We start from the raw sequence: 57458 nt of genomic DNA on the forward strand, positions 1-57458 counted from the left end.
GGGCACCAGTACCGCCGCCGTGAGCCCGGGGGTGTCCGGCCGCCAGGCGAACTCGCGGACCGCGAGCCGGTACCGGTCGGTCGCGGCAAGAGTCACCAGGTCGTCGTCGATCTCCAGGCGGACGCCGCGTTGCTCCCGCGGGCCAGCCAGCCCGGCGCGGCGCCGGACTCCAGCACGCTGGCCAGCTGGTCGGCCGTCAGCGTCCCGGCGTCCTGCTCGGCCCAGGCGTCGGCGAACAGCCAGACGTCCAGGCGGCGCAGGTCGGCCAGGTCGTCCGGCGCGAGCTCGGCCTTGACCGCCGCCTCGAGCAGCGTCCGGGCCCGCTCGGTGTCGGCCGTGGGTGCGGCGGGGGGCGATAGGGCCCCGCGCCCCGGGGCCTCGACCAGCTCCACGGTGATCGGCGCGGTGTCGCCGTCGTCCTCCCGGGTGCCGGCGTGCAGCGACACGCCGGCGGCCAGCGCCCGGGGCAGGACGGTGAACACGACCTCGGCCACCTCGCGGCCCGTCGGGGTCCGTCGCGGCAGGGTGCAGGCGCCCGTCCCCGCGGCGAGCGCGGCCAGCACCTGGGCCAGCGGGGGGGTGAGGGCGTCGACCTCCTCGGGGGTCAGCGGCGGCACGCCGCGGTCGGCGAAGGTCACCGGTAGCGGCGGCAGGTCGGCGGTGGGGGAGGAGTCGCCGGGCAGCTCGTCGAGGAACCGGCCGGCCCGACGCAGCGCCAGCAGCTCGCGGACGCCGAGCCGGCCGCTCTCGTCCCACAGCAGGTGCACCAGGTAGTTGCCGGGGCGGCCGAAGTCGTCGGCGCGGGCGGCGACCGTGCGGTAGAGCACCCGCCCCGTCCCGCGGGAGAGCAGCCCGTACGCCTCGCCGTCCCCCGGCCGGAAGCCGACCAGCGCCCCGAGCACCTTGCGGGTGCGGCCGACCTCGGCCGGCCAGTCCGCCGAATGCGCGTAGACGCCGAAACCCGGCCCCTCCAGCGTGCGGCTGGCGGAGGTGTAGAGCGCCTGCGGACAGGCCCGGCCGCTCATCGCGACCACTCGCCGCGCAGGCCCGCGCCGTACTCCTCCGGGTCGAGCCCCTCCTCGGAGAGGAAGCCGGACCGGGCCAGCAGCACCAGCAGCGGATCGAGCACGCCGGCCGGCGCGATCCGCGGGTAGCCGCCGTCTCGGGCGTCGGCGCCGGTGGCCGAGACCGCGTGCACGGTCGGCCGGGGCAGCCGGTGCAGCACCGCGGTGAGCAGGTTGGAACCGCCGCTGACCTCGAGGAAGTCGACCAACCGGGAGCTGTTCTGCCGCACGTCGGCGAACCAGTGCGCCAGCGGCGCCGCGCGCAGGTCGGGATCCCGCAGCGTGTCGGCCGGGAAGTCCGGCACCGCGCGCAGCTTGTCGGCCTTGCTGAGGACGACGGCGGTCGCGACGTCGTCCAGGTGGCTGTCCGGCGGCAGGTTGCGGGCGCTGCGCAGCACGTTGGCCAGGTTGACCACCATCTGGGTGTGCCGGGCCAGGCCCATCGAGTCCTCACCCGGATCGGCCACGTGTCGCAGCCGCGGAAAGACGCCCGGGGAGAGCACCACAAGCACCGCCGTCGCGGCGTAGAGGAACCTGCCGTACTGGCCCATGTCCTCGCTGCGGTAGAGCTGCTCGCCCGAGGCGTCGAAGAAGACCAGGTTGACCGAGCGTTCGGCTCCGTTCCGGCCCGCGCCGCGCAGCACCAGCATGAACGGCTCCGGCGAGCTGCCCTGGCCCAGCAGCGGCAGGGTCAGCGGCAGCTGCTGGCGCTGCACCATCAGCCGGTAGCGGTGGTCGTCGAAGCGGGCCGCGCTCTCCTCGTCCATCTCCACCGAGATGCCGAGCGGGGCCAGCGCCCCCTCGTGCAGCAGGTCGACGAGCACGGTGAGGTAGGTGCTCTTCGACGCGCCGGTCAGCCCGACCAGGCCGACGACGATCGTCGGCCGGTCGAGGTACTCCGGCGGCAGCCGGTGCCCGCGGGGGCAGGTGGGCACGACGTTGGCCGCGGCCGCGCCGGCGGCGTCCCGGGCCGTCGGCGCGGGCAGCGGGTCGGCCCGCAGCGGGTCGAGCAGCCGCTGCCAGCGGCTGCGGCGCTCGACCGGCGGAGGCTGGGGCGCGCCGGTCGCGTCGCGCCAGATCGGCGCGGACAGGGTCTCCAGACAGCGGGGGCAGACGCGGCGCCTCATCATCAGCGGACGAACAGCGCGAAGAAGAGGACGGCGGTCACGCAGAAGACCGCCAGCAGCACCCGCTGGCGCTCCCGGAACCGCTGGCGGCGCGCGTCGAGCCGCTGCTGGGCCAGCGCGCGCTCGTACATCCCGGACACGGTGCTCCTCCTCGGTACTCGGGGCTCGGAAGACGACGACTCAGAAGACGACGACTCAGAAGACGACGACTCAGAAGACGACGTGGTACAGCACGGCCAGCACCAGCCCGGCGACGACGCCCAGCAGCACCATCGCCACCGCGGCGACGGCGAAGCCGGTCCAGGTGTCGGCGACCGCCCGTTCCAGCCGGGCCAGCTCGTAGCGGGCCGCCTCGGTCACCGCCCCCAGGGACTGCAGGTCGCGCATCGTCGTCCGCGGGTCGGGGATCTGCGAGGTCTGGCCGAGCCAGCGGGTGCGCTGCTCCACCTGCCGGGCCAGCTGTGCCACGGTCGGCCGTCGCTCGGGGTTGAAGCGCAGCGCGCGTTCCACGCTGTCGAGCAGGTTGGCCGGCACGCGGGTGAGGTCGAGCCGGCCGGCCCGCAGCGCGAGGTAGTAGTCGGAGTCGGGCATGGTGTCGTCGGGGTCGACCGGATGCGCCGCGCCCGCCGCGAAGGCGATCACCATGCCCCAGCTGTAGACGTCGCTGGCCTCGGTGAGCACGGCGCCGGCCAGCTGTTCGGGGCTGGCGAACAGCTTCGTGCCCAGTACGGCCATGCCGGTGGTGGCGGTGCCCGCCGGTGACTCCGGGCCGATGTAGCGGCTGATCCCGAAGTCGACCAGCCACACCTCCGAGCCGGAGATGATGATGTTGCCCGGCTTCACGTCCCGGTGGACGACGCCGGCGGCGTGCACGTCGCGCAGCGCCCGCAGCAGCCCGATGGCGATCCGGCGCAGCTCCTCGGCGTTGAGCCCGCCCGAGCGGGAGGCCATGAACTCGTCCAGCGGCGTGCCGGCCACGTACTCCTGCACGTAGTAAGGCGCGTCCGCGGCGAGATCCTGGTCGATGATCGCGGCGACCCGGGAGCTCTTCACGCGGGCGGCGTTCTCCACCTCCCGGGCCAGCCGCTTGCGGGCCAGCTCCGGCGCGGCCTCGGGCAGCCGCTTGATGACGACCAGCGCGCCGTCGGGGCCGGCCGACCCGACGAACACGTCGGCCCCCTGGCCGCCGCGCGGCAGCCGGCACAGCAGGTCGTAGGGACCGATGCGGTCCGGGTCGCCGGGTTCGAGCAGGCCGATCTGGCGGGTCCCGGCCAGATCGGCCACCGCTCCGGCGGGGTCGAGCGCCTCGTCCACGGTTGCGCGGCCCTCCCTGTCGGCGGCAGGTGGCCCCCGACGGTAGTGGCTCGGCCTGTGAACCGGCTGGGAGTCGCGCGCGGCGGGAAGGGCACGGGGCGGCGCGTCCCGGGTCCCGGGTTTCCGGCGGCCCGGGCCCCTCCGTCCCGGTGCCGCCCGGAGCGAGGGTCGGTCCCGGCAGGCTCAGGCGGTGAGTGCACCTGCACTCACCGCCCGAGCGTCCCGGGAGGGACACCTGCCGGCGCGGTCGCCACCGGCTCGCTCGGCGGACCGGGGACGGTGGGACCGGGGAACCGGTGCACGGCGGGGTCCTGGTGTGGTCGTCTCCACAGCGAGCGGGCTCCTCCACACCTGCTGGTCGGCGAGGCCGACGGTCCCGGTGGGACGACACCCTTGGGACGTGTCGTCCTTCGACCTCTCCGGGGTGCTGCGCCGGATCCGCCGACGGGCCGACCTGTCCCAGCGACAGCTGGCCGCTGTCTGCGGGCTGTCGCAGTCGGCGGTGGCGCAGGCCGAGAGCGGGCGGCGCGACCTGCCCGTCGGCGCCCTTGTCCGCGCCGCCGAGCAGGCCGGCCTGCGGCTCGCGCTGCTCGACGCGGCCGGCCGCGAGGTCGCCGGGATGTCGCCGGACGCCGTGCGCGACCGCTACGGCCGCCACTTCCCGGCCCACCTCGACACCCACTTCGCCGACGAGCGCGAGGGGCGCTACGAGCACCGCTACGACCGCCCGCGCCCCTGGTTCACCGTGGACGTGGACCGGGCCGCGCGCGACACACTCCGAGGCCGCCTCGGCACGCCCGAGGACCACCACCCCGTGCGCCCCGGGGACTCGCCGCAGGAGCGACGTGCCCGGCGCCAGGAGGCCGCACGGCAGCGCCGACAGGAGGAGGCGCGGCGGAGCCGGCTCGCCGGGGCGGGTCCCCGCGTTGCCGACGAGTTCGCCTGTCGCTGTCCACCGGCCTGCGACGAGCTGGATGACGGCAACGGGCGGCCGGTGCACTCCCCGGACTGCCCCTGTGGGTGCGACCTGGGTTGAGCTCGCGAGGCGACGACGCGGGTCAGCCGGCGATGAGGTGACCCGACTCCTGGCGCACCAGCCGGCCGGCGTCCAGGACCCGGGTCAGCGCGGCCTGCAGCAGCGGGGCGAGGGACGGCGTCCGGCGGCGGTAGCCGAAGACCTCGGCGGTACGGACGAGCAACTCGTCCTCGGCCATCCCGGCGGCGGCGGACCGGCACAGGGCCACCATGGCGTTGCCGATCTCCTCGGGCGTGACGTGCTCCAGCGGCCGGTCGGCGCTCGACCCCTGGCGCCGGAAGCCGGTCCAGGCCGCGGGGTCCAGCGACTCGGGCCAGACGAACTCGCCGTCGACGGCACCCGCGGGCAGCAGGGCCAGCAGCGCGTCGCGGCGGGCGTCGCTGACCCGGGAGAGGCCGAAGGCGCCTGCGGTCAGCCGGACCAGCCGGTCGCGGTGCACCGGTCCCTCCGCCCTGAGCCCGGCGGTGAGCACCCGCCGGACGGTGCGGGCGGCCCGCGGGTCGTCGAGGGAGTCGAGTGCCCTGCGCTCGCCGCCGCTCCTGGGCGTCCACGGCACGAAGAGGGTCTCGCCGTCCAGCAGCGGCGCGACCGGCGCCTTCTTCGCCGTCCGCCGGGCGGGCTTCGCGGACGGCGGCGGCTCGGCTCCGGCGGTCTCCGCGGGCGCCGCCGTCTCGGACCCGGCGGCTTCCGCGGGCGCCGCCGGGCCGGTCACGACGGGCTCGACGACCACCGAGGGCCCGGCGCGCAGCGGGACGACCGACCGCACCTCGGCGGCCGGCGGCGCAGCAGGCGCCGGCACCGGCGGGACGACGGCCACCGGCACGACGGCGACCGGGACGACGGCCGCCGGCTCGGCTGCGGGTTCTGCGGCCACCTGCGCCGGCACGGCGACGGCCGGCTCGAGCACCGGCACCGCCGCCACCGCGGCGTCCAGCCGGTCGAGCACCGCCTCGCGGTCGCGCAGCCACGTCGGCAGCCACACCCGCTCGACGGCGGGCCAGCCCAGCATCCCGGAGAGCACCTCGACCGGCAGGCCGTCGCGGTCGCCGACCGTGCGCCGCCGCGCCCACGCCGGACCGTCGAGCAGCACCGCCAGCACCGGCTCGTCCGGGGTCTCGCCCCGCGCCACCGACAGGTCGACCCGGAACTCCGAGAGGCCGACGTCGGTGCGCACGCTCAAGCCCCGGTCGCGCAGCGCCGCCGCGACCTCCTCGCGGTGCCGGTCCGGGACGGCGACCGGCCGGGCGTCCCGCGGCAACGCGTCGGTGCCCAGCGCGGCCAGGTCGAGGTAGGCGCGCAGGTGCTTGACGCCCACCGACGAGGTCTGCTCGGCGCGCAGCTGGGACGGGTCGAAGGAGGAGAAGACGACGACCTGCCGCCGGGCGCGGGTGACCGCGACGTTGAGCCGCCGCTCGCCGCCGACGCGGTTGAGCGGCCCGAAGTTCAGCGGCAGGGAGCCGCGGTCGTCGACGCTGAACCCGGTGGAGAACAGGACGACGTCACGCTCGTCGCCCTGCACGTTCTCCAGGTTCTTGACGAACAGCCCCTCGCCGTCGGTGCGGTCCAGCGCCTCGACCAGCCGCTCGTCGCCGGCGTCGCGCAGCAGACCCTCAACGTAGGCCCGCTGCTGGGCATTGAAGGTGACCACGCCGATCGAGGGCAGGGTGTCCGGGGAGGCGTCGAAGCGGCGGCGGACCTCCGCGACGACCGCCTTGGCCTCCATCGGGTTGGTGCGCAGCAACCGCCCGGCGCCGGTGCGGTGGAAGGTGCCGTTGACCCGCACCAGCGAGATGCCGCGGCCGTCCGGCCCGGACGACGGCCGGCCGTGGGTCGGCGCCGGGAAGGACGAGAGCCGGTTGTCGTAGTAGGTGGCGTTGCTGAACGCGATGAGGGACTCGTCCTGGCTTCGGTAGTGCCACGACAGCCACTGCCGCGGCACCCGGGCCTGCACGCACTCGGAGAGGATCGACTCCTCGTCCTCGACCGCGGTGCCCAGCAGCTCGACCGCGTCGTCCTCACCGGTCCCGGCCACCGGCTCGGCGAAGGACGTCGGTGGCATCTGCCGGCTGTCCCCGACGATCACCGCCGCCTTGGCCCGACCCAGTGCCCCGACGGCGTCGGCCACCCGGATCTGCGAGGCCTCGTCGAAGACGACCAGGTCGAACAGGCTCGCCTCGGCGGGGAAGAACCGCGCCACCGAGTCGGGGCTGACCAGCACGCACGGCAGCGCGGTGGTGACCAGCTCGCCGTACCGGGCCAGCAGCCCGCGCACGCCGAGCCCACGGCGGGCCTCGGCCAGTTCCCGCTGCAGCGCACCGACCTGCCCGTCGCCGGAGGCCGCGTCGAACGGCCGCGCGGCGAGCACCGAGCCCGGCAGCGCCGTCCGCAGGTGCGCCCGCACCGCACGCGAGGCGGCGGTGAACCGGCTGATCGCCCGCTCGTGCGCGTGCGCGTCGAAGCCGTCGAGCCCGGAGGCGTCGCGCCGTTCGGCCACCGAGGCCAGCGCGAGGCCGCGCTCGAGCGCGCGGACGGCGTCCTCGGCGGGCAGCTCGCCGCTGACCAGCAGCGCCCGCGCCTCGTGCAGGCCCGCGGCGCGCAGCGGCTCCAGGGTGTCGACGAAGTCGGCCCACCGGCGCAGCGACATCAGGCCGGTGTGCTCGACGCCGCGCTCGGGGCGGGTCATCTGCCAGCGCAGCACCAGCCCGTCGTCGCCGGCCCAGTCGGCCAGGCGCCCGGAGTCACTGCTGCACACCCGCAGCAGCGCGGCCACCGCGTCGCGCAGCCGGGCCACCGCCGCGCCCACGGCGGCGTCCGGGCCGGGGCCCTGGACCACCCAGCGGCGCAACGCGACGGCGAACTCGCTGGCGCTGTCGGTGGCGGCGCCGGCCCGCTCCAGCCACTCGACCTGCCCGACGAGCAGCTCCGGGTCGGCCAGCGGGTTCCAGGTGGGCGGCACGGACAGGCCCGGGATCACCGAGGCGCGGGCGACGATGCCCTGGGCGGCGGTCTGCACCCGCCACAGCTGGGCGGTGAGCTCGGGGACGTCGCGCAGCTTCACCTGCACACCCGGCCGCAGCACCGGCGCCAGCTGGCGGCGGACGACCTTGAGCCCCTTCCGGCGGGCCGTCCACCGGCCGGCCTGCGCGGTCTGCGCGGTGACGTACAGCTCGGCCAGCGGCAGCTCCAGCGCGGCGGGGGTGGCCCGCTCCAGCCCCGGGTGGACGGCGCTCGTGAAGGCGGCCACCTCGCCGAGCACCGCCGTCGTCGCCACCGCCCACCGCTCGGTCGGCACCTCGTCGAGCACGTCGAGCGGCGTCGGTGGGCCGGACAGCAGGTGGGCCAGCGCGCCGAGGTCCCCGGGCGTGCGGACCTCGCGCAGCGCGCGGGCCAGGTGCGGTTCTCCGGGGATCTCCCGGATGGCCTGGTCGACGGCGGCCGCGGTCTGCTGGGCGGCGAGCAGGTCGACCCGCGAGGTGTCGACGAACGCCCAGGCGTGCCGCGGCGAGGGGCGCACCAGGTCGGCGATGTCGGGAAGGAGCGCCAGGGCGCGGCGCACCGCGGTGAGCGTCTCCTCCGACGCGGCGGCCACGAACGCCGGGGACAGCGGCAGGCAGGGGACGCCGTCCGGCGTCGACAGCACCGCCGTCCGCGCCGAGTAGAACGACAGCCCGGCGGCGTTCTCCGCGTGCAGCCGGTCGGCGTAGCGGGCCAGGGTGCGGCGGGCCGAGCGCAGGTCCGCGCCGTCGTAGCGGCTCCGTTCGTCGGCGGGACCCTGCTCGTCGACGGCGACCGCGTGCTCCAGTGCCGCCTTCACCTGCGCCCGCACTCCTGCGGCCTTGGCGCCCTTGTCGTGCAGGTCGAGGACGAACGGGCCCATGCCCACGGCCTCCAGCCGCCGCGCGACGACGTCCAGCGCCGCCCGCTTCTCGGCGACGAACAGCACCTTCTTGCCGTCGGCGACCGCGCGGGCGAGCAGGTTGGTGATGGTCTGCGACTTGCCGGTGCCGGGCGGGCCCTCCAGCACGAAGGTGCGCCCGGCGGCGGCCTCGGCGACCGCGCGCAGCTGCGAGGCGTCGGCCGGCACCGGGCACCGGGCGGCCAGCTCGTCGAGGTCGGTGGCGCCGACGGTGTCGGGGACGGGGTCGGCATAGGCCTCGGTCGGCCGGTGCACGAGGTGGTGCACCAGCGGGTTGGCGGTGAGGTCCGCCCAGTGCTCGTCGAGGTCCTTCCAGAGCCGGTACTTGGCGAACTGGAGGACGGCGAGGTCGGCGGTCGGCTCGACGCGGTGGGGGAGCCCGGCGTCGGCCAGCGCCTGCCGCACGGCCTGCAACGCCTTGTCGAGGTCGAGGCCGGCGCCGTCCTCGACGGTCTCGGTGAGCCCCGGGACGGTCAGGCCGTGCACCTGCCGGAGCTTCTCCAGCAGGCAGTGGTTGGGCGTGCTCGACCCCGTGTCGTCGATGGTCAACCGGTAGACGCCGTTGCGGCTGGTCGGGGTGAGGATGACCGGCACCAGCACCAGCGGGGAGCGCAGCGGGCGGCCGTCGAGCTCCCACACCAGGCTGCCGAGGGCCAGGTAGAGGTTGTTGGCGCCGGTCTCCTCGCGGACGGTCCTGGCCTTGTAGGCCAGGTGGCGCAGCCGCGGCAGGTAGCCGCCCTCGCTGACGTCGGCGTGCACCGCCCTGCGCTCGACGAGGACCTCGGCCAGCTGCGTGGCCGGCAGCTCGCGTGCGGAGGTGACGCCCCGCTCGCGGTGGACGGCGGCGATGCGGTCGCTGGGCAGCAGCGAGACGGCGGTGCCGGTCTGCAGCAGGTCCTCGAGGGCGGCCAGGTGCGTCGCCGGGACGGTCAGCGGCAGCCCGGCGCGCTCGGTGTAGTTGATCAGCCGGTTGCGCAGCGAGAGGTCGAGCAGGCTGTTCTTCCACTGCTGCACGCGAGCCGGTGGAAGGACCCCGTCCTCCTCACCCCTCGCAAGCTCGGGGCGAGCCTCGGGACGGGGCCGTGGAGCGTAGGGGGGTCCTTCCGGGGCCGCGACGCCGTGCACCGCGGGCCGGTACTCGACCACCTGCACCGCGCCGTCCCGGCCGCGGGTGCGGGCCGGCAGCGGCACGATGCCGTCGCGCCGGGCCCGGTGGACGTCGGTGACGCCGAGGACCCGGTCGAGGTCGCCGGCCAGCCAGGTGGAGTACGCCGGGCCGTGCAGGTCCTGCGGGGCGGCGTCCCGGGCGCGGCTGGTGAGCAGCGTGGTCTCGACCAGCCGGATCAGCCCCAGGTCGACGAGGTTGACCAGCGGGGCGACGTCGGTGGTGGCGGCGCTCTCCCCGCCGCGCTCCTCGCGCCAGTAGCCGCAGAACGCGTGTCCCTCCGCTAGCCACAGCAGCGGCCGGATCCCGGCCTGCTCGAGCGTGGCGGCCAGCGTGACGGCGGTGTCCAGGCAGGTGCCGACCCGCCCGTCGAGGACGTCGCCGGGGGTGCGCACCTTCTGCCCGACGTCGGCCCAGCCGGCCGGCGGCTCGCTGTAGCGGATCTGCCGGCGGCGCATCGCCTCGGTGAGCGCGGCGACGATCTCGTCGACCCGCTCCGGGCCGGACCGGTAGCCCTGCACCGACCCGCTGCCGGTGCGCTGCTCGAGCAGGTCGGCGGCCTCGCCGATCAGTGCGGTCACCGTCGGGTGGTTGGGCATGACGTGCGCGGCGAGCATCTCCAGCGCCAGCGGCACCGGCGCGGCCAGCCACTGGTTGGCGGCCAGCACCTGCACCGGGACGGCGGTGCCGCCGACGTCCTCGCCGTCCACCAGCAGGTCGACCTCGACGGAGCCGGGGCGCTGCTCCTCGATCTGCAGCATCGCCGCCGGGTCCATGACCAGGCCGACGTCGCTGAGCACCGTCGTCTGGCCCGCGTCGAGGTCGACCAGCACCTCGACGGCGCTGCCGATCGGGCCCTCGGCGTCCTGGACCCCGAGCCGCACCGTCGCCCCGCGCACCGCGCTGCCGTGGTTGGTGAACGCCAGCCGCGACACCACCGGGACGCGGTTGTGCGCCAGGGCGTAGCTGAGCACCGGCGTCGCGGTCGCCTGGATCGCCACGGCCGGCCGGGTTCCGGGGGTGGAGGGCCGGACGTCCGTGGTGCTCATGCCGTTGTGTCTACCGGTCCGGACGGACCGGTCCGGTCAGGCTGCCGAGGCGTCTGGGACGGGTGTGGCGGGTGCGTCCGGACTGAAGAAGGACCCCCCTGCCCCCCACCGCTCGCAGGCTCGCGACGGGCCCCTGCAGGGGGGCCGACCCTCCCGGGTGGCGTCGGCGGGTACGTCACCAGCGAGGTCGCCGAACGGTGGGGGCTGGTCAACCGGCTCGCCTCCGAGGGGAGTCTCGACCGGGCCCTGGGCCGGTGGGACACCGGGCGCTTCCGCATCACCCGCACGACGGGCGCGGACGCGTCGAGCACCACGCAGCGCTGAGCTCACCCCTCGCCCAGGGCCGCCGACCGCCCGAGATCGGGCGGCGTCCCTCGGTCGGGTCGGCGCGCGACTCCGAGCACGTGTGGGGTGGAGGGTTGGGTGATGAGGGTGTCGGGAAAGCGCAGCCGGCGCAGTTCCGTGATGACGAAGCCGGCCCGGTCGATGAGGCCCACCGGATCGGTGGCGGTGTGGCAGCCACCTGCCAGCAGCGGCCACACCGTGGCGTCGGCCAGGCGCTGCATGGCGCGCTGCCTTCGGGTCTGGCCGAGGCTGTGCTCCAGGAAGGCTGGCCGAGGCTGTGCTCCAGGAAGGCCAGTACCCCACCGGGGCGCAGCACGCGGGAGATCTCGGTCAGCGCGGCGGCGCGGTCGGGCAGCGAGCACAGCACCAGGCACAGGACGGCGGCGTCGCAGCTGGCGTCGGGCAGTGGCAGCGCCTCGGCGGTACCCGCGACCACGGTGACCGGTACCGGCGCGTCAGTCGCCGCACGAACGGCGAGCGCACGTAGGTGCGGTTCGGGCTCGACCGCGGTCACCTGGGTCACCGCCGCCGGGTAGCGGGAGAAGTTGCGGCCGTTGCCGGCGCCGATCTCGATCACCGACCCGGACAGCGGCGCGAGCAGCTCGGTGCGCAGGGCGGCCAGGCCCTCGGCGTCCATACCCTCGCTGATGGCCGCGTAGAAACGGCTGAACACCGGCCGCCGCAGGTCTGTCGGAGACGCCTGGGGAACGGGGTTGGAAGGACCCATCACCGGATGGTCCCGCACACGAGTCGAGGTCGACACCAGCCGAGTACCCACCTGGGGCCGTTGCCGCCGGCGGTGGGCTGTTCGGCGCGGAGCTCGACGGGACACGTGTCGAGCGGCCCCGCCCTGTTCGTGTTGCTCGGTGCCCTGCGCCGACCGGCGACGGCGACACGTCCGAACCCCCTTGATCCAGCGGCTCCGTAGGTCCAGGCGAACCGTTCGTGAACGCTTACCGTTCCGACCAGGCGTGGAGCGCCCTGGGAGACCGCCGGCGCGCCATCGTGGATCGCCTGGCCGAACGGCCGCGGGCGGTGGGCGAACTGGCCGACGAGCTGCCGATCAGTCGGCCGGCGGTATCCCAGCATCTGAAGATGCTCAAGGACGCGGGGCTGGTCAGCGAGCGCGTAGCCGGCACCCGGCGGATCTATCGGCTCGATCCGGCCGGCGTGGCCGCGTTGCGCGATCAGCTCGACACGTATTGGTCCCGGGCGCTGGCCGGCTATCAGGACGCCGTCGAACGCCCAGACGCCACCGGAGATCACCCAGACGCCACCGGAGATCCGGGCGTCGCCGAACCATCAGGACAGGAGCCCTCACCGCCGACCGGGCCCGCGTGGCGATCGCCGTCGACGTCACCGGTCACGGCATCGGCCGTGTCCTCGTCCCGCTCGTCGTCCGCCGGGAAGCACCCAAGGAGATGCCGGCCAACATCGTCCGGCTGAAGCAGCGCCTCGAACACCGCAGTGGGTTCTCCACCGGGTGCGTACCGACCTGACCGGCGCGACGCAGTACGTGGCGCCGGGGCGGGGGATGCACAGCCGGGAGACGTGGCACGTGCAGGGTCCCGTGCTGTCTACGTGCAAGAACTCAGGGACGCCGACGGGCGCCGGCCGGGCGGCCGGGAGTGCTGCGCGGCCCGCACCCGTCGCTGCTGATGAGGAACCAGACCGACCGGGCGACCGGGCGCCGCAACGAGGAGCTACTCCGCGCGGTCCTCGCCGATGCCGCTGACGGGAAGGCGGAGTGGCGAGGACGGCCGTGTCGGGCGTTACGTTCGGTGCTGGCGCCGCACCCGCCGGCGTCCCGACGAGGAGGTTGCGCCGTGTCAGATCCGCAGCACAACCCGCCACCACCGCTCCCGCCGGGCTACGCGCCGCGCTACGACCCCGGGCAGCCGGCCGGCCCCGGCCCCGCCCAGCAGAAGTCGGGCCCGCAACAGTCGGGCCCGCAGCCCGCGTGGGCCCAGCAGGCGGGGGGCCAGGGCTACGGCCGGCCCGGCGACGCGCAGCCGGGGCACTGGCAGCCCGGCAACGGGCAGCAGCCCTACGGCTACGCGCCCATGCCCGGGCTCCCGGCCTACGCGCAGTACGCCGAGCCCACCGGCCGGCTCGGCGTGATGCGCCCGACCGGCCTGACGATCCTGCTCTTCCTCGTCACCTTCGGGATCTGGGGCTTCGTCTGGTACTTCCAGGTCCACGAGGAGATGAAGCGGCACAGCGGCCAGGGCATCGGCGGGGTGATCGCCCTCGTCATCGCGATCTTCCTCGGCATGGTCTCGCCGTTCCTGGTGAGCCACGAGGTCGGCCAGCTCTACGCGCGGCGCGGCCAGCGACCCCCGGTCAGCGCGCTCACCGCGCTCTGGTTCTTCCCGGGCATCGTCATCCTGGTCGGTCCGTTCATCTGGTTCGCCCGGACGAACAGCGCGCTCAACCGGTACTGGCGCAGCCTCGGGGTGGACCGGACCAGCATCGTCTGAGGCCGAGCCGCAACCGGCGTCGTCGACGTCGGACGACCGGGTGCGCACGCGTCGTGCTCGACAGACAGCCGGGACCACGCTGGGGCACGAACCGCGGGCCGCGGTGCCCCCAGCGGGCGGCGACCCCCGCGGACGAGGAGGTGACCGGTGTCGGTGACCAGCGCCGGGCACGAGGAGCTCGGTGCGCCCGCGCCCGCCGCCGCGCTCCGGTCGGGTGCAGGAGTTCCCGGAGATCGACCGCGCCGCATGGGTGGCCATCGACGACGCGCGGGAGAAGCTGGTGGCCGGCCAGGTGCCGTTGCTCGACCGGCTGTTCGACCTCGTGCGCTGACCGCTGCCGGTCGCCGGCCTCTGTAACGGTCCGTTGTCGGGTCGTCCCACCCACCTCACGGCACGGTGACCGGGGCGTTCGGCCTGGCAGGGTCCCCGTGAGCGAAGTCGACCGGACTTCCGAGACCGAGGAGGCAGCCTTGTCGACGTGCACGGCGTGCGGGGCGGCCCGTCAGCAGGGCCGGTTCTGCGTGGGGTGCGGCACGGCCGTTCCGCCGTCCCCGCGCCCACGCCCGCGGTCCCCGTTGGCCGAGGAGCTGACCCAGCCGGTGCTGCGGCTGGACCGCCCGTCGAAGCCCGCGCTCCCCGCTCGCTGAGCACCGGGCTGCGGATGGCGCGGCCCGGGCCGGAGCGGCATGTCGACATGTCGTGATGCGGTTCACAGCAAGCAATGCGCTTGCAGGAGTTAGCACGCGGCCGGAGTGGGCATCCACCGGATGTCAGGTCATCCCCCGATGTCTGGAGTTCCCCGCCATGGCCGACAACGCCAAGATCATCAACCAGCTCCGCGCGCTCGTCCTGCTGACCCAGACCGAGGAGCAGATCGCGCGCACCCGGATCGCGCAGGCCCGCACCGAGGCGGTCCGGCGTGAGCTGACCCAGAACGCCGACCACGCCGCGGAGCGGACGAGGGCCATCACCGACCAGCTGCGCGCCCTGGGTGGCGTGCCGGACGTGGTGACCCCTGTGGTGGGCCGTCTGTCCGCCGTCCTCAAGGCCGGCTTCGAGCAGGCCGAGCCGATCGAGGAGGCCCTGCTGCAGGACCTCTCCCTGGAGCACCAGCTCCTCGACCGCGCCACCTACCTCAAGGTGCTCGCCGACCAGGCCGAGCTGCCGCGGGTCCGGTCGCTGGCCGAGCGGCTGATCACCGCGCACGAGGCCACCGTGGAGTGGCTGACCGTCGTGCTCGCCGAGGAGGCCATGGGCGGCCCCGCCGCGCTGCAGCCCACCCCGATCCAGCGGGTCGCCGGCACCGCCGCCCGCGCAGCCAACGCCCCGGTCCGCTTCTGGGCCAACCGCGTCAACCAGATCGCCGACACGGTGCAGCAGCGCCGTGAGGACGCCGGCGAGCGCCTGGACGAGGCCTCCGACCGGGCCAGCACGCTCGCCGGCGCCGTCCGCGAGACGCTGACCGCCGGCCGCAGCGCTGCGCTGCGCCGGGCCGAGCGCGTCGCCCGCCGCGAGGGCAACCGGGACGCCGCCGAGGCCGCCCGGGCCGCCCGCGAGGAGCTCGGCGACGTCACCGCCGACGAGCTGCCGATCAAGGGCTACGACACCCTCTCGACCCAGGACGCCATCAAGGCGGTCAAGGAGCTCAAGAAGGCGCACGACGTGCGGGTCATCATCCGCTACGAGGAGACCCACAAGAACCGCACCAGCGTCGTCAACGCGACGCAGACCCAGCTGGCCGCGCTGGCCAAGGAGGCCGTGGGCGTCGACAGCTGACGCCGCGCCATCCACGCGAGGGCCCGTTCCCACCCGGGGGCGGGCCCTCGCGGCGCTCCGGAAGGCGATCGCGACGTGCCCGACCACGCGCGGTCGGTCGGGGCTCGCGGGCGATCCGACTGCTCCGGGAGATCTCGGTCGCACCGGGTTTGAGCGGCCGTCGGAGCAGGGGATGGCATGCGCCATGAGCATCACACCCGAGGCCCTCGAGCAGGAGTTCTCCCTGACGACGGCCGTGACCCGCCTGGACTTCCTCCGCAGGCGGGACAGCGGGGCGACCACGCTGAACACCGCCGTCGACGTCGACGCCGACGACTGGACCTCGTTCAAGGCCGCGGCGACGTCGCTCGACGTCCCCGAGTCGCTGGAGCTGCTCGCTCTCGGCGAGGTCGTCGCGCGCAAGGCCCACGACAGCCAGCTGACCGGCTTCCGTGCCGCACTGCGCGGCGGGGCCTCGTGGACCCAGATCGCCGCGGCCCTGGGGGTGCGCCCGGAGGAGGCGTGGACCCTCTACCACCAGCTCATCGAGCGGCAGGAGCGCTCCAGCGTGCTCGACCCGGACGCGGCCGCGGCCGCCCGGGAGCTCGCCGGCGTCCGCCCCCGCTGACCCGCGTCGACGGCACGGCGCACGCACCGGTTCCCGTGCGGCGGTCGATCCGCTGCACTGGCTCCGCCGGCGCCCCTCGCGGGAGCCGCCACGGGAGCGCCGGGGAGGGAAGCCCGAGCAGGAAGGCGATGACCGAGGGGCGGGCGCCGGCCGGCGCCCGCCCTTCCCCCTTTTCCCCCCGACGGCGTCAGCGGACGTCGACGCCGCGCCAGAACGCCACTCGGCCGGTGATCTCCTTCGCGGCATCCTTCGGCTGGGGGTAGTACCAGGCGGCGTCGGGGTTGGTCTGCCCGTCGACCTCCAGCGTGAAGTACGACGCCGTTCCCTTCCACGGGCACACCGTCGTCGTGTCCGAGGAGCGCAGGACGTCGTCCCGCACCGCCTCCCGGGGGAAGTAGGCGTTGCCCTCGACGGTGACGATGTCGTCGGACTCGGCGATGACGGTCCCGTTCCAGCTCGCGGTTGACATGTGACCGGCAACACCCGCTTCCGGGCCGGCATTCCTCGGTGCGGGCCCGGGCGACCCGGCGCTAGGGCGCGATGTTCTGGTTGTGGCGGAACAGGTTGCCCGGGTCCCAGCTCCGCTTGACCCCGCGCAGCCGCGCGTAGTTCGCGCCGTAGTTGTCGGCCACCTTGTCCGCGTCGTCGGCCGAGGCGAAGTTGGTGTAGCCGCCGGGCTCGGAGTGCGGAGCGATGGCGGCGTGGTAGTCCCTGACCCACCGCGTGTTCGCCTCGTTGTCGGCGGGGTCGGGCCACATGCCGGCGATCACCGTGGCGAAGGTGGCGTCCCGGTGGCCGAAGGCGGTGGCGTCCGGGGCGACGTCGTGCGCCGCACCGTCGATCGGGTACAGGTGCACGACCGAGCTGACCGCCGGCACGCGCGGCCCGTGCTCGAGGTGCGCCGCGATCGCCGCGTCGGTGAGCTCGGTGACGTAGGCGGCCTTCCAGTAGTGCTGTAGCCCGGGCGGGTGCAGCGCGTCGAAGGCGCTGTTGAGCGCCGTGTAGGGCATCGGGCCGACGTGCTCGCCGATCGGCCGGGCCACCTGGCGGATCCGGTCGACGACCCGCTCGCCGTCGGCCTCCGACCCGGTCCAGCAGGAGACCGCGACCGCCATCGGCTCGCCCACCCGGCCCTCCGGGATGAACGGCAGCGGCGGTGCCTGGTGGAACGCCGGGAAGCCGCCGTACTCGCGCGGCGCTCGCGGGAGGTACTCCCGGTAGAACTCGAACAGCGCCCCGGCGTCGTCCAGCTCGAAGAACATCGGCCCGGCGAAGACCGTCCCGACCGGGTGCAGGCGGTAGGTGAACCGGGTGACGACGCCGAAGTTGCCGCCGCCACCGCGCAGTGCCCAGAACAGGTCCGCGTTCTCCCGATCGTCGGCGGTCACCACGCGGCCGTCGGCGGTGACCACCTCGGCCGCGAGCAGGTTGTCGCAGGACAGGCCGTACCCGCGGGTGAGGTGGCCGATCCCGCCGCCGAGGGTGAGCCCGCCGATGCCGGTCGTCGAGATGATCCCGCCGGTCGTGGCCAGCCCGGACGCGGCGGTCGCGTCGTTGAACCGGCCCCACGTCGTCCCGCCGCCGGCGCTCGCCGTCCGGGCGCCCGGGTCGACGTCCACCGCCTGCATGGGCGAGAGGTCGACGACGACCGCGTCGTCCGCGGTGCCGAAGCCGGGAACGCTGTGCCCGCCGCCGCGTACCGCGACGGCGCGGCCGGACTCCGCGGCGTACCGGACCGCGGCGACCACGTCGTCGGTGCCGGCGCAGCGCACCACCACGTGCGGGCGGGCGTCGATCATGGCGTTGTAGACGTGCCGCGCCTCCTCGTAGTCCGCGTCGCCGGGGCGGATCACCCGGCCCTCGACGCGGTCGGCGAGCGTGCCTGGCAGCTGCGTGGTCATGGCCCCTCCCGGGTGTCGTCCGTGACGGTGGACGACGCCGGCGGGGATGCGAACCGGCCAGGAGCAGGGTCGGGACCCGGGGGCTGCGACGCCTCGCTCCCGCCCGGCGCAGCCCCCGACGTCGCCGGCCGCGGCCGACCGTAGTGCCGTCGCAGCCCTGCGGACAGGGACCATCGACCGTGGTGCCGGACGTCCCCGGCCGTGGGTCAACGGTGCAGCAGCGCGAAGGTGGCCACGGCGTGCGCGACGGCTCGGCCCTCCTGCTCGACGTCCGCCTCGCAGACCGTCAGGTGCTCCCCGCGGGTGCGGACCCGGGCGGTCACCGTGAGCTCTCCCGGCTCGCCCGGCCGGAGGTAGGTGACCGTGAGCTGGCTCGTCGCCGGCACCTCGCCGTCCCCGGTGGTGGTGCGGACCGCCTGACCCATGGCCGTGTCGACCAGTGTGGCCACGACCCCGCCGTGCAGCGTGCCGGCCGGGTTGAGGTGCTCCTCGCGCACGGCGAAGGCGATCCGCGCGCCGCCGTCCTCCGTGTCCGCCACCCGGGCGCCGAGCCGCTCCGCGTAGCCCCCGGGTCCTCTGTCGTCTGCCATGGCCGGCCGCTACCCGGGAACCAGGCGTCGGAACCGGTCCCACGCGTCGGGTGGGACCGGGACCGGTGCGTCGGGATCCCACCGTTGCGGAACGATCCCGTGTCGACCTCGTGACACCGCGGCTCGGACGCCGAGCCGCGGGCATGCCCGTTCCGCCCGGTCAGCAGACCGGCCGTCCCACGCCGGGCACCGTGCACCTGGCCGCACCGAGGAGATCTCCGTATGCAGTCCCACGCCCGCCTGCACCTGACCCGCCGCCGCTGGAGCGCACTCCCCCTCGCCGCGGGGACCGCCCTCACCCTGCTCCTCACCGGGTGTGGTGAGGATGCCGCGGTCGACGAACCAGCGGAGGTCGAAGACATCGTCGAGCCGACCGACGACCCGGCGGCCACCGACACCGCCGAGCCGACCGACGACCCGGCGGCGACCGACACCGCCGCGCCGACCGGAGCGGTGGCCCCCGGCGAGCCCGGGACCCTCGTCGCCGGCGACGTCGACCTGCTCGCCGCTGCGGCCGCGCCCGATGCGGCCGCCCAGTTCGAGCAGCTGGTCGACCAGGAGGTCACGGCCACCGCGGTGCCCGTCGTCGAGGTCGTCACCGACGAGGGCTTCCTGGTCGGCTCACCGGAGGCGCCGGTGTTCGTGCGACTGACGGCGCCGGGTGAGTCGCCGCTGGACGTCGACCCCGGGCAGACCGTGACCTTCACCGGCACGGTGGCGCCCATCCCGCCCGGCTACGTCGAGCAGGCCCAGCTCACCCCCGAGGTCGCCGACCTGCTGCAGCAGCTGGGCTACCACGTGCAGGTCGACCCCCAGAACCTCACCGTCGACCCTGAGTGAGAGGAGCGGTCACCCGGCGGGAGTGTCCCGCCGGGTGACCGACCCGGTCCGCTCCTGACCTCTGGTGGCCGGTGCTCCGGAGGGGTGCCGGGTTCGTGCCGGGCCGCCGCCCGATGCGGCACGGCCGCCGGGCCGGGAGGAGACGCCACCGCGATGCAGACGCTGGACCGGTGGACCGACGGATGAGCTTGTTACGGCGAGTGCTCTTGTAGTCACACCCAGCACCTGCCAGGTTGTTCGCCGAGCGCCCCGGAGGGAGCTCCGGGTCCGTCGTGATCCGATCGCCGGCTGCCTCGGATGGGTTCGCGTGGACGTTCGCCACGGCTTCAGCGCGGTTCCGCAGTGGCGGAGCAAGGGTGTTCTCGGGGTCGCTCTGGCGGCGGCGCTGCTGGCGGAGACGTTCGTCGTCACGCAGCCGGCGTATGCCGCGCCGGGAGAGGAGCCGCCGTCGCAGGCGGAGCCGGTCCGCGGCGAGGACGGGGGGCTGCAGGCGCCGGACATCGCCACGGCGCGGACGATCGCCCGGCTGGAGGGTGAGCGGGTCGAGGTCGTCGGGGAGCGCACCGAGACGTCGTCGACCTGGGCGCTGCCGAACGGCACCATGGCCACCGGTCAGGCGATGGCGCCGATCTGGGTGCGGCAGGGTGACGGGGACGGCACGTCGGCGGCGGACTGGGCGCCGGTGGACCTGACCCTCGAGCTGGGCGAGGACGGCCGGGTGCGGCCGAAGGCGCATCCGGACGGCCTGGTGCTGGCCGGAGCCGGGGTGCCGGAGGACGGCGCGCTGGCGGCGATGGTGGGCCCGGACGGCGGCACGGTGGGCGTGGCGTGGACCGAGAGCCTGCCGGAGCCGCGGCTGGAGGGGCCGCGGGCGGTGTATCCGCAGGTGCAGCCGGGTGTCGATCTGGTGGTGGAGGCCACCCGCACCGGCTACGAGCAGTTCTTCGTGCTGACCGAGCGGCCGGTGGCCGGGGCGGCGCCGGAGCTGTCGCTGACGATCGGCGGTGACGGGGTGGTGGCCGCGCCGGCCGCCGACGGCGGCGTGCAGTTCCAGACCGGCGATGGCGCGGTGGTGGCGTCGACCGGGACGCCGCTGGTGTGGGACGCCGAGGTCGATGGCGAGCGGCAGCACCCGCTGACCGAGCCGTGGACCGCCGAGGCTGCGACCGAGGCGACGGTGACCGGGATGCCGTCCTTCCCGGCGTGGGCGGAGGAGCCGGTGCAGCCGCCGGCGCCCGGGCCGCGACCGGTGCCGGCGCCGGATGGCACGCCGCCGCCGGCGCTGCCGGGCGGGGACGTGGCGCCGGGGCCGGAGGCCGGCCGGGCCGCCTCACCGGAGGCGGCCGAGGCCGGGGCGAGCCCGGCGCTGCCGCTGACCGAGGCGGTGACGGTGACCGGCCCGGGGGAGGTGGCGCTGTCGCTGACGCCGGATCCGGCGTTCCTGGCCGATCCGGACACCACCTACCCGGTGGTGGTCGACCCGGTGTGGGCCAGCTGGCGCGACGGCTTCGACACCTGGGTGCAGCACGGCTACTCGACCGACCAGTCCGCCAGCACCGAGCTGCGGCTGGGCACCTTCGACGGCGGGGCGAGCGCGGCCCGCTCCTTCATCCACCTGGATCTGTCCGGGATCCGGAACACCACGATCCTGGCCGCGGAGCTGTGGCTGTTCGAGTGGCACTCCTACTCCTGCCAGGCGCGAAACTGGGAGGTCTGGGACACCGGCCTGGCCAACACGGCCACCCGGATCCACTCCCAGCCGCCCTGGTACGGCCGGTGGGCGGTGTCCTCGGAGACGACCGGCTACGGGGCCGGCTGCGAGGACGGCTGGGTGACCGCGGACGTGACCAACCTGTTCGCCTCCTGGGTGCGCCACAACGCCGGCGTGGTCAGCATGGGTCTGAAGGCGGAGAACGAGGCCGACAGCTTCGGGTGGAAGAAGTTCACCGCCGCCGACGCCGGGGGGCCGGTGCCGACGGTGTGGATCCACTACAACACCAAGCCCGGCCCGGCCACCGAGCTGAAGGTCAACGGGCAGACGAACGGTTGGTCGACGGTGACCACGCCCTGGCTGACCGCGGTGGCGCACGACGCCGACGGCGGGCCGGTGGACATGCGCTTCATCGTCAAGGACGCCGGCACGCAGCAGGTCGTGTTCAACGAGGTCGCGTTGGCCGTCGCCAATGGCGGTGTCGGCCAGAAGCAGGTGCCGGCGGGTGTGCTGCGCGACGGCGGGCGGTACACGTTGCAGGTCGTCTCAGCCGACGGTATCGACTGGAACACCCAGGACTCGGTCGTCTACGAGTTCACCGTCGACGGGACCGCGCCGGCGGCGCCGGCGGTCACCTCGGCCGACTATCCCAATGACGGTAAGTGGCACAAGGACGCCGGCCAGGCCGGGACGTTCACGCTGTCCCTGCCGGCCGCCGATCCGACGCTGGCGCACTACCGCTGGGCGTTGAACAAGCCGCCGGACACGACGTCGAGCACCGCTCCCGGGCCCTCGCTGTCGGTCACCCCGACCGACACCGGGGTGAACGTGCTGCAGCTGCAGGCGGTCGACAAGGCCGGGAACGTCTCGCCGGTCGTGAAGTACGCCTTCCACGTCGGCCGCGCCGGGTTGCTGTCACCGACCGAGGGCGCGCAGGTGGTGCGTCGCGTCCGGCTGACGCCGGCCGGCGAGCCCAGCTTCACCCACGTGAGCTTCCAGTGGCGGCGCGGCCCGGACGCGACCGCCCACCAGGACATCGACCTGGCCGCCCTGACCCGCGCCGACGGCCGCCCGCTCGGCGCTTCCTGGACGCCGCTCAGCGACCTGGGCGACCATGCGGTCTGGGACGCCGCCGCCACCCTGGGCCACGTGCCCGGGCCGGTGCAGGTCCGTGCCCGGATGGCCACCGACGCCGCCGGCAGCGGCGCCTACCCGACCGCCTGGATCACCGTCACCGTCTCACCCGACGCCCAGTACGCCGCCACCGACGCGGTCGGCCCCGGCACGGTCAACCTGCTCACCGGCGACTACGCCCTGTCCAGCACCGACGTCGCCGAGTTCGGGCTGTCGCTGGAGCGCACCGCCTCCTCCCGGGATCCCCGGGCCGGGCTGGAGCCGCAGCGCGAGCTGCTGACCACCGCCCAGCAGAGCCTGGCCGACACCACCAGCGTGCATGCCAGTGCCGGGGTCGGCATCGAGACGGCGACGGCGCGCTGGCACGCCGGCGGCAGCTCGCTGAAGGTCACCTCCACCGGAGCGTCGGAGGACTCCTTCGCCTACCCAGGCGCGCTCAACACCGGCGACATCGGCATGAAGGCCGGCCGCACCTACCGCATCAGCGGCTGGATCTACGTGCCGGCGGCCACCGGGCTCGACCCGGCGCACCCCAACGGCCTGACCATCGCCGGCTACTACAAGGACAGCGGCGGGACCTACCGGCACACGGCCTCGGCCCGGCCGACCCAGACCGACACCTGGCAGCGGCTGACGCTGGACTTCACCGTTCCCGACGGCGGCGGCGGGGCGTTCGTGCGGCTGTACAACGGCTTCGGCGTCAGCGGCAAGACGGTCTTCTTCGACGACCTGTCGGTGCGCGAGATCTGGGCGCCGCTGGGCCCGCAGTGGTCGCTGGGCACGACCGATGAGATCGCCGGCACCGCCTACAGCCACATCAGCCAGCCCTACCCGGACCTGGCGGGGGTGCACCTGTCCGGCGGCGGGGAGATCTGGTTCACCGGCGCCGGGAACCACCGCTGGTGGCCCCAGCCGGGCGCGGAGTCGCTGAACCTGGTGGTGATCGGCCCCGGCCACTGGCGCCTGACCGAGCTGGACGGCACGGTCAGTGAGTTCGTCGTCCAGCCCGGCAGCTCCGTCGCCCAGCTGGCCACCACCGCACCCCCGGCGGCCGCCGGCGCCACCCGCCTGCAGTACACGAACGAGAACGGCCACGTGCGGCTCACCCGGTTGATCGCGCCGGTCGAGCCCGGAGTGGACGGCGGGCCGACCAACCCGGCGGCCTGCACGGCCCCGGTGCCGGCCGCCGGCTGCGAGGTCATCGAGCTGGACTACGCCAAGACCACCACCGCCACCGCGACCTCCTTCGGGACGGTCAAGAACCAGGTGTCCGAGGTGCGGCTGTGGTCGACCCCGGACGGGGCCGCCGCCACCGAGTCGGTCGTCGCCGTCCGCTACGCCTACGACGAGGGCGGGCGGCTGCGGGAGGTGTGGGATCCGCGGATCAGCCCGGCGCTGAAGACCAGCTACACCTACGACGCCGACGGCCGCGTCATCACGCTCACCCCTCCCGGGGAGCTGCCGTGGCGGTTCCGCTACGGCACCGGGGGCGCCCGCTCCACCGTCGGCGCCGGCGATCTGCTCGACCGCAGCTCCGGGCGGCTGCTCAGCGTCTCCCGGGCCTCGCTGGTGCCCGGCACGCTCGATCAGCCCGGCCCGGACACCACCAGCACCCTGGTCTACAACGTGCCCACCAGCCGGGCCGCCGGCGGCCCCTACGACCTGCACCCCGACGCGCTGGCCGGCTGGGCGCAGGGCATCGGCCCGACCGACGCCACCGCGGTCTTCGGCCCCGAGGACGTGCCGGCGGTGACCACCGCCACCGAGACCACGCCGGGGCGGGACGGCTACCGCGCGGCGACCGTGCACTACCTGGACGCCTCCGGCCGGGAGGTCAACACCGCCACCCCCGCCGGCCCCGACGCGCCGGCCGCCGGGTTCATCGACACCGCCGAGTACGACCGGCACGGCAACGTCGTGCGTTCACTCGACGCCACCAACCGGCTGCTCGCGCTCGGGCAGCTACCCTCCGCCGAGGCCGACCTGGCGGCGCTGAACCTCTCCCAGGCCGACACCGCCAGCCGCGCGGTCGCGCTGTCGACGCAGCACACCTACGGGCTCGACGGCATCGACCTGCTGCGCTCCCGCGGGCCGCTGGTCAGCCTGGCCATCGGCAACGACCCGGGCAACGTGCAGCTGGTGCACGACCTGACCACCTACGCCTACGACGAGGGCAAACCCGACGGCGCCGCCTACCACCTGGTCACCACCCAGACCGACGCCTTGCTGGTGGCGGGCTCGGCGCCGGAGCAGCTGGCCGACGTCGAGGTCACCAAGAACGGTTACCACCCGATCGACGGCGCGTCGCCGATCGGCCCGACCTCGGGCTGGAAGATAGGCTCTCCAACGGTGGTCACGTTCGACGCCACCGGGGCGAACCTGTCGGCCCTGGTCCGCTACGACGCCCAGGGCCGGGCGGTGGAGTCCCGCGGCATCGGGTCGACGGGCAGCGACGCCCGCACGAACCTCGCCGTCTACTACACCGCCGGGCCGAACGGGCAGCAGGCGGCGTGCGGAAACAAGCCGGCCTACGCCGGGTTGCCGTGCATGAGCTACGCCGCCGGCGCGGTTACCGGGCACGACCCGGCGCGGATGGCCGGGCAGCTGCCGGTCAAGCACGTCACCGGCTACAACCGGTACGGCTCGATCGCTTCGGCCACCGAGTCGGCAACGGGCCCGGTCAACGGCGCGACCGCCACGGTGTCGCGCACGACGGTGACCGAGTACGACGCCGCCGACCGGGTGCTGTCGGTGACGATCAGCGCCTCCGGGGCCGGGGCGGGAACGCCGGTGGCCAAGACGGTGAACCGCTACGACCCGGCGACCGGCGATGTGACGGTGATCGAAGGCCACGACCCCGCCGGCGCGGTGGTGTCGACGGTGAAGAAGTCCTTCGACCTGCTCGGCCGGATGACCCGCTACGAGGACGGCAGCGGCGGCTGGACCACCAGCGTCTTCGACCGGGTCGGCAAGCCCACCGAGGTCAGCGACTCCACGGGGTCGACGACGACGTTCACCTACGACCGGGCCACGGAGCCGCGCGGCTTCGTCACCTCGGTGACCGACTCCGTCGGCGGGACGATCTCGGCGTCCTACGGTCCGGACGGGCAGATTACCGAGCAGACCCTGCCCGGCGGGGTGGCGCTGCGGATCGGCTACGACGCCAACCGCACCCCGGTGACCCGCACCTACCTGCGGACCTCCGACGAGGCGGTGATCTCCTCCTCGGCGGCGCTCGAGAACAGCGCCGGGCAGATGGTCACCCACGCCACCCCGGCGGCGTCGAAGCGCTACACCTACGACGCGCTGGGCCGGCTCACCGACGTCCAGGACACGCTGACCGGCGCGTCGCTGTGCGTGGCCCGCAAGTACGGGTACGACCCCCGGGGGAACCGGTCGTTGCTGGCGACCGCCGCGTCGGGCAGCAGCACCTGCGCCGACCCGGCCAACCCCGGCGGCGCGGCGGCGAGCACCACGTCATACACGTATGACTCGGCTGACCGGCTGGTCACCGAGTCGGCGGTGGACGCGGGGGCGTGGGTGTACGACCCGCTGGGCCGGATCACCACGGCGCCGGTGCGCGGGTCGCCGGGGGCGCGGGTGGTCAACGGCTACTTCGCCAACGATCTGATCGCTTCGCAGACGATCGACGGGGTCGCCCGGCAGACCTGGTCGCTGGACGCGATCGGCCGGTTCGCCTCCTACACCAACGAGGCGTGGGCGGTCGGTGCCGACGGGACGCCGGGGTGGCAGGAGGCGGTCACCAAGGTCAACCACTACGACTCCGACTCCGACTTTCCGGCGTGGATCGCCGAGGACGCCTCGCTGCCGGATGAGATCACGCGCTACGTCGACGGCCTCGACGGCAACCTGGCGATGCAGACTGGCAAGACCGGCGATCGGGTGCTGCAGCTGATCGATCTGCACGGCGACGTGATGACGACGCTGCCGATCCGGGATGGCGAGCACACCGCCGACTGGACCGGGCTGGCGCACCAGACCGCCGACGAGTTCGGCAACCCGACCGACCTCACCACCGGCGCCGCGGTCGTCACCGAGGGCCAGTCGCCGGGAGCGGATGGCCGCTACGGGTGGCTGGGTGGCAAGCAGCGCTCCGCCGACGCCCTCGCCGGGGTGCTGTTGATGGGGGTGCGGCTCTACGACCCGGCCACCGGCCGGTTCTGGTCGCGCGACCCGTCACCGGGCGGCAACTCCACCGCCTACGACTACTGCTCCGCCGACCCGGTCAACTGCACCGACCTCGACGGCCAGTGGGGCGTCTTCACGAGCTTGGTCAAGAAGGCCACCAAGAAGGTCGCCCGAGTCGCCGAAGTCGTCGCCACCGTGGTCCCCGGGCCCATCGGAGCCGCGGCCGGGGCGATTTCCGCCGGTGCCTACGTCGCCACCGGCAACCGGCGCAAAGCGCTCGAGATGGGCGTCACCGTCCTCGCCGCGATGGTGCCCGGCGGCGGAGCCATGGTGAAGGTCGGCTTCGCAGCCGCCCGCGCCGGCGGACGAGTCGCAGCAAAGGCCGGGGCTTCAGTCAGCAAGGTCGTGCGACGCTCCGGTGGGAGCTGCCCGATACCCAATAGCTTCACCCCCGAGACGCCTGTGCTCATGGCCGACGGCAGCACTAAACCCATCGGTGACCTAGAGGTGGGCGACCTCGTTCTAGCAAGGGATCCGTTGACTGGCGAGCTCACCGCGCAACCTGTCCTCAGGGTCATCGTCGGCTTTGGGGACAAGCACCTGGTCGGCGTGACAACCTCACGCGCGCCGCCTACCGGCGGAGAAGGCGTGTCGCCGCTGACGGCTGACGACACGTGGATAGCCACGGCGAACCATCCCATCTGGGTTGAGGGCTCTGGTTGGACAGATGCCGTGGAGCTTCAGACCGGCGACCTTACGACCGGCGCCAGCGGCCAGCGACGCATCGTCTCAAGTATTGTCGACTATGGCTGGACGGCTGGGCAGACGGTCTACAACCTGTCCGTCGCCAATGTGCACACGTTCATTGTCGGCGAGCGGTATAGTGGCACTCTTGTTCACAATCGGTCTTACTCGACAATCAAATGTGGCGGGACCTTCTCGGCAGCGCGCAGGGCCTACGTCTGGGTGCAGAATGCCGTTAAGCATGGTGGGCGAAACATATGCGAGATGTGTAAGGTCCAGGTTGTCAAACCTATCCGACTCACTAAAGGGCAAAAAATGGACATGCGATCGGGACACGTGGACCACGTAGTTGCTCGTTCACGGGGAGGGAACAACAATCCTCAAACAAATGGACAACTTCTGTGCGCTCGGTGCAACATGAGGAAGTCGAACAGGTGACGAGTGAAGCTGAAGGCCCAGTAGTCTTCGTCCGCAGGGAAGTCTTCGATGGAGCCGTGGTGACCAATGTCTTCCATGACTGGGATGGAGACTGGCAGTACCTTACAGATGATGAGTTCAGGGCGGATCGCATGGAGATGGCGCACCAGAGTCATGTCTTCGAGGCGGACCCAAGCCTTCGAGAAATCGCCGACATGCCTCCCGGCGTTTGGGCGAATAGGAGTCATCGTGGAGCCACATGGGCGGTAACGGTTATCGACGACGAGGACTAGGGATGTCACTCGGTGGCGGTGCTCATAACCAGCATTGGCGGCGGATGCGCACAGGACCCGGTTAGGTCGTTCACAGGCGATGTTGTCCGGTGTACTCCGCGAGCCGGCAGGATGGTCTAATCCGCCGCGTCGGTGGCGGTGGAGAATAGCGCCGGGCAGATGGTCACCCACGCCACCCCGGCGGCGTCGAAGCGCTACACCTACGACGCGCTGGGCCGGCTCACCGACGTCCAGGACACGCTGACCGGCGCGTCGCTGTGCGTGGCCCGCAAGTACGGGTACGACCCCCGGGGGAACCGGTCGTTGCTGGCGACCGCCGCGTCGGGCAGCAGCACCTGCGCCGACCCGGCCAACCCCGGCGGCGCGGCGGCGAGCACCACGTCATACACGTATGACTCGGCTGACCGGCTGGTCACCGAGTCGGCGGTGGACGCGGGGGCGTGGGTGTACGACCCGCTGGGCCGGATCACCACGGCGCCGGTGCGCGGGTCGCCGGGGGCGCGGGTGGTCAACGGCTACTTCGCCAACGATCTGATCGCTTCGCAGACGATCGACGGGGTCGCCCGGCAGACCTGGTCGCTGGACGCGATCGGCCGGTTCGCCTCCTACACCAACGAGGCGTGGGCGGTCGGTGCCGACGGGACGCCGGGGTGGCAGGAGGCGGTCACCAAGGTCAACCACTACGACTCCGACTCCGACTTTCCGGCGTGGATCGCCGAGGACGCCTCGCTGCCGGATGAGATCACGCGCTACGTCGACGGCCTCGACGGCAACCTGGCGATGCAGACTGGCAAGACCGGCGATCGGGTGCTGCAGCTGATCGATCTGCACGGCGACGTGATGACGACGCTGCCGATCCGGGATGGCGAGCACACCGCCGACTGGACCGGGCTGGCGCACCAGACCGCCGACGAGTTCGGCAACCCGACCGACCTCACCACCGGTATCGCACGGGTGAGCGACGGGTCGGCGCCGGGCAAGGACGGCCGGTACGGCTGGCTGGGCGGCAAGCAGCGCTCCGCCGACGCCCTCGCCGGGGTGCTCTTGATGGGGGTACGGCTCTACGACCCGGGCACCGGCCGGTTCTGGTCGGTCGACCCCGAGCCCGGCGGCAACGCCACCGCCTACGACTACTGCTCCGCCGACCCGGTCAACTGCACCGACCTCGATGGCCGCTGGTCCATGGGCGGCTTCCTGCGCCGCGCCGCCCGCGTCGCCGAAGTCGTCGCCACCGTCGTCCCCGGACCCATCGGCGCCGCCGCCGGCGCCATCTCCGCCGGCGCCTACGCCGCCACCGGCAACCGGTCTCGGGCGTTGGAGATGGCCGCCACCGCCGCCGCCCAGATGGTCGGCGCCGGCGGCGCAGTCCGCGCCGGCTTCGCCCTCGCCCGCGCCGCCGGCAACACCGCCGCCCGCGTCGGCCGCTCCACCGTCCAAGCCGTCCGACGGGCGCCGGTGCGCCGACCGGCACCCGCTCCGCGCGGCCCCTCGTGCCGTACACGGAACAGCTTCACCCCCGACACCGGCGTCCTGATGGCCGACGGCACCACCAGGCCGATCAGCGACATCGACGTCGGCGACCTCGTCACCGCCCGCGACCCCCTCACCGGTGAGACGACCGCGCAACCGGTCCTCGACGTCATCGTCGGCACCGGGGACAAACACCTCATCACCGTCACCACCACAGCAGCCACCGACCGGGGTGAGGGAGAGGCTGCCGGCGTCGTTAGCGGCCAGGACACCTGGAATGCCACCGCGAACCACCCCATCTGGGTCGAGGGCGAGGGGTGGACCGACGCCGACGGCCTCGAAGTCGGCGATCTCCTCGCCAGCGCCAACGGCGACCTACGCGTCATTGTGGCGCTCCTCGACAAAGGCTGGATGGCAGGGCAGACTGTTTACAACCTGAGCGTTGGCAATGTCCATACGTTTGTCATCGGAGATAACGGCCACGGGACGCTCGTCCACAACTGCTCGACCTCGTCTGTCAGCGGTCGGAGACTCGCCGAAGACCTCGCGCGCCGAGAAGCACGCTCTCTGGCGCAAAGTGGAGGAGGACGGCGCATCATCGGGGCCGAGAGGATCGGCGACCGGAGATTTACCGGATGGGAGAAGCGCCAACACGTAAACGCGCCCAACGGGCGGCGAACGGCGTGGCATTGGATGTACAACCCGCGGACGGGTGAAGTTCGCCAGTTCAAGCGGATGCGTTGACTTGGAGAAAAAGTTGCTGACGAACGATGCTTATCCTTGGTTGGTTCATGTGCGACTGCCCTTGCCGGCAGAGGCTTTCGCGAGTGGCAGATCCTGGGCCGTGTGGGACCTCAACCTCGACCTTAACGACGCACGAGAGCTGGATTATCTGTTCGATTACGTGAAAGATCTTGCCATCATTACTTCTGGAAGAATCAGAGACCGAGCGATCGAGATCGCTGTGGACCTGTCTTACGCCAGAGGCGACGCCTCCCTCCAGAGGAAATCAGTCGACTCCGGCGGCGGTCTTGACCGGGGCGCCGAGACCATAGAATGCTTAATGCGCTTGACGGTCGATCGCGCCATAAGTGGCTCGATCGCTCCCTCCTTGGCGCTCAAGACTCTCATCTGGCTTCTTGAGGTTGATGAGCACGCACTGGCCGGTGAAGACTGGCTCGGCATCATTTTGACGTTGCGCGACGAGTTCCCCGTGGAGCAGGCCGGGAGCGAGACTGCTCTTAATGAGTCGGAGGTGTTGAATTCTCTAGCACCCATTAAGGAGTTTCGGGAGTTTTTCCCTGACAATGAGACAAACCCTAAGTGAAGAGCAGCAATGAGGTTTCCTCACCTGGTTCCGCGGTCGAGTGAGGTCAGCACAAGAGCAGCAGCAGTAATCGCGCTGATGCGCTGTGGGCAGATGGCAGGGCTGCGGTTTCAGGGCGGGCACGAGCCATGTGGTGATCTGAGGGTGTCGAAGTCCTTGATCGCCAGTGAGAAGGCCCGTGCCCGCGACCTCGTCTTCCCCGACCGCCCTGGCCGAGGCCGCCGGCGCCCGGTCGTGGAGGCCTGCGATGGCCGGTTCACCGATCACCACGCCCGACTGGCCAGGATGCTGCTCGACCAGATCGACGAACTCAGCGCCCACATTGAGGCGGTGACCGTCCTGCTCGATGAGGCGATCACCGCGCTGCCCAACCCGGCAACCGACCCCACCGAGACCGACCCCACCGGCACCGACCCCACCGGCACCGACCCACCGAGACCGACCCACCGAGACCGACGGTGGCAACCCGACCCCGCCGACCGCGACACCGGCCACGGTCGCCTCGGCGGTGGCACGGCTGGCCAAGATCCCCGGCGCCGGCCCGGACTCGGCCCGGGCCGTGATCGGCGAGCTCGGCCGGGACATGACGGTGTTCGGCTGTGAGCCACGACGTTGACCCACCACTCGGATCGACGGGCGTGACGCTCGACCTCAGACACGCCGGAGCGCCCCTGCCGAACGCCGTCCTGCGGTAACCAACCCGCGCATATCAGCATGGACCGCGCGTCGCACCGACACGCTCATCCCGTCGTCCCGCTGACTCGAGCCAGCACAAAGCCAGGCGCCGCCAGAGCAGCTAGCCCGGGCGGCGCCTCGCCCTGCCACTTGACAGACCGACCTCACATATAAACCGAGGGCCGCGGCGGCCGGTGCGGCGATCAGGTCGCGCAGCCGCGTGATGCGTCGGTGACGGTGGTCGCCCAGGGGTGGTGCTCGGTCAGGTGCAGCAGTCGGCGACGTCCGGTGCGGGCGAGGGTGGCCGGGACGGTGAACAGCCGGGTGCGCAGCCGCTCGGGTTCCCACCGGCGGGCCGGGTGCTCGGTCAGGGCGAGCATCTGCATCCAGGCAACCAGGTCGCAGGCCAGCGCGACGGTGGCGCACCAGATCTGGCTCTGGGCGGGGTCATGCAGGTTGGTCAGCCCGGTGTCGTTGGCGGCTCGGATGCGGTTCTCGGCCCGGGGGCGGCGGCGGTGGCGCAGCTCGAGTGCGGGCAGCTGCCCGCGGGTGCTGTTGGCGGCGCGGGCGGTGACCCGCAGCCCGTCGGCATCGGTGATCCGTAACTGGGCGCCAGGATATGGGCGTCCTTCGCGGACGATGACCCGCATGCCTTCCGGCCAGCCGGTCAGGTCCAGCAGTCTGGTCAGCTCGGCGACCCAGGCGCCGTCGCGGATCTTGTCGTGCGCGTCGTAGGTCGGCGTCCACGCTCAGCCGGTAAGAGAGCGAGCAGCTTGGCGGTGTCCTCTGGCAGGCCGAGGCCGATCGAGTAGGACAACCGCTGCCGGTGGCACCAGTTCAGAACCTTGCGGATGGCTCCGGCGGCGTCGGCCAGGATCACCGCTGCACGACCGACGCATCGGGATGATCAGAACCGGAGCGATGCACGATCCGGGCTAGCGTCGAGGCGTTCTGGTCCCCGAGATCACCGAGGAGCCCGCATGACCACGCCGGAGACGATGGACCGGTGGACCGACGGGGAGCGGCTGTTCGCCACCGCCCTGGGCCGGCTGACCGACGAGGAACTCGACGGCCCCTCGCTGCTTCCCGGCTGGGACCGCCGACACGTGGTCGCGCACGTCGCCCGCAACGCCGACGCGCTGGTCAACCTGCTGGCCTGGGCGCGGACCGGGGACGAGACGCCGATGTACCCCTCGCGCGAGGCGCGGGACGCCGGCATCGCCGAGGCCGCCGCGCTGGAGGCGTCGCAGCTGCGCACCGAGCTGGTCGCCGCCACCGCCCGGCTCGCCGACGCCGTCCGAGGGCTGCCGGGGCCGGCGTGGTCGGCGGAGGTGCGCACCATGCAGGGCCGCCCGGTGCCCGCCTCGCACGTGCCGTGGATGCGCTGCACGGAGGTGGTCGTGCACGCCGTCGACCTCGACGCCGGCGTGGGCTTCGCCGACGTGGCCGAGGACGTGCAGGCGGCGATCTGCGAGGAGGTGTTCGGCGCGTGGGAGCGGCGCGGCGAGACGCCCGACGTCGTCGTCTTCGCCGGCGACCGGGAGTGGGGGAGCGGTGCGGTCGCCGTCTCCGGGGCGCTGCCGGCGGTGACCGGCTGGCTCACCGGGCGCAGCCGGGGCGAGGAACTCGCCGCGGACGGCGCCCTGCCGGAGCTGCCGCGCTGGCTCTGACGCCCTGACCTGCGACGGCGGCGGGACGTCGGCAAGCTGCGGGGATGCACTCGGTACTGGACTGGCTCGTCACGGCCGCCGGTGCGGCCGTCGTGGCCCTGGCCCTGCGCGACATCTTCCACACCCTGTGGCGCCCGACCGGGCGGGGAGACCTCAGCCGTCGGGTCATGTCTGCGGTATGGCGCGCCGGCCGGAGCGGTCGCCGGAGGGATTCCGGAGGAGGCGGCGTGCTCAGCGGACCGCTGGGGATGGTGCTGGTCGTGCTCACCTGGGCCATCCTGGTGGTGATCGGTGGAGCACTCGTCCACTGGCCGCACCTGGACGACGGGTTCTCCCTGGGGAGCGGCCTGGACCCGGACCGGCGGGGCGGCTTCCTCGACGCCGTCTACGTCAGCCTCGTCACCACCGCGACGCTCGGCTTCGGGGACATCGTGCCGACGGCGGCCTGGCTGCGCGTCGTCCTCCCGATCCAGGCCTTCATCGGGTTCGCGCTGCTCACCGCCGCGGTCACCTGGGTCCTGCAGCTGTACCCCGCCCTCATCCGGCGGCGCACCCTCGCCGTCCGGCTCGCCACGCTGCGCGAGGTCGACACGGCCGCGATGCTCACCAGCCCGGACGGGACGCTCGCGGTGCAGGTCCTCGCCGGCCTCGCCGACTCGTTCGCCCAGGCCCGGGTCGACGTCACCCAGTACGCCGAGACCTACTACTTCCGCGAGTACTCCGCCGATGCGGCACTGGCGGCGATGGTGACCGTCGCCGCCGATCTCGCGGACGCAGCGAGCCGTGCGCCCAGCGTGGACGTCCGGCTGGCCGGCGACCTGGTGGCGCACGCGGTCGACGACTACCTGGCGGTCCTCGGCCAGCAGTTCCTCGGTGTGGACGGCGACGCGGCCGACCGGATGCGCGCGTACGCGGCCGACCACGGTTTCGGCGAGGGGAAGCGGCTCGGCGGGTGACCCCCCGGGCGGTCGTGAGAAAAGATCCCTCGACCGTGTCGATCCGGGCGGTGCCCGTTCGACGTGTCAGTGAGGGGCGGTGGACCGCCGGCCGACCGGGCCGCGACCGCCCCGTCCGAGGAGGGACCCCCGATGCGTTTCATGGTGATCGTCAAGGCCAACGAGGACAGCGAGAACGGCGTGATGCCGACCGAGCAGCAGCTCACCGAGATGGGGGCCTACAACGAGGAGCTGGTCAAGGCCGGCGTCATGCTGGCCGGCGACGGCCTGCACCCGAGCTCTCGCGGCTTCCGCGTCCGCTTCGACGCCGACGGGAGGAGCACCGTCGTCGACGGGCCGTTCGCCGAGACCGAGGAGCTGATCGCCGGCTACTGGATCCTGCAGGCCGGCTCCCGCGAGGAGATCGAGGAGTGGGTGCGGCGGGCGCCGTTCCGCGACGACGAGATCGAGGTCCGCCAGGTCTTCGAGACCGAGGACTTCGGCGACGCGATGACCCCGGAGCTGCGCGAACAGGAGGACCGGCTGCGGGCGACGGTCGAGACCCAGCAGAACTCCTGACGGCAGGCGGGGCGGCGGTGCGCGGCGGGACGACGACGTCGCGTGCCCCCGGCCGGGTCGCGTCGGCGTCGGACAGAACCTCGCGGTCTCGTACAGTGCTGGAGGACCCGGTGTCACGGGGGCGCCGGGCCTCCGACCGGTGCCGTCAGGGCAATCGGGCCAGCAGCGCCCGGGCGACGGCCGCGGCCGCCGGTTCCACCGGCTGCCGCGCCGCCGCGGCCCGCAGCCAGCCGGCCAGGGGAGTGGCCACCGCGGGGAGAACGCCGCGATCCAGGGGCCCGTCCCCGCCCGCGCGTCGGCCACGTGCTCCCTCCCGCCGTCCGGCAGGTGGGCGACCACCTCGGGTCGGGTCGCCAGCAGCCCGCCGGCCCGCCAGTCTCCGGGCGTCGTCCGGTCGGCGAGGGCCTCCAGCCGCGCCGCTGCCTCCTCGAGGAGCTCGGGGGTGTCGGCCATGTCCTCGCCCACCCGCCCTCAGGCCGGCTCTCGGCGCATCGGGACGTGCGGGATGCCGTCCTCGACGTAGCCGGGTCCGCTGCGCCGGAACCCGAACCGCTCGTACCAGCCCTCCAGGTGGGCCTGTGCGCCCAGCGTGATCGGGGCGCCGTCGCACAGCGCGATGCCCGCCACGATCAGCCGCGCGGCCAGGCCCCGCCCGCGGTGCGCGGCCGCGGTGGCGACCCGGCCGATCGCGCGGGTGTCGCCGTCGTCGAGCACCCGGATGGTCGCGGCGATCCCGGCGTCGTCGTCCTCGAACCACAGGTGCACCGTGGCCGGCTCGACGTCCCGGCCGTCCAGCTCCGGGTAGGGGCAGTCCTGCTCGACGACGAACACGTCCACCCGCAGCCGGCACAGCCCGTAGACCTCGGCGCCGGTCAGCTCGGCGAACCGGGCCGTGCGCATGCGGAGCGCGGTGGTGCTCATGCACGTGTTGTAGCCGATCGGACCGGCCCGCCCGACTGCGACCCGTGGTACACCTTCTGGTTAGGTGTGCCTTGCCTATCTCCGGACGTTGCCGCGTGGCCGACCCACACGCAGGACGCCGGCGGGGCAGTACCGCCGGGCACGGGGCCCGGGAAGCGTCGGCGAGGAGGGCCACGTGCTCGGAGGAACCAGGTTCGGGCGGACCACCGCTCCTGCGATGTGCATCCTGACGGTGGCCGGCGTGCTCGCCGGCTGCGGGTCGGGCGACGCGGAGGCCGCCGAGACGCTGACCGTCTACAGCGCCCAGCACGAGAGCCTGGTGCGCACCATGCTCGAGGGCTTCACCGAGGAGACCGGCATCGCGCTGGAGTTCCGCGACGCCAACGACGCCGAGCTGGCCAACCAGATCGTGCAGGAGGGCGAGGCCTCGCCGGCCGACGTCTTCCTCACCGAGAACAGCCCGGCGATCGAGGTCGTGGAGGAGGCCGGGCTGCTGGCGCCGATCGACGAGGAGACCTTGGCGCAGGTCGGGGAGCAGTACCGGCCCGAGTCGGGCAACTGGGTCGGCTTCGCCGCGCGGTCGACGGTGCTGGCCTACAACCCCGAGCAGATCCCGGAGGAGGAGCTGCCCGGCTCCATCCTCGACCTCGCCGATCCGCGGTGGGAGGGGCGGGTCGGCATCGCTGCCGGGGGAGCGGACTTCCAGGCCATCGTGGCCGCCGTCCTCGCGCTGCGCGGTGAGGAAGCCACCCGTGCGTGGCTCGAGGGGCTCGAGCGCAACGCGAACGTCTACCCGAGCAACACCGCGGTGATGAAGGCCGTCGACGAGGGCGAGGTCGACGTCGGCGTCATGTACCACTACTACTGGTACCGCGACCAGGCCGAGAACGGGCTGGTCGGCGACGACGCCCGCCTGCACTACTTCCGCAACCAGGACCCGGGCGCCTTCCTCAGCGTCTCCGGCGCCGGCGTCCTGGCCTCCAGCGACCAGCCGGAGGAGGCCCAGCGGCTCGTCGCCTACCTGACCGGTCCGGAGGCGCAGCGGCGGCTGGCCGAGAGCACGGCGCTGGAGTACGCCGTCGGCACCGGCGTCCCCTCCGCCGAGGTGCTGCCGCCGCTCGAGGAGCTGCAGGCGCCGGACGTCGACCCCGGCGAGCTCGACCAGCAGCGGGTCACCGAGCTGATGCAGGACGTGGGGCTGCTCTGACCGTCCCCGTGTCGCCGGCCGCCGGGCCCGGGACGACGGCCCGGCCGGCCGTCCCGGGCCGGTTCCGCACGCGCACGGGCCCGCGGCGCCCCCCGGTCACCCTCCTGCTCGCCGCGGCGGTGGCGCTGCTCGCGCTGCTGCCGCTGGCCTACGTCCTCGCCGCCATGGTGGACGTCGGCTGGAGCGGGGTCCGCGAGCTGGTGTTCCGCCCGCGGGTCGGCGAGCTGCTGTGGAACACCGGCCGGCTGGTCGGCGGCACGGTGGCGCTCTGCGCCGTCCTGGGCGTCGGCGCGGCCTGGCTGGTCGAGCGTGCGGCACTGCCCGGACGGCGGGTCTGGCACGTGCTGCTGGTGGCGCCGCTGGCCGTGCCCGCGTTCGTCAACAGCTACGCCTGGATCTCCCTGCTGCCCGGCCTGGACACCTACGGCGGCGCCCTGCTGGTCGTCACGCTCTCCTACTTCCCGTTCGTCTACCTGCCCGTGGTCGCCGCCTTCCGCGGCCTGGACCCGGCGCTGGAGGACACCGCCCGCGGCCTCGGCCTCTCCGGCTGGGCGGTGTTCCGGCGGGTGCAGCTGCCGCAGCTGCGGGTGGCGCTGCTCGGCGGCGGCCTGCTCGTCGCGCTGCACGTGCTGGCCGAGTTCGGCGCGCTGCAGATGCTGCGCTACCCGACCTTCACCACCGCGATCTACGACCAGTACCGCGCGACCTTCAACGGGCCGGGCGCGACGGCGCTGGCCGCCGTCCTCCTCCTGCTGTGCCTGCTGCTGCTCCTGGCCGAGCTCCGGCTGCGCGGCCGCCGCGGGTACGCACGCACGGGTTCCGGGGTGGCCCGCGCCGGGCGGCCGGTGCGGCTGGGCGCTGGAGGAGCTCCGGCGTTGCTGGCACTGGCCGGGCTGGTCGCGCTCTCGCTTGCCGTGCCGCTGGGCAGCCTGGCGCTGTGGATGGTCCGCGGCTCCTCGACCACGCTGGACCGGTCCGCCCTGCTGGAGACGACCGGGACGACGCTCGGGCTGGCCGCCGTCGCCGCCGCCGTCACCACGGCCATGGCGCTGCCGACCGGCTGGCTCGCCGTCCGTGCCCGGGGCCGGATGGCGACACTGCTGGAGCGCAGCACCTACCTGGGCAGCTCGGTGCCGGCCATCGTCATCGCCCTCGCGCTGGTCACCGTGGCGATCGAGGTGACGCCGTGGATCTACCAGACGGTTCCGGTGCTGCTGGCCGCCTACGCGATCCTGTTCCTGCCACGGGCGATCGTTCCCGTCCGCGCCGCGGTCGAGCAGGCGCCGCCGCTCTACGACGACGTCGCCGCCTCGCTCGGCTCCTCGGCCCTCGACCGGGTGCGGCGGGTGACGCTGCCGCTGCTCGCCCCCGGCCTCGGCGCGGGCGCCGCACTGGTCTTCCTCGCCGTCGTCACCGAGCTGACCGCCACCCTGCTGCTGGCGCCGACCGGCACGACGACGCTGGCCACCGCCTTCTGGTCGGCCAGCAGCGCGCTGGAGTACGGTGCCGCCGCCCCGTACGCGGTGGTCATGGTGCTGCTCTCGGCGCCGGCCACCGTGCTGCTCTCCCGCGACGCCCGCCGGGGGCTCGACGCCGTGACCGCCCGACGCACGGGACGAGGACCTCTGCCATGAGCTCCCTGACGGTCACGGACGTGACGAAGTCCTACGGCGCCACGCCGGTCCTCACCGGGGTCGACCTGCACGTGCCCGAGGGGAGCTTCACCGCGCTGCTCGGCCCCTCCGGGTGCGGCAAGACGACGCTGCTGCGGCTGGTCGCCGGCTTCGACGACCCCGACCGCGGCACCGTCGAGGTGAGCGGGCGCGCGGTGGCCGGCCCGGGCATGAGCGTGGCCGCACGGCGCCGCCGGATCGGCTTCGTGCCGCAGGAAGGCGGGCTGTTCCCGCACCTGTCGGTGGCCGGCAACGTCGCCTTCGGCCTGCCCCGGCGGCAGCGCCGCGACACCGGCCGGGTGCGCGAGCTGCTGCGCCTGGTCGGCCTCGACGCCGCGCTCGCCGAGCGCTCGCCGCACCAGCTCTCCGGCGGTCAGCAGCAGCGGGTCGCGCTGGCCCGTGCGCTGGCGCCGGCGCCGTCCCTGGTGCTGCTCGACGAGCCGTTCTCCTCGCTCGACGCCTCGCTGCGGGAGGAGACCCGGCAGGCGGTCGCCGACGCGCTCGCCGCGGCCGGTGCGACCGCCGTGCTGGTCACCCACGACCAGGCCGAGGCGCTGTCGATGGCCGACCAGGTGGCCGTGCTACGCGGCGGCCGGCTGGTGCAGCTGGCCGATCCGCGCACCCTCTACCGCAGCCCGCACGACCTCGACGTCGCCACCTTCGTCGGCGAGTCGGTGGTGCTCGACGCCGACGTCCGGGCCGGCCGGGCGCACTCGGCCCTCGGCGTGCTCGACCTCGAGCGCGCCTGCCCGGACGGGCCGGCGCGGGTGCTGCTGCGCCCCGAGCAGCTGCGGCTGGGCCGGGCGGGCGGGAGCGGGCCGCTGGCCCGCGTGCGCGCCGTCGACTTCTTCGGCCACGACGCCCGGGTGCGGCTCGAGCTGCCGTCCGGAGTCGCCTTCAGTGCCCGGCTGGAGGGCTGGGACCTGCCGGCGGCGGGGGACGACGTGACGGTCGGCGTCCTCGGCGCCGCCCTGCCGTTCCCGTCCGCCGAGGGCGCCCCGGCCGCCCACGTGTCGGCCTGACGACGACACGGACCGCCCGGCTCACCGCGCTGGGTTAGGTGTGCCTAAGCTCACCGCCGTGGACCTTCTCCTCTTCACGGTCGACCCCGGCTGGGGCGCCGACGTGGTCGCCGCGGGCGCGGCCGGGATCGTCGTGGACTGGGAGCGGCGTGGCAAGCACCGCCGCCAGCTCGGCGAGGGCACCCAGATCAACGACGACACCCCCGCAGACCTCAGCCGCATGCGCGCCGCCACCGACGGGCGGCTGGTGTGCCGGCTCAACGGCTTCGGCCCCTGGACCGCCGCCGAGGTGGACGACGCCGTCGCCCGCGGCGCCGACGAGCTGCTGCTGCCGATGGTGCGCACGCCTGCGGAGGTCGACCGGACCCTCGACCTGGTCGCCGGCCGCTGCGGGCTGGGCATCCTCGTCGAGACGCAGGACGGCGTGGCGCACGCCGCCGAGCTGGCCCGCCGGCCGCTGTCGCGGGTGTACGTCGGGCTCAACGACCTGCGCATCGACCGCGGCTCCAGCGAGCTGTTCACACCGCTGGTCGACGGCACGGTGGACGCCGTCCGCGCCGTGGTGCCGGGGCCCTTCGGCGTCGGCGGGCTCACCCTTCCCGAGGGCGGCTCCCCGGTGCCGGCCTGGCTGCTCGCCGCGGAGCTGGTCCGCTGCGGCACCGACTTCACCTTCCTGCGGCGGTCCTTCACCGCCGACATGGCCGGGCGCGACCCGTTCGTCGAGGTGCCCCGGCTGCTCGCCGTGCTCACCGGGCTGGCGACCGCCACCGAGGTCGAGGTGGTAGAGCGTCGCGCCGCCTTCGTCGCCGCGGTGACCGGCGGACTGCCGGTGGCGCAGCCGGCGTGAGGGCACTGGTCACCGGTGCCGGCGGGTTCGTCGGCCGGCACCTGGTCGCCCGGCTGCGCGGCGACGGGTGGGACGTCGTCCCGCTGACGCGAGCGTCGGTGGATCTGGTCGACTTCTCCGCTGCTTCCGCCGTCGTGCTGGCCGCCGACCCGGACGTCGTCTTCTCCCTGGCCGCCGCGCGGCGCAAGGCGACCCCGGCCGAGCGGGCCGGCACCATTGCCGTCAACACCAGCCCGTGGCTGGTCGACGCGCTGCCGTCGCGCTGCCGCGCCGTCGTCCGGCTCGGCTCGTCCACCGAGTACGCCGCCGCTCCCGTGCCGCTGGCCGAGGACGCCGCGCTGCAGCCGCGCGGGTTCTTCGGCGCGACCAAGGCCGCCGGCTCGCTGCTGCTGCAGGCCGCCGCGGCCGAGCGCGGGGTGCGGTCGGCGGTGCTGCGCGCCTTCCAGGTGTACGGGCCCGGCGACCACCCGACCCGGCTGGTGCCGGTCGTGCTCGACGCCGCCCGGACCGGCGCCGTCGTCCCGCTGCCGGCGCAGGTGAGCCGCCGGGACTGGGTGTGGGTCGGCGACGTGGTGGACGCCTGCGTGCGCGCCGCGCTCGCCGACGACCTGCCGCCGGGGCAGGTGCTCAACATCGGCACGGGCCTGCAGACGTCGACCGAGGAACTGGTGTCGACCGCGTCCCGGGTGACCGGCCGGCCGATCGCGACTGCGGCCGGCGCGCACCCGGGCCGAGAGTGGGACACCGACTGCTGGGTCAGCGACCCGTCGTTGGCGGCGTCGCGGCTGGGATGGCGGCCGACGGTCGACCTGGCCGAGGGGCTGGCCCGCACCTGGGCTGCGCTGGCGTGAGCCGGGTCGCCGTCGTCGTCCCCGTGTACCGCAACGCGACGACCCTGTCCCCGCTGGTGTCGCGGCTGGATGCCGCGCTGGCCGGGCGGGACTGGCGGCTGCGGCTGGTGGTCGACGCCTGTCCCGCCGGCAGTGCGGACGTCGCGCTACGGCTGGCCGCCGACCTCCGGGTCGAGGTGACGGTGCTGTCCGTGAACGGCGGGCAGCACGCGGCCCTCCGGCAGGGGCTCGCCGACGAGACGGACGCCGATGTCTGGGTGTGCATGGACGCCGACCTGCAGGATCGGCCCGAGGCCGTGCCGCTGCTGCTCGACCGACTGGCGTCCGGTGACGTGGAGGCAGTGTTCGCCGGGCGGCGCGGGGCGTACGAGTCGAGGGTGCGGCGGGCGACGGGGGACCTGCACCGCCTCGTCGCCGCGCGGCTGACCGGGCTGCCGCCGGACGCGGGGGCCTTCCTCGCTCTCGGCCCGCACGTGCGCTCGGCCGTGCTGGCCACCGACGCCCCCAGCGTGGTGCTCGCCGTGGGGCTGGCCCGCCGGCCGGTGACCAGCGTGCCGGTGTCGCGTGACGTCCGGGCCGAGGGGCGGTCGGCGTGGACGGCCCGGGCCCGGCTGGGTCAGTCGGTGCGCTCGCTGGGCTGGGCCCTGCGCCATCGGTAGGGCCCGCTCGCCCGGCCGCTCAGGGCCTCGGTCGAGAGCGGTACGCATCTGTGGACAAGGCGCTGAGCTGGGGGTTCACGTTGCTGGGGCACCCTCCGGTGCGGTGGTGCTCGTACACCAGTTCGAGTCAGTAGGAGGTGTCGTGGACGAGCTGCTGACCGCGCTGGACACCCTCGCCACCGACGATCTGGCGTCGATGTTCGGCCCGGCGTTGCTGGACCGGCTGCGGCCGCTGCTGCTGGCGCAGAACAAACTGGCCGCAGAGGTCGTCCGCACCGTGCGCGAGTGCGAGGTCAGCGGGGCCGCGGAGGTCGACGGGCTCGAGGTCATGACTTCCTGGCTGCGCGGGCACGGGCACCTGTCGGAGGCCCAGGCCGCACGGGTCGTGCGCGCCGGCCGAGCACTGTCGCACCTGCCGGGCATGGCCGCCGCGTTCGCCGCCGGTGAGGTCACCGGCGGGCAGGCCGCAGTCATCGCCCAGGTCGCCGAGCCGAAGGCCCTGGCCCTGGCCGCGGAGCAGAACGTCGACCTCGGTGTGGTCGACGAGCTGCTCACCGGGGTGGCTGCGACGGCTCCGCACGGGGACACCGCCAAGGCGGTGCACCACTACCTGGACCGGCTCGACGCCGACGGACCCGAGCCGGACCCCACCGAGGGCCGGCAGCTGAACATCGCCAAGCACGCCGACGGGTCGATCTCCGGCCGCTTCGACCTGGACGCCGTCGGTGGGGAGAAGCTGCAGACGGCGCTGGAATCAGTGGTGCAGGCCGCCCGCTGCGCCGGCGACGAGCGTACCCGCGCCCAGCAGCAGGCCGACGCTCTCGTCCAGCTGTGCGACAACCAGCTCGCCTCCGGTCAGCTGCCGATCCTGCGCAGCGTCAAGCCGCAGGTGATCGTCAAGGTCGGCATCGGCGACATGGTCGACCCGGCCACCGGCGCGGGGGCGGGCGCGATGGGCTTCGGTGCGAAGATCTCGGCCGCCCGCGCCCGGTGGGTGGCGTGCGACGGGCAGGTCACCCGGATCGTGATGGGGCCCGATGGGCTGCCGCTGGACGTCGGCCGCAGCCTGCGGCTGGTCCCGGCCCACATCCGACGCGCGGCGGAGGTCCGCGACGGCGGGTGCGTGTTCGCCGGCTGCGGCGCCCCGACCTGGTGGTGCGACGTGCACCACCAGTTGGAGTGGGCGTTGGGTGGGGAGACCAGCCTGGACAACAGCGCGCTGCTGTGCGAGAGGCATCACACCAAGGTGCACCACGGGTTCCGGGTCGAGCGACGACCCGACGGCCGATGGCGCACCTGGCGACCTGACGGCACCGAGATCCTCATCGGCCCCCGCCTCGACGTAGCAGCCTGAGGCTGCCGCGCGGGTGCGCACGGGAGACGTCAAACGGGCTTGACCCACCGCGACCACTCGTCCTGTCGGCGGTAGCCGCTGGCCGCCCAGATTCGCCGTCCAGGTCGTTCTCGTCGAGCACCATCGCGTCGATCCGCTGGGCACCGAGTGTCTTCGGCCGCTCCTCCGCGGCCGCGAGCAGGGCGCTGCCGATCCCCTGACGCCGCCGGTCGGGGCGCACGGCCAACCGGTAGAGGTGGGCGCGCCGACCATCTCATCCGGCGATCACCGACCCGACGAGGACTCCCTCGTCCTCGGCCACGGTCAGTGCGTCGGGGTCACGACCGATCAGTGCCCCGGCGGCTGCACGGGTGTCCAAGGGGCGGCCGGCGTTCTCGGCCGCGTCGCGCCAGAGATCGATGAGCCCGTCGACGTCGGCGGTCACGGCGGTCCGGACCTGAACGAAGGCATGGCGCCATCCTGCAGCGTCGCCTCAGCGCTCCCAGACCTGGACGAGCAGGTTGGTCTTGCCGGCGGGGAACTCGTATCCGGCGGTGACCCGCAGCCCGGCCTCCTCGAGGATCGCGTCGTCGTCGGTGGACACCACCTCGCCGCGGATCACCCGGCGGACCAGCCACACCCGGTCGGCCGCCGCCGGGGCGTCGTCCGGCGGCAGGACGACGTCCGGCCGCAGTCGTGGGGCCGTCGTCCGGACGTAGTGGTCCAGCCCGGTCGCCGACCGCTGGTCCGCGGCCACGATGGGCTCGCCGGGACGGTGGCGCTCCGCCAGCAGCGCGACCACCTCGTCGGCGCGCTCCCGCGGCTCCCGATCGAACAGCGGCGCGGCGGCCAGCAGCGAGCAGGCCACCAGCAGCCCGGCGACCGGCGCCCGGGCACCCCATGGCACGGTCAGGGCACCGATCGCCGCCAGCACGCCCAGCCCCAACAGGCCGACCAGCAGGTAGCGGGGGAGGAACACCGGTCGTACGAGTTCGGCGAGCAGCAGCAGAACCAGCGGTACGAGCGCCCAGCAGGTGCCGACCACCCGCACCCCGGCCCCGCGCACTGCACCGAGCACGGCCAGCCCGACGGTCAGGTAGAGCAGCGGCGTCCGCCCGCCGGACCACGCCTCGACGGCGAGGTCGGCCAGCGTGCCCCCCGTGTCGCGCAGGTGCGCGGCGTTGCGCGCGCCGGTGCCGTTCAGCAGGTTCACTCCGACCAGTCCCACGGCCGGGAGAGCCGCCGCCGCGCCGGTGAGCGCCACGGGCACCGCCCGCAGCCCCCGCAGCACCAGCGCCGCCACGACGAACGCGGCCAGCGCGGTCACGGCGTACCAGTGGGCCAGGCCCATCCCCGCCCCGGCCACCCCGAACAGCAGCAGCCCGCGCGGCGCACCCTGCAGCCACCGCACCAGCCCGAGCAGCGCGGCACCGGTCGCCAGCACGGCCAGCCCGTAGGGCCGCGCCTCCACCGCCTGCTCGAGCAGCAGCGGGTTCGCGGCCACCACCACCCCCGCCAGCACCCCGGCCGCCCGCGTCGCCAGCCGGGTCACCGCCCGGGTCACCAGTGCCAGCCCGCCGGCGGTGGCCAGCAGGGACAGCACCCGCAGCGAGGTGTCACCGCCGAGCCCCGGCAGCGACATCCACGTGTGCACCACGAAGTAGTAGGGCGCGTTGTACGAGGGCGGGACGTCGACCAGGTAGCTCGTCGTCCCGCGGCCCTCGACGATCGCGGCGAGGATCTCCCCGTACGGCCGGCGTCCCACCTCGGCGGTGAACAGCTCGTCGAACCACAGCCCGTGACCGGGGAGCAGGAGCACCGTGCCGAGGAGGACGACGGCGAGCGGCGGGAGCAGCTCGAGCGCCGACCAGCGGATGTCCGGCCGCGCGTCGACCGGCTGCGGCGGTGCGGAAGCCCGTTCCGCCGTGGTGCTCACGCCCTGCAGGTTAGGCCACCCTTTCTCGACCGCCGCTCAGGTCCGTCGCGCGCCGTACCGTCGCCGGCCGGATGGGCGGAGGTTCGGGCCGGAGCGCGGGCAGCGGGAGAGCCGGCCACGGCGCGACGGGAGAGGCTGGAGCCGTGCCGGTGGATCCGTGGGGACAGCAGGGGTACGGCGTCCGCTTCGACTGGGGCCCCACGGGAGCCGCGCGTGCCGACTCCCGCCTCGGCGTACTCGTGGTCGTCGACGTGCTGTCCTTCAGCACGTCGGTGTCGGTCGTGGTCGACCGCGGAGGAGCCGTCTACCCGGCTGCGTGGCGCGACGCCCGTGCGCAGGCGCTGGCGCGAGAGGAGGACGCGGTCCTCGCCGTCGGCCGTCGCGAGGTGACCGGCGAGCACCCGTGGTCCCTGTCGCCCGCGGCGCTGCGCGCGGCACCCGTCCCCGCCCGGCTGGTCCTGCCGTCGCCCAACGGCTCCGCGGTCGCGGCAGCCGCAGCGGGCGTCGTGGTCGCCGCCTGCCTGCGCAACGCCTGCGCCGTCGCTGACTGGCTGCACCCGGCGTACGGCACGACCCGGGCGCCGGTGACCGTGGTCGCCGCCGGCGAGCGCTGGCCCGACGGCTCGCTGCGGCCGGCCCTCGAGGATCTCCTCGGTGCCGGAGCGGTCCTCGCCGCAGTGCAGGAGCGCGGCGACGCATCGCTCTCCCCGGAGGCCGAGGCAGCCGCCGCGGCGTTCCGGGCTACGGCCTCGGTGCCCGACACGGTCCACCGGTGCGCCTCGGGGCTGGAACTCGCGGCCGGCGGGTTCGCCGGCGACGTCGAGGTCGCCGTGGAGGTGGACGTCAGCCCGGTCGTGCCGCTGCTGCGGAACCGGGCGTTCCGGGCCGCCGGCTGAACCGGGCCACGCCGCAGCCTCAGCGCTCGTCGTCCGGGTCGTCGGTGCGGTTGTGCGCACGCTTCCAGAACGGGACGGCGATCCACCACCAGGCCAGGAAGGCGGCGACGGCGGCGGCGGTGACCCACGCCGCGGTGAGGTCGAAGAGGACGTCGGTCACCAGCAGCACGGCCGACACGATCGCAATGGCCAGCACGACCAGCCCGGCGAACGCCGACCGGTTGCTGCGCCGCAGGAGGGCCTCCTTGTCGCGCTGGCGGAACAGCACCCGGTGCTGGGCGGCCGGTGCGATGAGCAGGCCGGTCGCGACGGCGACGGCGATCAGCGTGACGAAGTAGACGTCGCGCTGGAAGTCGTTGAGCTCGGCGCCCCGCTGCTGGAACGGCACGATCAGCAGGAACGCGAACAGGAACTGCACGCCAGGCAGCGCGACCCGCAGCTCGTTGAGCAACTCCATGAGCTCCCGGTCGATCCGCTCCTTGCGGCTCTCCTCCGGCGAGTCATCGCGCCGCTGCGGACTCCGCACGTCCGTCATGGTTCTCACCGCCCGTCTGCGTTCACCCGCCGTTCACCTCGGCCGGGATGGTGCCACGGCGGAGCGGTGGGTATGCGCAGCCCGGTCACCCCGTTCAGGCGGTCAGGAGGACGAGATGTCGATGTGGGCCCCCATGGAACCCAACCTCGGCAGGGAGGACGACGGGATCCCGGCGGCCGACCCGGGCGCGGGCGCCCCGCCACCCGCCGACGGATTCGGCGTCGGCGGTGAGGAGCCCGAGCGGCTCGAGGAGGACGCCCGGCCGGCAGCGGACGAGGAGGACGCCCGACCGGCAGCGGACGGGGGTGTGCAGCACGCCGACCCGCCACCGTTCCGTACCCCGGACCCGGCAGAGGTCTCGCGCGAGGGCCGCTGAGCCCCGCACCACGGACATGCCAGGGCCCGGCGGACCGCGCTGCTGCGACGGTCCCGCCGTGCCCCGGCGCGTCGGTCAGCCCCGGACGACGGCGAGCGCGCGGTCGACCAGCTCGTAGTGGCCGACCGCCCAGAAGACGACCCCGGCCGCCGCCAGCCCGCCCACGGTCACCGCCGCCGAGCTCACCGGGTGCTGCTTGGCGTGCTGCCACGCGTCCCGGGCCTTGCGGCGGAACGCCACGAAGAACCGTCGTGCCCACTCGAACTCCGTCGACCACACCCACAACCCCACCAGGATCGGCGGGATGGTGAGCGGCCCGGGCAGCACGGTGAGCGCGAGGCCCAACAGGACGAAGAGCAGCCCGGCGAAGAACACCGCCACCCGGTAGGCGGTGGCGAGCCCCGGCTTGTGCCGGACGCGGTCCCGCCACGAGCCCGGCTCGACCGGACGCGGCTTGCCCAACCCGTCCGAGCAGTCGGGACACCGGGTGGCGCCGCCGGCGTGCGTGTCCTGCGCATCGAGGGAGCGGGTCAACGGAACTCCAGAGGTGGGGTCGGTGGCGGGGGAGGAGCGGTCAGCGCTGGGCGAACCCGCGGGCGACCTCGCCGGGCCGCTGCTGCTCGCCGGCGTAGGAGCTGACGGCGACCAGCGCGCCGGTCAGCGCCGGGATCACCCACTGCAGCTGGTCCAGCTTCGCCTGGGCGGCGGCGACCTCGGCCTTGGCCCGCTTGCTCGGCCGAGTCCCCGACCGGGACGGCGTGCTGCCCGCGTCGGAGACCACGCGGCCCAGCGCCCGGCTGTAGGCGGTGACGCCGAGCGCGGCCGCGGTGAGCGTGGTCTTGAGCACGCTCATCCCGGCGACGCCCTGCTGGCCGGCGACGCGCTTGCGGTTGCCCAGCAGCTGGCCGACGCTGCCGAACAGGTGCGTGCCGATGGCCGCGGCGTTCACCGGCGTCCACCGGTCCCACCCGGCGTTGGCGACCCGGCCGGTGTCCGAGGCGCCGCCGGCCGCGCCGGCGGCGGGGTTGAGCGCGACGGCGTTGGCGAGTGTGCCGCCGAACCAGGCGGCGAGTCCGACGTCGTGCATCGCACGGGAGAGGGTGTTCCGGGCCATGGGGCTGCTCCTCGGGACGGGTCGTGGATGGAGTCGCTCTACCCCGCTCACCACGTTCCCACTCGGTTGCGCCCGATCCGGTGTGTGCTCAGCCCCCGTAGCGCAGCGCCGCCCGCCGGCGTGCCTTGGCCGCCTCCTCCTCGCGGTCCCTGGGCGGCGCGGTGGTGACCAGCGCGGCCAGCAGCCGGGCGGAGGCCTCGGCGACCTCGGCGACGGCGCGGTCGAACACCTCCGCGTTGGCCCGGGACGGCCGCGCCGTGCCGCTGATCTTCCGCACGTACTGCAGCGCGGCGGCGTGGATCTCCTCGTCGGTCACCGGCGGCTCGAAGTTGGCCAGCGGTCGGATGTTGCGGCACATGCGCGGCAGCGTAGGAGCGGCCGGTGTCGGCCGGCAGCCGGAGGTTCCCGTCGGGATGCCTGACCCGGCCGGCACGAACGGTCACCGGGGTCCACGATCGGCACCGGGGCGGAGAAGGAGGACGGCGATGGTCGTGCTGCTGGTGGACGCCGCGAACGTGGTCGGTGCCCGGCCCGACGGCTGGTGGCGCGACCGCGCGGGTGCGACGTCCCGGCTGCTGCGCCGGCTGGCGCCGCTGGCGGGGCGGGAGGTGACCGCGCCCGGTGGCGGCCCGGTGCTGTGCGGCGAGGTGGTCGCGGTCGTCGAGGGGACGGCGCGGGCCGTGGCACGACCGGGCGGCGTGACCCTGGTGCGGGCTCCCGGCAGCGGGGACGACGCGTTGGCCGCCTGCGCCGCGCGGCTCGCCGAGGAGGGACGGGACGTGCTGGTGGTCACCGCCGATCGCGGGCTGCGCGCCCGGCTGCCGGCCGGCGTCGCCGTCGCCGGGCCCGGATGGCTGTACCGGGTGCTCGACCACCAGGCCCGTCCCGACGGTGCCGTCCCGGACGCACCCGCATGACCCGGCGAGCCCGAGGGTAGAGCGACTCCACCGACGCGGGCCGAGACGTGCCCGCGCGTCCGTAGCCTCCCGAGCCCGAGGAGCCGCATGCCGCCGACCGCCGCGCCGTCCCGCCCGCCGGCCGTCCTCGTCACCGGGGCCTCGAGTGGGATCGGCCGGGCCACCGTGCACACGCTCGCCGCCCGCGGCGCCCGTCTGGTACTCGTCGCCCGGGGCCGGCAGACGTTGGAGGAGGCCGCCGGCGAGGCCCGCGCGAAGGGTGCCCCCGAGGCCCTCGTCTGCCCCGCCGACGTCAACGACGCCGCGGCCGTGCAGCGCGTGGTCGACACCGCCGTCGAACGATTCGGACGGCTCGACGCCGTCGTCCACTCGGCCGCCACCATGGCGTACGGCCGCATCGAGGACGTGCCGCGAGAGGTCTTCGAGGCCGTCGTCGACACGAGCGTGCACGGCACGGCCAACCTCGCCCGCACGGTGCTCCCGGTCTTCCGCCGCCAGGGTGCCGGCCACCTGGTCGTGGTGAGCTCGGTGCTGGCCTCGGTGACCGCGCCGACGATGGGCAGCTACGCGGCGGCGAAGTGGGGACAGCTCGGCCTGGTCCGGACGCTGCAGCAGGAGATCCGCGACGCGCCGGGGGTGCACGTCTCCGCGGTCGCCCCGGGCGGGGTCAACACGCCGATCTACTACCAGGGCGCGACGTGGGCGGGCAGCACCGGCCGCCCGCCGCCGCCGGCGTACTCGGCCGACCGGGTGGCGCGGACGGTGGTGGCGCGGCTGGACCGGCCGCGCCGGCTGGTGCAGTCCGGCATCGCCAACCCGCTCGTCATCGCCGGCTTCCGACTGCTGCCGGCCGTCTACGACGCGCTCGTCGGCCCGCTGTTCCGGACTTTCGCACTGTCCCGCGACCAGGTGCCGCCCACCGAGGGCAACGTGTTCGCCTCGCGGCAGGAAGGCAACAGCAAGGACGGCCGCTGGCGCGGGATCTGAGAAGGCCTGCCCGGCCGGCGGATCACCGCGCACCGCCGACGGGGCTCGTGCAGGTCTCGTCCAACGGCACGGCCGTGGACGGCGGGTCGTGCCCCGGGCGCACCCCGTTGACCCGGCCGGGGCGCAGGACGACGCTGGCCCTCCCCGCCGCCGGCGGGCCGACCGCGGGAGGCCGTGCATGACCGCCGAACCCACCGCCCGCTCGACCCCGACACGGCATGCCGCCACCCGGCCCGCCCACCATGCCGGCGTCGAGGCCGAACGGGTCGACGAGGGCTACCTGCACAAGCGACAACTGCGCACCGGGACGGCGGGCTGGCTGCTGCTCGCCGGACTGGGTGTGTCGGCGGTCATCTCCGGCGACTACGCCGGCTGGAACTTCGGCCTCGCCGAGGGCGGCTTCGGCGGGCTGCTGATCGCCGTCGTCCTCATGGCGGTCATGTACACCGCGATGGTCTTCGGGCTGGCGGAGCTCGGCTCCGCGCTGCCGACCGCCGGCGGCGGCTACACCTTCGCCCGGCGCGCGCTGGGCCCGTGGGGCGGCTACGCCACCGGCGTCGCCGTGCTCATCGAGTACGCCATCGCCCCGGCCGCGATCGCCACCTTCATCGGCGCCTACGTCGAGTCGCTCGGGCTGTTCGGCATCACCGACGGCTGGTGGGTGTATCTCGCCGCCTACGCACTGTTCATCGGCATCCACCTGCTCGGCGTCGGCGAGGCGCTCAAGGTGATGTTCGCCGTCACCGTCGTCGCGCTGGCCGGGCTGGTGGTGTTCCTCGTCGGCGCCGTCCCGCGGTTCGATCCGGCGAACCTGCTCGACATCGCACCCACGGACGCCGCCGGGGCCTCGGCGTTCCTGCCCTACGGGCTGCTCGGCATCTGGGCGGCCTTCCCGTTCGCGATCTGGTTCTTCCTCGCCGTGGAGAGCGTGCCGCTGGCCGCCGAGGAGGCCCGCGACCCGGCGCGGTCCATGCCGCGGGGGATCGTCGCGGCGATGGGCGTGCTCGTCGTCCTCGCCGTCCTCATGCTGGTGTTCACGCCCGGCGCGGCCGGCTCGTCGGCGATCGCGGAGTCGGGCAATCCGCTGGTCGACGCGCTGGCCGCCTCGGGCGCCGAGGAGGGCATCACGACGGTCGTCAACTACGCCGGGCTGTTCGGCCTGGTGGCGAGCTTCTTCTCGATCATCTACGCCTACTCGCGGCAGACCTTCGCGCTGTCCCGCGCCGGCTACCTGCCGCGGGCGCTGTCGGTGACCAACTCCCGCAGGGCGCCGATGCTGGCGCTGCTGGTTCCCGGGGCCGTCGGCTTCGTGCTCTCGCTGACCGGCCAGGGCGCGATGCTGCTCAACATGGCCGTCTTCGGGGCGACGGTGTCCTACGTGCTCATGATGGTCAGCCACATCGTGCTGCGCCGCCGCGAGCCGGACCTCCCGCGCCCGTACCGCACCCCGGGCGGGACGGCGACCACCGGCGTCGCGCTGGTGCTGGCCGCCGCGGCGGTCGTGGCCACCTTCCTCGTCGACGTCACCGCCGCGCTGTGGACGCTCGCCGCCTATGTCTGCTTCCTCGCCTGGTTCGCGCTCTACAGCCGGCACCACCTGGTGGCCTCGGCGCCGGAGGAGGAGTTCGAACTGCTGGCCGACGCCGGAGAGGACGTGCGATGAGTGCCCGGCGGGGCACCATCGGGGGGCACACGTACGAGTTCCCGACGCTGGTCGAGCTCATGGCCAAGGCGACCCCGGCCCGCTCCGGCGACGTCCTCGCCGGCTGCGCGGCCGAGTCGGCGGAGGAGCGGGTCGCCGCTCAGACGCTGCTCGCCGACCTGCCGCTGACCACCTTCCTCGACGAGCAGGTGGTCGGCTACGACGAGGACGACGTCACGCGGCTGATCCTCGACACCCACGACCGCGCCGCCTTCGCCCCGGTGGCGTCGCTGACGGTGGGGGAGTTCCGCGACCGGCTGCTGGCCTGGGCCGCCGCAGGCGACGAGGCGGCGATCAGCGCGCTGGCCCCCGGGCTGACCCCCGAGATGGTCGCGGCCACGTCGAAGCTGATGCGCAACGCCGACCTGGTCGCGGTCGGCCGGCGCACCCGGGTGGTCACCGGCCTGCGCAGCACCCTCGGCCTGCCCGGCCGGCTGACCTCGCGGCTGCAGCCCAACCACCCGACCGACGACCCGCTGGGCGTGACGGCGTCCGTCGTCGACGGGCTGCTGTCCGGCTGCGGGGACGCGGTCATCGGGATCAACCCGGCCACCGACTCGCCGGCCCGCACGGTCGCGTTGCTCGAGCTGGCCGACGAGGTGATCACCCGCTACGGCATCCCGACCCAGTCCTGCGTGCTGGCGCACGTCACCACCACGTTGCGGGCGCTGGAGGCCGGCGCGCCGGTCGACCTGGTCTTCCAGTCGGTCGCCGGCACCCAGCCGGCCAACCGCGGGTTCGGCGTCACCCTCGACCTGCTCGCCGAGGCACGCGCCGGAGCCCTGGCGCTGGGCCGCGGGACGGTCGGGTCGAACGTCACCTACTTCGAGACCGGGCAGGGCTCGGCGCTGTCGGCCGATGCGCACCGCGGCGTCGGCGGCCGGCCGGTCGACCAGCAGACGCTGGAGGCGCGGGCCTACGCCGTCGCCCGGCAGTTCGCGCCGCTGCTGGTCAACACCGTCGTCGGCTTCATCGGTCCGGAGTACCTCTACGACGGCAAGCAGGTGCTGCGGGCCGGGCTGGAGGACCACTTCTGCGGCAAGCTGCTCGGCCTGCCGATGGGCGTGGACGTCTGCTACACCAACCACGCCGAGGTCGACGGCGACGACACCGACTCCCTGATGCTGCTGCTCGGCGCCGCCGGGGTCACCTTCCTCATCGCCGTCCCGGGGGCGGACGACGTGATGCTGCACTACCAGTCGCTGTCGTTCTCCGACGTCCTCACCACCCGCTCGGTGCTGGGGCTGCGGCCGGCGCCGGAGTTCGAGGCGTGGCTGGCGCGGATGGACCTGCTCGACGACGACGGCCGGGTGCGCGAGCTGACCGCCGACGCGCCCGCGGCCCGGGCCCTCCTCGCGGCGGCGTCGGGATGAATTCGGCACTCGACGCGCCGCTGCCACCCGGTGACGACCCGTGGGCGGTGCTGCGCGCGGCCACTCGGGCCCGGGTCGCGCTCGGCCGGACCGGCGACGCCCTGCCCACCGCCCGGGAGCTGGAGTTCCGCGCCGCGCACGCCGCCGCGCGCGACGCGGTGCACCAGCCGCTGGACCCCGCACTCGTCCGTGGACGGCTCCCGGGCGTCGAGCTGCTCGAGGTGCACTCCGCCGCGCCCGACCGGGCCACCTACCTGCAGCGCCCCGACCTCGGCCGGCAGCTCGCGCCGGGCACAGTGCTTCCCCGCGCGGAGGCCGACCTGGCGGTGGTGATCGCCGACGGGCTCTCCCCGCGGGCGGTGCACGAGCACGCCGCGGAACTGACGACGGCGCTGCTCGACCGGCTGCCCGGGTGGACCGTCGCCCCGTTCGTGCTGGCGCACCAGGCCCGGGTGGCGCTGGGCGACGCGGTCGGAGAGGCGCTGGGCGCCCGGGCCGTCGTCGTGCTGATCGGCGAGCGGCCGGGCCTGTCGTCGGTGGACTCGCTCGGCGTCTACCTGACCTGGGACCCGCGGCCCGGACGGGCGGACTCCGAGCGCAACTGCGTCTCCAACGTCCGACCGCCGCACGGGCTGTCCTACGCGCAGGCCGCCGACACCGTGGCCGCGCTGCTCGCCGCGGCCCGTGAGCTCGGCGCCTCGGGGGTGGTGCTCAAGGACGAGGGCCCGGCGCTGCCCGCCGGGACCGGCTGAGCAAGGACCCCGTCCTGCCCACCCTTCGGAGAAGGGCCCCCTGCCCCCCGCCATGGAAGGACCCCGTCCTCCCCACCCCTCGCAGGCTCGGGGCGGTGCCCTGGACAGGGCCGGCGGCGGGATCCTGCAGGAAGCCGGCGGGACCCGGGACGGAGCCACCGCGTCCGCGACGCCGGGGGGACGACGCGGTACGACACCGGGCGACACCGACGGGCGCGAGGAGTGCCGACTCCGCCGTCCCGCCCGGGAAGGACTCCGACGGCGGGAGGATGTGGCGGTCGCCGTCCGTCCCGGCGCGGGCGGCCGGGTCGGCGACGTGCCGGCCGGGAGGGGGAGGGGACCGTCGGCACCCTCCCCCTCCACGGCTCAGGACCCGTCGGAGCCGTTCGGCTTCTCGGCACCCTTCCTCGCCCGGGCCTCCACGGAGACCGCGTCGGTCGTCCCGGAGTGGGAGTGGGCCTCCTCGATCTCGTGCACCGCGTCGGCGAGCACCGGCACGGTGGCCTTCCGCGGCAGCAGCCGGCGGACCAGGGGCCACAGCAGCACGAGGACCACGATGGCGTAGACCATCGTCGAGAACGGGGTGATCAGGCCGGAGAGCTCGCCGTTGCTGATCTGCAGCGCCGTACGCAGCCGCTCCTCGGCGAACGGGCCGAGGATCACGCCGATGATCGCCGGCAGCACCGGCAGGCCGTAGCGGCGCATCAGGAACCCGAGCGCGCCGATGACCAGCAGCAGGAGCAGGTCGAACGGCGAGGCGTTGGCCGCGTAGGCCCCCAGGCTGGCGAAGAACAGGATCCCCGCGTACAGGTACGACCGCGGGATCCGCAGCAGCTTCGCCCACACCGGCGCCAGCGGCAGGTTGAGCAGCAGCAGCGCGGCGTTGCCGATGAACAGGCTGGCGATCAGGCCCCAGACCAGCTCCGGCTCGTTGTCGAACAGCTGCGGACCGGGCTCGATGCCGAAGCTGGTGATCGCCGCCAGCAGGACCGCCGCGGTGGCCGTCGTCGGGATGCCGAGGGTGAGCAGCGGGACCATGCCACCGGCGGCCGAGGCGTTGTTCGTCGCCTCCGGACCGGCGACGCCCTCGATGGCGCCGTGCCCGAACTCCTCCGGGTGCTTGGACAGCCGCTTCTCGGTGACGTAGGAGAGGAACGTCGGGATCTCCGCGCCCCCGGCGGGGACGGCGCCGAACGGGAAGCCGATCGCGGTGCCGCGCAGCCAGGGCTTCCACGACCGGCGCCAGTCCGACCTGTTCATCCGCGGGTTGCCCACCGGGATGACGTCGACCGGACGGCGGCGCAGGTGGGCCGCGGTCCACAGCGCCTCGCCGACGGCGAACAGGCCCACCGCGACGACGACGACGTCGATGCCGTCGGCGAGCTCCGGGATGCCGAAGGTCAGCCGCTGCTGGCCCGAGGTCGCGTCGATGCCGACGAGGCCGATGGTCAGGCCCAGGGCCAGCGAGGCCAGCCCGCGGACCCGGGAGCTCCCCAGGACCGAGGTGACGGCGATGAAGGCCAGCACCATCACCGCGAAGTAGTCCGGCTGCCCGACCTCGACGGCCAGGTTGGCGACGGTGGGCGCGACCAGGGCCAGCAGCAGGGTGGCGATGGAGCCGGCGACGAACGAGCCGATCGCCGCCGTGGCCAGGGCCTGCGCGGCCCGCCCGGCACGGGCCATCTTGTTGCCCTCGAGGGCGGTGACCACCGAGGCGCTCTCGCCCGGGGTGTTCAGCAGGATCGACGTGGTCGAGCCGCCGTACATGCCGCCGTAGTAGATGCCGGCGAACATGATCAGCGCGGTGGTCGCGTCGAGGCTGCGGGTCAGGGGGAGCAGCAGCGCGACGGTCATCGCCGGGCCGATGCCGGGCAGCACGCCGATCGCGGTGCCCAGCAGCACGCCGAGCAGCGCGAACATCAGGTTCTCCGGCGTGAGCGCCGTGGCGAAGCCGTTCGCCAGTTCGGAGAACGCGCCCATCAGAGGATCCCCTCCAGGACGCCCACCGGCAGGGCGATGCCCAGCACGAGGACGAACAGGTACCAGGTGCCGACGGACAGGACGACGGCGATGACCAGGTCGCGCACGGGATGCCGGCTGCCGAGGGCGAACGCCGAGCCCCAGAAGAGGATCGCGCCGGACACCGGCCAGCCGAGCGGCTCGATCAGCAGCGCGTTGGCGACGAACGCCGCGACGAGCATCGCGATCGTCCTCCAGTCGCTGCGGCCGGTGAGGTCGACGTCCTCGCCGCCCTCGGGCTCGCCGCGCCCGCCGCGCAGGACGTCGACGGCGAGGAACGCCGCCACGACCACCAGCAGGCCGCCGACGACCAGCGGCACGGTCCGCGGCCCGACCGGGCCGCGGGCGATGAGGCTCTCCTCCAGCAGCAGTGCCTGGACGATCACCAGCACGCCGAGCCCGCCCAGGAACAGGGCCACCCCGAGTTCGGAGCGGCCCTGCTCCCGGGCGCCGCTGGAGGCGGAACTCACGCCAGCCCCAGCTCGCCCAGGACCGACTGCACCCGCTGGCTCTCCTCGGAGATGAAGTCGCCGAACTCCTCGCCGGGGAGGAAGGCGTCGGTCCAGCCCTGGTTCTCGAGGACCTGCTGCCAGGCGTCGCTCTCGACCATCTCGGTCACCAGGTCGATGTGCTGCTGCGCCTCCTCCTCGGAGATGCCGGGAGCGGCCACGAGACCCCGCCAGTTGGTGAAGACCAGGTCGACGCCCTGCTCGGTGAGGGTAGGCGCGTCGACGCCCTCGACCGGCTCCTCGCTGGTGACGCCGAGGATGCGCACCTCGCCGGCCGCGGCCTGCTCGGCGACCTCGCCGATGCCGGTCGCGCCGGCCGCGATCTGCCCGCCGAGGATGCCGGCCAGCAGCTCGCCGCCGCCGTCGTAGGCGACGTAGTTGACCGCCGTCGGGTCGATGCCGACCTCCTCGGCCAGCAGCATCGCGGTCAGGTGGTCCGGGCCGCCGGGGTTGGACGCGCCGCCGATCGGCACGTTGCCGGGGTCGGCGCTCCACGCCTGCACCAGCTGGTCGAGCGTCTGGTACGGCGAGTCGGCCGGGACGACGATCGCCTCGGCCTCCTCGATGAGCCGGGCCACGGGCGTCGTCTGGTCGAGGGTGGCCTCGGACTGGTTGCTGTACTGCGCGCCGACGACGCCGAGGCCCATCTGCATGAGCATGTCGGCGTTGCCCTCCTCGTTGACCAGGCGCTGCAGACCGACGGTCCCGCCGGCGCCCTCGAGGTTGAAGACCTCGATGCCGCTGGCCAGCTCGGTCTCCTCCATCACCTGCGCCGCCTCGCGGGCGGTGGTGTCGTAGCCGCTGCCCGGCGAGTTCGGGACCAGGATCCGCAGGCCGCTGACCGGGCCGTCGGCCGCGCCGCCGGCGGCCGAGCCGCCCTCGGCGGTGGTGCCGCAGCCGGTCAGCAGCAGGCCGGCGGCAACCGTGCCGACGGTGAGCTTCCGCAGCGAAGCAGAGCGCATTCGTTCCTCCTGTGTGTCGGGCGGGTGTCCGCCGCTCACAGGGAAACGTCGCAGTGGGCGTGGTGCGTGTCACGATTGCGTGCGCATTGGGCTTTGTGGTCGTTGTGTGCACCACCGTCCAGGCCGCGGATCCGGGGTTCAATGGCGTGCTGCGTCCCCGACCGTCCAGGAGGGCACCAGTGACCGAGCTCGCGAGGTCGCGCATGGGCAGAGCACCCCGGGGCACGGGGCCGACGAGCGCCGGCGAGGAGGGCTCGTGACCGAGCTCGCGAGGTCGCGCATGGGCAGAGCACCCCGGGGCACGGGGCCGACGAGCGCCAGCGAGGAGTGCCCGTGACCCGGCGGCTCTCGCTGGCCGGCCAGCTGCTCGCGCTGCAGGTGGTCATCGTCTGCGCCGTGCTCGTCGGTGTCGCCGCGGTCACCGTGGCCCAGTCGACCCAGCGCGCCGAGGAGACCGAGAGCGCCCGCGCCCTGGAGGTCGCCGAGACGCTGGCCAACGCCCGCGCCATGCGGACGGCGTTGGAGCGCGACCAGCTGGACTACCTGCGCATCG

Annotated in this window: 48 protein-coding genes and 1 pseudogene (1 of these 49 running past the window's edge); 29 read left to right on the forward strand and 20 right to left on the reverse strand. The window is 74.1% G+C overall.

Annotation, left to right across the window (positions count from 1 at the left end):
* Positions 1–92: 92 nt before the first annotated feature.
* The 4 genes from E4P41_RS05380 to E4P41_RS05390 form a co-directional block, all read right to left on the reverse strand.
* Positions 93–1025, reverse strand: a complete 933-nt coding sequence (locus E4P41_RS05380) for a hypothetical protein (protein ID WP_135139904.1) — start codon at positions 1023–1025, stop codon at positions 93–95.
* A complete protein-coding gene (locus tag E4P41_RS05385; protein WP_135139905.1) occupies positions 1022–2194 on the reverse strand; it encodes a hypothetical protein in 1173 nt (390 codons plus the stop codon). The genes E4P41_RS05380 and E4P41_RS05385 overlap by 4 nt, the downstream gene beginning before the upstream one ends.
* Positions 2194–2331: a hypothetical protein gene (locus E4P41_RS21930; protein WP_167760934.1), complete on the reverse strand. Its 138-nt coding sequence runs from the start codon at positions 2329–2331 to the stop codon at positions 2194–2196. The genes E4P41_RS05385 and E4P41_RS21930 overlap by 1 nt, the downstream gene beginning before the upstream one ends.
* 70 nt (positions 2332–2401) lie before the next feature.
* Positions 2402–3505, reverse strand: coding sequence for a serine/threonine-protein kinase (locus E4P41_RS05390; protein WP_135139906.1), 1104 nt, complete (start codon positions 3503–3505; stop codon positions 2402–2404).
* Positions 3506–3905: 400 nt separating this feature from the next.
* Here E4P41_RS05390 and E4P41_RS05395 point away from each other — a divergent pair, with 400 nt between their 5' ends.
* Positions 3906–4541, forward strand: coding sequence for a helix-turn-helix transcriptional regulator (locus E4P41_RS05395; RefSeq protein WP_135139907.1), 636 nt, complete (start codon positions 3906–3908; stop codon positions 4539–4541).
* Between the two features lie 22 nt (positions 4542–4563).
* Here E4P41_RS05395 and E4P41_RS05400 read toward each other — a convergent pair whose 3' ends face one another.
* Complete coding sequence (locus E4P41_RS05400) at positions 4564–10671, reverse strand: DUF4011 domain-containing protein (protein WP_135139908.1); 6108 nt, start codon at positions 10669–10671, stop codon at positions 4564–4566.
* A gap of 326 nt (positions 10672–10997) precedes the next feature.
* Positions 10998–11237 (reverse strand): hypothetical protein, encoded by a 240-nt coding sequence (locus E4P41_RS23040; RefSeq protein WP_245177127.1) that lies wholly within the window; start codon positions 11235–11237, stop codon positions 10998–11000.
* Between the two features lie 724 nt (positions 11238–11961).
* Here E4P41_RS23040 and E4P41_RS22595 point away from each other — a divergent pair.
* The 5 genes from E4P41_RS22595 (at position 11962) to E4P41_RS05430 (ending at position 15879) form a co-directional block, all read left to right on the forward strand.
* Entirely contained in the window at positions 11962–12462 is a 501-nt protein-coding gene (locus tag E4P41_RS22595) for a metalloregulator ArsR/SmtB family transcription factor (RefSeq protein ID WP_209307554.1), read from the forward strand.
* A 380-nt stretch (positions 12463–12842) separates the two neighbouring features.
* Positions 12843–13496 (forward strand): DUF4234 domain-containing protein, encoded by a 654-nt coding sequence (locus E4P41_RS23045; protein ID WP_245177128.1) that lies wholly within the window; start codon positions 12843–12845, stop codon positions 13494–13496.
* Positions 13497–13677: 181 nt separating this feature from the next.
* Positions 13678–13827, forward strand: coding sequence for a hypothetical protein (locus E4P41_RS05420; RefSeq protein WP_245177129.1), 150 nt, complete (start codon positions 13678–13680; stop codon positions 13825–13827).
* Positions 13828–14300: 473 nt separating this feature from the next.
* Positions 14301–15272 (forward strand): ferritin-like domain-containing protein, encoded by a 972-nt coding sequence (locus E4P41_RS05425; RefSeq protein WP_135139909.1) that lies wholly within the window; start codon positions 14301–14303, stop codon positions 15270–15272.
* Between the two features lie 184 nt (positions 15273–15456).
* On the forward strand, positions 15457–15879 hold the full coding sequence (locus E4P41_RS05430; RefSeq protein ID WP_135139910.1) for a hypothetical protein: 423 nt from the start codon (positions 15457–15459) through the stop codon (positions 15877–15879).
* A gap of 187 nt (positions 15880–16066) precedes the next feature.
* Here the strand turns inward: E4P41_RS05430 and E4P41_RS05435 are convergent, their stop codons facing one another.
* The 3 genes from E4P41_RS05435 to E4P41_RS05445 form a co-directional block, all read right to left on the reverse strand.
* Entirely contained in the window at positions 16067–16348 is a 282-nt protein-coding gene (locus tag E4P41_RS05435; protein WP_135139911.1) for a DUF427 domain-containing protein, read from the reverse strand.
* 61 nt (positions 16349–16409) lie between these two features.
* On the reverse strand, positions 16410–17780 hold the full coding sequence (locus E4P41_RS05440) for an FAD-binding oxidoreductase (RefSeq protein ID WP_135139912.1): 1371 nt from the start codon (positions 17778–17780) through the stop codon (positions 16410–16412).
* 206 nt (positions 17781–17986) lie between these two features.
* Positions 17987–18370 carry a PaaI family thioesterase gene (locus E4P41_RS05445; protein WP_135139913.1) on the reverse strand — a complete coding sequence of 128 codons (384 nt, stop codon included), beginning with the start codon at positions 18368–18370 and terminating at the stop codon, positions 17987–17989.
* A 222-nt stretch (positions 18371–18592) separates the two neighbouring features.
* Between E4P41_RS05445 and E4P41_RS05450 the strand changes: the two genes are divergently transcribed.
* The 5 genes from E4P41_RS05450 (at position 18593) to E4P41_RS05470 (ending at position 31058) form a co-directional block, all read left to right on the forward strand.
* A complete protein-coding gene (locus E4P41_RS05450) occupies positions 18593–19210 on the forward strand; it encodes a hypothetical protein (RefSeq protein ID WP_135139914.1) in 618 nt (205 codons plus the stop codon).
* Between the two features lie 307 nt (positions 19211–19517).
* A complete protein-coding gene (locus tag E4P41_RS05455) occupies positions 19518–27386 on the forward strand; it encodes a DNRLRE domain-containing protein (protein ID WP_135139915.1) in 7869 nt (2622 codons plus the stop codon).
* A gap of 404 nt (positions 27387–27790) precedes the next feature.
* Entirely contained in the window at positions 27791–29872 is a 2082-nt protein-coding gene (locus E4P41_RS05460) for an RHS repeat-associated core domain-containing protein (protein ID WP_135139916.1), read from the forward strand.
* The gene (locus E4P41_RS05465; protein WP_135139917.1) at positions 29841–30455 is read left to right on the forward strand and encodes a hypothetical protein; all 615 of its coding nucleotides are present in this window, start codon (positions 29841–29843) and stop codon (positions 30453–30455) included. Before E4P41_RS05460 ends, E4P41_RS05465 begins: the two co-directional genes overlap by 32 nt.
* Positions 30456–30599: 144 nt before the next feature.
* Positions 30600–31058: a hypothetical protein gene (locus E4P41_RS05470; RefSeq protein WP_135139918.1), complete on the forward strand. Its 459-nt coding sequence runs from the start codon at positions 30600–30602 to the stop codon at positions 31056–31058.
* 275 nt (positions 31059–31333) lie between these two features.
* On the opposite strand, the pseudogene E4P41_RS05475 reads toward E4P41_RS05470, so the two are convergent.
* Positions 31334–32010 (reverse strand): annotated as a pseudogene (locus E4P41_RS05475) (transposase); the annotation flags it as partial.
* Between the two features lie 100 nt (positions 32011–32110).
* On the opposite strand from E4P41_RS05475, the gene E4P41_RS05480 reads away from it, so the two are divergent.
* The 3 genes from E4P41_RS05480 (at position 32111) to E4P41_RS05490 (ending at position 34314) form a co-directional block, all read left to right on the forward strand.
* Complete coding sequence (locus E4P41_RS05480; RefSeq protein ID WP_209307555.1) at positions 32111–32800, forward strand: maleylpyruvate isomerase family mycothiol-dependent enzyme; 690 nt, start codon at positions 32111–32113, stop codon at positions 32798–32800.
* A gap of 227 nt (positions 32801–33027) precedes the next feature.
* Positions 33028–33756 (forward strand): potassium channel family protein, encoded by a 729-nt coding sequence (locus tag E4P41_RS05485; protein ID WP_209307556.1) that lies wholly within the window; start codon positions 33028–33030, stop codon positions 33754–33756.
* Positions 33757–33888: 132 nt separating this feature from the next.
* Positions 33889–34314 (forward strand): YciI family protein, encoded by a 426-nt coding sequence (locus E4P41_RS05490; RefSeq protein WP_135139920.1) that lies wholly within the window; start codon positions 33889–33891, stop codon positions 34312–34314.
* 471 nt (positions 34315–34785) lie between these two features.
* Here E4P41_RS05490 and E4P41_RS05500 read toward each other — a convergent pair whose 3' ends face one another.
* Positions 34786–35235 (reverse strand): GNAT family N-acetyltransferase, encoded by a 450-nt coding sequence (locus E4P41_RS05500; RefSeq protein ID WP_135139921.1) that lies wholly within the window; start codon positions 35233–35235, stop codon positions 34786–34788.
* A 217-nt stretch (positions 35236–35452) separates the two neighbouring features.
* On the opposite strand from E4P41_RS05500, the gene E4P41_RS05505 reads away from it, so the two are divergent.
* The 7 genes from E4P41_RS05505 to E4P41_RS05535 all read left to right on the forward strand — a co-directional run bounded on the left by E4P41_RS05505 (position 35453) and on the right by E4P41_RS05535 (position 42848).
* Positions 35453–36442: an iron ABC transporter substrate-binding protein gene (locus E4P41_RS05505; RefSeq protein WP_167760935.1), complete on the forward strand. Its 990-nt coding sequence runs from the start codon at positions 35453–35455 to the stop codon at positions 36440–36442.
* 8 nt (positions 36443–36450) lie between these two features.
* Positions 36451–38076, forward strand: coding sequence for an iron ABC transporter permease (locus E4P41_RS05510; RefSeq protein WP_245177130.1), 1626 nt, complete (start codon positions 36451–36453; stop codon positions 38074–38076).
* Positions 38073–39137, forward strand: coding sequence for an ABC transporter ATP-binding protein (locus E4P41_RS05515; protein ID WP_135139923.1), 1065 nt, complete (start codon positions 38073–38075; stop codon positions 39135–39137). Before E4P41_RS05510 ends, E4P41_RS05515 begins: the two co-directional genes overlap by 4 nt.
* Positions 39138–39195: 58 nt before the next feature.
* The gene (locus E4P41_RS05520) at positions 39196–39984 is read left to right on the forward strand and encodes an aldolase/citrate lyase family protein (protein WP_245177131.1); all 789 of its coding nucleotides are present in this window, start codon (positions 39196–39198) and stop codon (positions 39982–39984) included.
* On the forward strand, positions 39981–40835 hold the full coding sequence (locus tag E4P41_RS05525) for an NAD(P)-dependent oxidoreductase (RefSeq protein ID WP_135139925.1): 855 nt from the start codon (positions 39981–39983) through the stop codon (positions 40833–40835). Before E4P41_RS05520 ends, E4P41_RS05525 begins: the two co-directional genes overlap by 4 nt.
* Positions 40832–41494: a glycosyltransferase gene (locus tag E4P41_RS05530; protein WP_135139926.1), complete on the forward strand. Its 663-nt coding sequence runs from the start codon at positions 40832–40834 to the stop codon at positions 41492–41494. Before E4P41_RS05525 ends, E4P41_RS05530 begins: the two co-directional genes overlap by 4 nt.
* A 142-nt stretch (positions 41495–41636) precedes the next feature.
* Positions 41637–42848: an HNH endonuclease signature motif containing protein gene (locus tag E4P41_RS05535; protein WP_135139927.1), complete on the forward strand. Its 1212-nt coding sequence runs from the start codon at positions 41637–41639 to the stop codon at positions 42846–42848.
* A 253-nt stretch (positions 42849–43101) separates the two neighbouring features.
* On the opposite strand, the gene E4P41_RS23050 is transcribed toward E4P41_RS05535, so the two are convergent.
* Both E4P41_RS23050 and E4P41_RS05545 read right to left on the reverse strand, forming a co-directional pair.
* On the reverse strand, positions 43102–43272 hold the full coding sequence (locus E4P41_RS23050) for a hypothetical protein (RefSeq protein WP_245177132.1): 171 nt from the start codon (positions 43270–43272) through the stop codon (positions 43102–43104).
* A 48-nt stretch (positions 43273–43320) separates the two neighbouring features.
* Positions 43321–44763 (reverse strand): glycosyltransferase family 39 protein, encoded by a 1443-nt coding sequence (locus tag E4P41_RS05545; RefSeq protein ID WP_135139928.1) that lies wholly within the window; start codon positions 44761–44763, stop codon positions 43321–43323.
* 143 nt (positions 44764–44906) lie between these two features.
* Between E4P41_RS05545 and E4P41_RS05550 the strand changes: the two genes are divergently transcribed.
* Positions 44907–45659: a 2-phosphosulfolactate phosphatase gene (locus tag E4P41_RS05550; RefSeq protein WP_209307557.1), complete on the forward strand. Its 753-nt coding sequence runs from the start codon at positions 44907–44909 to the stop codon at positions 45657–45659.
* A 19-nt stretch (positions 45660–45678) separates the two neighbouring features.
* Here the strand turns inward: E4P41_RS05550 and E4P41_RS05555 are convergent, their stop codons facing one another.
* A complete protein-coding gene (locus E4P41_RS05555) occupies positions 45679–46194 on the reverse strand; it encodes a DUF6328 family protein (protein ID WP_135139930.1) in 516 nt (171 codons plus the stop codon).
* A 115-nt stretch (positions 46195–46309) separates the two neighbouring features.
* On the opposite strand from E4P41_RS05555, the gene E4P41_RS05560 reads away from it, so the two are divergent.
* Positions 46310–46570 (forward strand): hypothetical protein, encoded by a 261-nt coding sequence (locus E4P41_RS05560; protein WP_135139931.1) that lies wholly within the window; start codon positions 46310–46312, stop codon positions 46568–46570.
* Between the two features lie 75 nt (positions 46571–46645).
* Here the strand turns inward: E4P41_RS05560 and E4P41_RS05565 are convergent, their stop codons facing one another.
* The 3 genes from E4P41_RS05565 to E4P41_RS05575 all read right to left on the reverse strand — a co-directional run bounded on the left by E4P41_RS05565 (position 46646) and on the right by E4P41_RS05575 (position 48042).
* On the reverse strand, positions 46646–47104 hold the full coding sequence (locus E4P41_RS05565; protein ID WP_135139932.1) for a PGPGW domain-containing protein: 459 nt from the start codon (positions 47102–47104) through the stop codon (positions 46646–46648).
* Positions 47105–47144: 40 nt separating this feature from the next.
* On the reverse strand, positions 47145–47684 hold the full coding sequence (locus E4P41_RS05570; protein ID WP_135139933.1) for a hypothetical protein: 540 nt from the start codon (positions 47682–47684) through the stop codon (positions 47145–47147).
* 88 nt (positions 47685–47772) lie between these two features.
* Positions 47773–48042, reverse strand: a complete 270-nt coding sequence (locus E4P41_RS05575) for a DUF2277 domain-containing protein (protein WP_135139934.1) — start codon at positions 48040–48042, stop codon at positions 47773–47775.
* 127 nt (positions 48043–48169) lie between these two features.
* Here E4P41_RS05575 and E4P41_RS05580 point away from each other — a divergent pair, with 127 nt between their 5' ends.
* The 5 genes from E4P41_RS05580 (at position 48170) to eutC (ending at position 53415) form a co-directional block, all read left to right on the forward strand.
* Positions 48170–48601 (forward strand): hypothetical protein, encoded by a 432-nt coding sequence (locus tag E4P41_RS05580; RefSeq protein WP_135139935.1) that lies wholly within the window; start codon positions 48170–48172, stop codon positions 48599–48601.
* An 87-nt stretch (positions 48602–48688) separates the two neighbouring features.
* The gene (locus tag E4P41_RS05585) at positions 48689–49588 is read left to right on the forward strand and encodes an SDR family NAD(P)-dependent oxidoreductase (RefSeq protein ID WP_135139936.1); all 900 of its coding nucleotides are present in this window, start codon (positions 48689–48691) and stop codon (positions 49586–49588) included.
* Between the two features lie 178 nt (positions 49589–49766).
* On the forward strand, positions 49767–51251 hold the full coding sequence (gene eat / locus E4P41_RS05590; RefSeq protein WP_209307558.1) for an ethanolamine permease: 1485 nt from the start codon (positions 49767–49769) through the stop codon (positions 51249–51251).
* Positions 51248–52663 carry an ethanolamine ammonia-lyase subunit EutB gene (locus E4P41_RS05595; protein ID WP_135139937.1) on the forward strand — a complete coding sequence of 472 codons (1416 nt, stop codon included), beginning with the start codon at positions 51248–51250 and terminating at the stop codon, positions 52661–52663. The genes eat and E4P41_RS05595 overlap by 4 nt, the downstream gene beginning before the upstream one ends.
* Positions 52660–53415: an ethanolamine ammonia-lyase subunit EutC gene (gene eutC / locus E4P41_RS05600; protein WP_135139938.1), complete on the forward strand. Its 756-nt coding sequence runs from the start codon at positions 52660–52662 to the stop codon at positions 53413–53415. The genes E4P41_RS05595 and eutC overlap by 4 nt, the downstream gene beginning before the upstream one ends.
* 366 nt (positions 53416–53781) lie before the next feature.
* Here the strand turns inward: eutC and E4P41_RS05605 are convergent, their stop codons facing one another.
* Genes E4P41_RS05605 through E4P41_RS05615 form a run of 3 tightly spaced genes read right to left on the reverse strand, consistent with a single transcriptional unit; the run spans position 53782 to position 56905 of the window.
* On the reverse strand, positions 53782–55395 hold the full coding sequence (locus E4P41_RS05605; protein WP_135139939.1) for a tripartite tricarboxylate transporter permease: 1614 nt from the start codon (positions 55393–55395) through the stop codon (positions 53782–53784).
* Complete coding sequence (locus E4P41_RS05610) at positions 55395–55904, reverse strand: tripartite tricarboxylate transporter TctB family protein (protein ID WP_135139940.1); 510 nt, start codon at positions 55902–55904, stop codon at positions 55395–55397. Before E4P41_RS05610 ends, E4P41_RS05605 begins: the two co-directional genes overlap by 1 nt.
* A complete protein-coding gene (locus E4P41_RS05615; RefSeq protein WP_135139941.1) occupies positions 55901–56905 on the reverse strand; it encodes a tripartite tricarboxylate transporter substrate binding protein in 1005 nt (334 codons plus the stop codon). Before E4P41_RS05615 ends, E4P41_RS05610 begins: the two co-directional genes overlap by 4 nt.
* 333 nt (positions 56906–57238) lie before the next feature.
* Between E4P41_RS05615 and E4P41_RS05620 the strand changes: the two genes are divergently transcribed.
* Positions 57239–57458, forward strand: the beginning of a protein-coding gene (locus E4P41_RS05620) for a sensor histidine kinase (RefSeq protein ID WP_135139942.1). Its footprint extends 1370 nt past the window's final position; the window shows 220 of its 1590 coding nt (coding positions 1–220); its start codon is at positions 57239–57241; the stop codon falls past the right edge of the window.

The organism is Geodermatophilus sp. DF01-2 (genome assembly GCF_004571065.1).
In the GTDB taxonomy this organism is placed as follows: Bacteria; Actinomycetota; Actinomycetes; order Mycobacteriales; family Geodermatophilaceae; genus Geodermatophilus.

What these genes read in the sequence shown, in the direction of transcription:
- E4P41_RS05615 (WP_135139941.1), bottom strand. Translation starts at nt 56,905, where the DNA reads ATGCGCTCTGCTTCGCTGCGGAAGCTCACCGTCGGCACGGTTGCCGCC.
- E4P41_RS05440 (WP_135139912.1), bottom strand. Translation starts at nt 17,780, where the DNA reads ATGACCACGCAGCTGCCAGGCACGCTCGCCGACCGCGTCGAGGGCCGG.
- E4P41_RS05480 (WP_209307555.1), top strand. Translation starts at nt 32,111, where the DNA reads ATGACCACGCCGGAGACGATGGACCGGTGGACCGACGGGGAGCGGCTG.
- E4P41_RS05515 (WP_135139923.1), top strand. Translation starts at nt 38,073, where the DNA reads ATGAGCTCCCTGACGGTCACGGACGTGACGAAGTCCTACGGCGCCACG.
- E4P41_RS05570 (WP_135139933.1), bottom strand. Translation starts at nt 47,684, where the DNA reads ATGGCCCGGAACACCCTCTCCCGTGCGATGCACGACGTCGGACTCGCC.
- E4P41_RS05435 (WP_135139911.1), bottom strand. Translation starts at nt 16,348, where the DNA reads ATGTCAACCGCGAGCTGGAACGGGACCGTCATCGCCGAGTCCGACGAC.
- E4P41_RS05585 (WP_135139936.1), top strand. Translation starts at nt 48,689, where the DNA reads ATGCCGCCGACCGCCGCGCCGTCCCGCCCGCCGGCCGTCCTCGTCACC.
- E4P41_RS05380 (WP_135139904.1), bottom strand. Translation starts at nt 1,025, where the DNA reads ATGAGCGGCCGGGCCTGTCCGCAGGCGCTCTACACCTCCGCCAGCCGC.
- E4P41_RS05425 (WP_135139909.1), top strand. Translation starts at nt 14,301, where the DNA reads ATGGCCGACAACGCCAAGATCATCAACCAGCTCCGCGCGCTCGTCCTG.
- E4P41_RS23040 (WP_245177127.1), bottom strand. Translation starts at nt 11,237, where the DNA reads ATGCAGCGCCTGGCCGACGCCACGGTGTGGCCGCTGCTGGCAGGTGGC.
- E4P41_RS05595 (WP_135139937.1), top strand. Translation starts at nt 51,248, where the DNA reads ATGAGTGCCCGGCGGGGCACCATCGGGGGGCACACGTACGAGTTCCCG.
- E4P41_RS05400 (WP_135139908.1), bottom strand. Translation starts at nt 10,671, where the DNA reads ATGAGCACCACGGACGTCCGGCCCTCCACCCCCGGAACCCGGCCGGCC.
- E4P41_RS05505 (WP_167760935.1), top strand. Translation starts at nt 35,453, where the DNA reads ATGTGCATCCTGACGGTGGCCGGCGTGCTCGCCGGCTGCGGGTCGGGC.
- E4P41_RS05500 (WP_135139921.1), bottom strand. Translation starts at nt 35,235, where the DNA reads ATGAGCACCACCGCGCTCCGCATGCGCACGGCCCGGTTCGCCGAGCTG.
- E4P41_RS05450 (WP_135139914.1), top strand. Translation starts at nt 18,593, where the DNA reads ATGCAGTCCCACGCCCGCCTGCACCTGACCCGCCGCCGCTGGAGCGCA.
- E4P41_RS05385 (WP_135139905.1), bottom strand. Translation starts at nt 2,194, where the DNA reads ATGATGAGGCGCCGCGTCTGCCCCCGCTGTCTGGAGACCCTGTCCGCG.
- E4P41_RS05445 (WP_135139913.1), bottom strand. Translation starts at nt 18,370, where the DNA reads ATGGCAGACGACAGAGGACCCGGGGGCTACGCGGAGCGGCTCGGCGCC.
- E4P41_RS05490 (WP_135139920.1), top strand. Translation starts at nt 33,889, where the DNA reads ATGCGTTTCATGGTGATCGTCAAGGCCAACGAGGACAGCGAGAACGGC.
- E4P41_RS05560 (WP_135139931.1), top strand. Translation starts at nt 46,310, where the DNA reads ATGTCGATGTGGGCCCCCATGGAACCCAACCTCGGCAGGGAGGACGAC.
- E4P41_RS05575 (WP_135139934.1), bottom strand. Translation starts at nt 48,042, where the DNA reads ATGTGCCGCAACATCCGACCGCTGGCCAACTTCGAGCCGCCGGTGACC.
- E4P41_RS05555 (WP_135139930.1), bottom strand. Translation starts at nt 46,194, where the DNA reads ATGACGGACGTGCGGAGTCCGCAGCGGCGCGATGACTCGCCGGAGGAG.
- E4P41_RS05605 (WP_135139939.1), bottom strand. Translation starts at nt 55,395, where the DNA reads ATGGGCGCGTTCTCCGAACTGGCGAACGGCTTCGCCACGGCGCTCACG.
- E4P41_RS05580 (WP_135139935.1), top strand. Translation starts at nt 48,170, where the DNA reads ATGGTCGTGCTGCTGGTGGACGCCGCGAACGTGGTCGGTGCCCGGCCC.
- E4P41_RS05430 (WP_135139910.1), top strand. Translation starts at nt 15,457, where the DNA reads ATGAGCATCACACCCGAGGCCCTCGAGCAGGAGTTCTCCCTGACGACG.
- eat (WP_209307558.1), top strand. Translation starts at nt 49,767, where the DNA reads ATGACCGCCGAACCCACCGCCCGCTCGACCCCGACACGGCATGCCGCC.
- eutC (WP_135139938.1), top strand. Translation starts at nt 52,660, where the DNA reads ATGAATTCGGCACTCGACGCGCCGCTGCCACCCGGTGACGACCCGTGG.